This window comes from Cryptosporangium sp. NPDC048952 (genome assembly GCF_043197895.1).
In the GTDB taxonomy this organism is placed as follows: Bacteria; Actinomycetota; Actinomycetes; order Mycobacteriales; family Cryptosporangiaceae; genus Cryptosporangium.
On record NZ_JBICTY010000008.1, the window covers coordinates 169,483 to 226,846 of the forward strand.

General features: G+C 69.4%; 48 protein-coding genes, 1 tRNA gene and 2 pseudogenes (1 of these 51 cut by a window edge). 31 read left to right on the forward strand and 20 right to left on the reverse strand.

Annotated features, from left to right (window positions below):
* The first annotated feature begins 97 nt into the window (after positions 1 to 97).
* Positions 98 to 640, forward strand: coding sequence for a methyltransferase domain-containing protein (locus ACGFY5_RS37650; protein WP_392728269.1), 543 nt, complete (start codon positions 98 to 100; stop codon positions 638 to 640).
* Between the two features lie 60 nt (positions 641 to 700).
* Here ACGFY5_RS37650 and ACGFY5_RS37655 read toward each other — a convergent pair whose 3' ends face one another.
* From ACGFY5_RS37655 to dnaK, 4 genes are read right to left on the reverse strand one after another with little or no spacing between them, the layout of a single operon-like run.
* Entirely contained in the window at positions 701 to 1,144 is a 444-nt protein-coding gene (locus ACGFY5_RS37655) for a heat shock protein transcriptional repressor HspR (RefSeq protein WP_392728272.1), read from the reverse strand.
* Entirely contained in the window at positions 1,141 to 2,346 is a 1,206-nt protein-coding gene (gene dnaJ, locus ACGFY5_RS37660; RefSeq protein WP_392728275.1) for a molecular chaperone DnaJ, read from the reverse strand. Before dnaJ ends, ACGFY5_RS37655 begins: the two co-directional genes overlap by 4 nt.
* An 18-nt stretch (positions 2,347 to 2,364) precedes the next feature.
* Complete coding sequence (gene grpE, locus ACGFY5_RS37665; protein ID WP_392728278.1) at positions 2,365 to 3,147, reverse strand: nucleotide exchange factor GrpE; 783 nt, start codon at positions 3,145 to 3,147, stop codon at positions 2,365 to 2,367.
* Positions 3,144 to 5,045, reverse strand: a complete 1,902-nt coding sequence (gene dnaK, locus ACGFY5_RS37670; RefSeq protein ID WP_392728281.1) for a molecular chaperone DnaK — start codon at positions 5,043 to 5,045, stop codon at positions 3,144 to 3,146. Before dnaK ends, grpE begins: the two co-directional genes overlap by 4 nt.
* A gap of 285 nt (positions 5,046 to 5,330) precedes the next feature.
* Here dnaK and ACGFY5_RS37675 point away from each other — a divergent pair, with 285 nt between their 5' ends.
* The 5 genes and pseudogenes from ACGFY5_RS37675 (at position 5,331) to ACGFY5_RS37695 (ending at position 12,813) form a co-directional block, all read left to right on the forward strand.
* A complete protein-coding gene (locus ACGFY5_RS37675) occupies positions 5,331 to 7,193 on the forward strand; it encodes a serine/threonine-protein kinase (RefSeq protein WP_392728283.1) in 1,863 nt (620 codons plus the stop codon).
* A 63-nt stretch (positions 7,194 to 7,256) separates the two neighbouring features.
* Entirely contained in the window at positions 7,257 to 7,553 is a 297-nt protein-coding gene (locus tag ACGFY5_RS37680) for a DUF4235 domain-containing protein (protein WP_392728286.1), read from the forward strand.
* 143 nt (positions 7,554 to 7,696) lie between these two features.
* A complete protein-coding gene (locus tag ACGFY5_RS37685; RefSeq protein WP_392728289.1) occupies positions 7,697 to 10,000 on the forward strand; it encodes a (Fe-S)-binding protein in 2,304 nt (767 codons plus the stop codon).
* 147 nt (positions 10,001 to 10,147) lie between these two features.
* A pseudogene (locus ACGFY5_RS37690) lies at positions 10,148 to 11,446 on the forward strand (hemolysin family protein); the annotation flags it as partial.
* Between the two features lie 338 nt (positions 11,447 to 11,784).
* Positions 11,785 to 12,813, forward strand: a complete 1,029-nt coding sequence (locus ACGFY5_RS37695; protein WP_392728291.1) for a hemolysin family protein — start codon at positions 11,785 to 11,787, stop codon at positions 12,811 to 12,813.
* A gap of 104 nt (positions 12,814 to 12,917) precedes the next feature.
* Here ACGFY5_RS37695 and dcd read toward each other — a convergent pair whose 3' ends face one another.
* Together dcd and ACGFY5_RS37705 are read right to left on the reverse strand one after the other, a co-directional pair.
* A complete protein-coding gene (gene dcd / locus ACGFY5_RS37700) occupies positions 12,918 to 13,499 on the reverse strand; it encodes a dCTP deaminase (RefSeq protein WP_392728294.1) in 582 nt (193 codons plus the stop codon).
* 32 nt (positions 13,500 to 13,531) lie between these two features.
* A complete protein-coding gene (locus tag ACGFY5_RS37705) occupies positions 13,532 to 14,677 on the reverse strand; it encodes a low temperature requirement protein A (RefSeq protein ID WP_392728296.1) in 1,146 nt (381 codons plus the stop codon).
* Between the two features lie 117 nt (positions 14,678 to 14,794).
* Here ACGFY5_RS37705 and ACGFY5_RS37710 point away from each other — a divergent pair.
* A tRNA-Gly gene (locus ACGFY5_RS37710) sits at positions 14,795 to 14,865 on the forward strand.
* 208 nt (positions 14,866 to 15,073) lie between these two features.
* On the opposite strand, the gene ACGFY5_RS37715 is transcribed toward ACGFY5_RS37710, so the two are convergent.
* Together ACGFY5_RS37715 and ACGFY5_RS37720 are read right to left on the reverse strand one after the other, a co-directional pair.
* A complete protein-coding gene (locus ACGFY5_RS37715) occupies positions 15,074 to 15,325 on the reverse strand; it encodes a hypothetical protein (RefSeq protein ID WP_392728298.1) in 252 nt (83 codons plus the stop codon).
* Positions 15,319 to 16,059, reverse strand: coding sequence for an SDR family NAD(P)-dependent oxidoreductase (locus tag ACGFY5_RS37720; protein WP_392728301.1), 741 nt, complete (start codon positions 16,057 to 16,059; stop codon positions 15,319 to 15,321). Before ACGFY5_RS37720 ends, ACGFY5_RS37715 begins: the two co-directional genes overlap by 7 nt.
* 93 nt (positions 16,060 to 16,152) lie before the next feature.
* Here ACGFY5_RS37720 and ACGFY5_RS37725 point away from each other — a divergent pair, with 93 nt between their 5' ends.
* From ACGFY5_RS37725 to ACGFY5_RS37735, 3 genes are all read left to right on the forward strand, one after another.
* Positions 16,153 to 17,670 carry an SDR family oxidoreductase gene (locus tag ACGFY5_RS37725; RefSeq protein WP_392728304.1) on the forward strand — a complete coding sequence of 506 codons (1,518 nt, stop codon included), beginning with the start codon at positions 16,153 to 16,155 and terminating at the stop codon, positions 17,668 to 17,670.
* 93 nt (positions 17,671 to 17,763) lie between these two features.
* Entirely contained in the window at positions 17,764 to 18,195 is a 432-nt protein-coding gene (locus tag ACGFY5_RS37730; RefSeq protein ID WP_392728307.1) for a MarR family winged helix-turn-helix transcriptional regulator, read from the forward strand.
* A gap of 53 nt (positions 18,196 to 18,248) precedes the next feature.
* Entirely contained in the window at positions 18,249 to 18,746 is a 498-nt protein-coding gene (locus ACGFY5_RS37735) for a hypothetical protein (protein ID WP_392728310.1), read from the forward strand.
* Here the strand turns inward: ACGFY5_RS37735 and ACGFY5_RS37740 are convergent.
* Positions 18,723 to 19,286: a hypothetical protein gene (locus tag ACGFY5_RS37740; protein WP_392728313.1), complete on the reverse strand. Its 564-nt coding sequence runs from the start codon at positions 19,284 to 19,286 to the stop codon at positions 18,723 to 18,725. The genes ACGFY5_RS37735 and ACGFY5_RS37740 overlap by 24 nt on opposite strands.
* A gap of 106 nt (positions 19,287 to 19,392) precedes the next feature.
* Between ACGFY5_RS37740 and clpB the strand changes: the two genes are divergently transcribed.
* A complete protein-coding gene (gene clpB, locus ACGFY5_RS37745) occupies positions 19,393 to 21,993 on the forward strand; it encodes an ATP-dependent chaperone ClpB (RefSeq protein WP_392728315.1) in 2,601 nt (866 codons plus the stop codon).
* A gap of 45 nt (positions 21,994 to 22,038) precedes the next feature.
* On the opposite strand, the gene ACGFY5_RS37750 is transcribed toward clpB, so the two are convergent.
* A complete protein-coding gene (locus ACGFY5_RS37750; RefSeq protein ID WP_392728318.1) occupies positions 22,039 to 22,863 on the reverse strand; it encodes an aldo/keto reductase in 825 nt (274 codons plus the stop codon).
* Between the two features lie 170 nt (positions 22,864 to 23,033).
* Here ACGFY5_RS37750 and ACGFY5_RS37755 point away from each other — a divergent pair, with 170 nt between their 5' ends.
* Together ACGFY5_RS37755 and ACGFY5_RS37760 are read left to right on the forward strand one after the other, a co-directional pair.
* Positions 23,034 to 24,350, forward strand: a complete 1,317-nt coding sequence (locus ACGFY5_RS37755; protein WP_392728320.1) for an ATP/GTP-binding protein — start codon at positions 23,034 to 23,036, stop codon at positions 24,348 to 24,350.
* Complete coding sequence (locus ACGFY5_RS37760; RefSeq protein ID WP_392728323.1) at positions 24,331 to 24,912, forward strand: RloB family protein; 582 nt, start codon at positions 24,331 to 24,333, stop codon at positions 24,910 to 24,912. Before ACGFY5_RS37755 ends, ACGFY5_RS37760 begins: the two co-directional genes overlap by 20 nt.
* Before the next feature lie 4 nt (positions 24,913 to 24,916).
* Here the strand turns inward: ACGFY5_RS37760 and ACGFY5_RS37765 are convergent, their stop codons facing one another.
* Positions 24,917 to 26,302: a hypothetical protein gene (locus tag ACGFY5_RS37765; RefSeq protein WP_392728326.1), complete on the reverse strand. Its 1,386-nt coding sequence runs from the start codon at positions 26,300 to 26,302 to the stop codon at positions 24,917 to 24,919.
* 234 nt (positions 26,303 to 26,536) lie between these two features.
* On the opposite strand from ACGFY5_RS37765, the gene ACGFY5_RS37770 reads away from it, so the two are divergent.
* From ACGFY5_RS37770 to pyrE, 5 genes are all read left to right on the forward strand, one after another.
* Positions 26,537 to 27,532, forward strand: coding sequence for a hypothetical protein (locus tag ACGFY5_RS37770; protein ID WP_392728329.1), 996 nt, complete (start codon positions 26,537 to 26,539; stop codon positions 27,530 to 27,532).
* Positions 27,533 to 27,612: 80 nt separating this feature from the next.
* Positions 27,613 to 28,161 (forward strand): hypothetical protein, encoded by a 549-nt coding sequence (locus ACGFY5_RS37775; RefSeq protein ID WP_392728331.1) that lies wholly within the window; start codon positions 27,613 to 27,615, stop codon positions 28,159 to 28,161.
* A 58-nt stretch (positions 28,162 to 28,219) separates the two neighbouring features.
* A complete protein-coding gene (locus ACGFY5_RS37780; RefSeq protein WP_392728334.1) occupies positions 28,220 to 29,008 on the forward strand; it encodes an SDR family NAD(P)-dependent oxidoreductase in 789 nt (262 codons plus the stop codon).
* Between the two features lie 65 nt (positions 29,009 to 29,073).
* Positions 29,074 to 30,057, forward strand: coding sequence for an NAD-dependent epimerase/dehydratase family protein (locus tag ACGFY5_RS37785; RefSeq protein ID WP_392728336.1), 984 nt, complete (start codon positions 29,074 to 29,076; stop codon positions 30,055 to 30,057).
* A gap of 9 nt (positions 30,058 to 30,066) precedes the next feature.
* Complete coding sequence (gene pyrE, locus ACGFY5_RS37790; protein ID WP_392728339.1) at positions 30,067 to 30,603, forward strand: orotate phosphoribosyltransferase; 537 nt, start codon at positions 30,067 to 30,069, stop codon at positions 30,601 to 30,603.
* 14 nt (positions 30,604 to 30,617) lie between these two features.
* Here the strand turns inward: pyrE and ACGFY5_RS37795 are convergent, their stop codons facing one another.
* From ACGFY5_RS37795 to ACGFY5_RS37805, 3 genes are all read right to left on the reverse strand, one after another.
* Positions 30,618 to 32,396, reverse strand: a complete 1,779-nt coding sequence (locus ACGFY5_RS37795; protein ID WP_392728342.1) for a hypothetical protein — start codon at positions 32,394 to 32,396, stop codon at positions 30,618 to 30,620.
* A 158-nt stretch (positions 32,397 to 32,554) separates the two neighbouring features.
* Complete coding sequence (locus tag ACGFY5_RS37800; RefSeq protein WP_392728345.1) at positions 32,555 to 33,301, reverse strand: hypothetical protein; 747 nt, start codon at positions 33,299 to 33,301, stop codon at positions 32,555 to 32,557.
* Positions 33,302 to 34,697: 1,396 nt separating this feature from the next.
* Complete coding sequence (locus tag ACGFY5_RS37805; protein ID WP_392728348.1) at positions 34,698 to 35,414, reverse strand: DedA family protein; 717 nt, start codon at positions 35,412 to 35,414, stop codon at positions 34,698 to 34,700.
* A gap of 262 nt (positions 35,415 to 35,676) precedes the next feature.
* Between ACGFY5_RS37805 and ACGFY5_RS37810 the strand changes: the two genes are divergently transcribed.
* Entirely contained in the window at positions 35,677 to 37,026 is a 1,350-nt protein-coding gene (locus tag ACGFY5_RS37810; protein WP_392728351.1) for an FAD-dependent oxidoreductase, read from the forward strand.
* Here the strand turns inward: ACGFY5_RS37810 and ACGFY5_RS37815 are convergent.
* Complete coding sequence (locus ACGFY5_RS37815) at positions 37,006 to 37,611, reverse strand: TetR/AcrR family transcriptional regulator (protein WP_392728354.1); 606 nt, start codon at positions 37,609 to 37,611, stop codon at positions 37,006 to 37,008. The two genes, ACGFY5_RS37810 and ACGFY5_RS37815, sit on opposite strands and share 21 nt — an antisense overlap.
* Before the next feature lie 91 nt (positions 37,612 to 37,702).
* Between ACGFY5_RS37815 and ACGFY5_RS37820 the strand changes: the two genes are divergently transcribed.
* Positions 37,703 to 39,232, forward strand: a complete 1,530-nt coding sequence (locus ACGFY5_RS37820) for an MFS transporter (RefSeq protein WP_392728357.1) — start codon at positions 37,703 to 37,705, stop codon at positions 39,230 to 39,232.
* Positions 39,233 to 39,326: 94 nt separating this feature from the next.
* Complete coding sequence (gene fbaA, locus ACGFY5_RS37825; protein ID WP_392728360.1) at positions 39,327 to 40,358, forward strand: class II fructose-bisphosphate aldolase; 1,032 nt, start codon at positions 39,327 to 39,329, stop codon at positions 40,356 to 40,358.
* A 53-nt stretch (positions 40,359 to 40,411) separates the two neighbouring features.
* Here fbaA and ACGFY5_RS37830 read toward each other — a convergent pair whose 3' ends face one another.
* Complete coding sequence (locus ACGFY5_RS37830) at positions 40,412 to 41,497, reverse strand: LOG family protein (RefSeq protein ID WP_392728363.1); 1,086 nt, start codon at positions 41,495 to 41,497, stop codon at positions 40,412 to 40,414.
* Positions 41,498 to 41,666: 169 nt separating this feature from the next.
* Here ACGFY5_RS37830 and ACGFY5_RS37835 point away from each other — a divergent pair, with 169 nt between their 5' ends.
* Positions 41,667 to 42,089 carry a DUF3151 domain-containing protein gene (locus tag ACGFY5_RS37835; RefSeq protein WP_392728366.1) on the forward strand — a complete coding sequence of 141 codons (423 nt, stop codon included), beginning with the start codon at positions 41,667 to 41,669 and terminating at the stop codon, positions 42,087 to 42,089.
* 32 nt (positions 42,090 to 42,121) lie between these two features.
* Here the strand turns inward: ACGFY5_RS37835 and ACGFY5_RS37840 are convergent, their stop codons facing one another.
* Entirely contained in the window at positions 42,122 to 43,612 is a 1,491-nt protein-coding gene (locus ACGFY5_RS37840) for an MFS transporter (protein ID WP_392728369.1), read from the reverse strand.
* A gap of 129 nt (positions 43,613 to 43,741) precedes the next feature.
* On the opposite strand from ACGFY5_RS37840, the gene ACGFY5_RS37845 reads away from it, so the two are divergent.
* Complete coding sequence (locus ACGFY5_RS37845; protein WP_392729071.1) at positions 43,742 to 44,458, forward strand: TetR/AcrR family transcriptional regulator; 717 nt, start codon at positions 43,742 to 43,744, stop codon at positions 44,456 to 44,458.
* Here ACGFY5_RS37845 and ACGFY5_RS37850 read toward each other — a convergent pair.
* Positions 44,423 to 45,685: pseudogene (locus tag ACGFY5_RS37850) on the reverse strand (chromosome partitioning protein); the annotation flags it as partial. The gene ACGFY5_RS37845 and the pseudogene ACGFY5_RS37850 overlap by 36 nt on opposite strands.
* A gap of 1,378 nt (positions 45,686 to 47,063) precedes the next feature.
* Positions 47,064 to 47,930 carry a diacylglycerol/lipid kinase family protein gene (locus ACGFY5_RS37855; protein WP_392728372.1) on the reverse strand — a complete coding sequence of 289 codons (867 nt, stop codon included), beginning with the start codon at positions 47,928 to 47,930 and terminating at the stop codon, positions 47,064 to 47,066.
* Between the two features lie 48 nt (positions 47,931 to 47,978).
* Between ACGFY5_RS37855 and ACGFY5_RS37860 the strand changes: the two genes are divergently transcribed.
* The 5 genes from ACGFY5_RS37860 (at position 47,979) to ACGFY5_RS37880 (ending at position 52,314) form a co-directional block, all read left to right on the forward strand.
* Positions 47,979 to 49,265 carry an adenylosuccinate synthase gene (locus ACGFY5_RS37860; protein ID WP_392728375.1) on the forward strand — a complete coding sequence of 429 codons (1,287 nt, stop codon included), beginning with the start codon at positions 47,979 to 47,981 and terminating at the stop codon, positions 49,263 to 49,265.
* A gap of 140 nt (positions 49,266 to 49,405) precedes the next feature.
* Entirely contained in the window at positions 49,406 to 49,789 is a 384-nt protein-coding gene (locus ACGFY5_RS37865) for a Vms1/Ankzf1 family peptidyl-tRNA hydrolase (RefSeq protein ID WP_392729072.1), read from the forward strand.
* Positions 49,786 to 50,070, forward strand: a complete 285-nt coding sequence (locus ACGFY5_RS37870; protein WP_392728378.1) for a hypothetical protein — start codon at positions 49,786 to 49,788, stop codon at positions 50,068 to 50,070. The genes ACGFY5_RS37865 and ACGFY5_RS37870 overlap by 4 nt, the downstream gene beginning before the upstream one ends.
* A gap of 121 nt (positions 50,071 to 50,191) precedes the next feature.
* Positions 50,192 to 51,259 carry a transporter substrate-binding domain-containing protein gene (locus tag ACGFY5_RS37875; protein WP_392728381.1) on the forward strand — a complete coding sequence of 356 codons (1,068 nt, stop codon included), beginning with the start codon at positions 50,192 to 50,194 and terminating at the stop codon, positions 51,257 to 51,259.
* Positions 51,256 to 52,314, forward strand: coding sequence for a hypothetical protein (locus ACGFY5_RS37880; RefSeq protein ID WP_392728384.1), 1,059 nt, complete (start codon positions 51,256 to 51,258; stop codon positions 52,312 to 52,314). Before ACGFY5_RS37875 ends, ACGFY5_RS37880 begins: the two co-directional genes overlap by 4 nt.
* 392 nt (positions 52,315 to 52,706) lie before the next feature.
* Here ACGFY5_RS37880 and ACGFY5_RS37885 read toward each other — a convergent pair whose 3' ends face one another.
* The gene (locus tag ACGFY5_RS37885; protein WP_392728387.1) at positions 52,707 to 54,251 is read right to left on the reverse strand and encodes a PLP-dependent aminotransferase family protein; all 1,545 of its coding nucleotides are present in this window, start codon (positions 54,249 to 54,251) and stop codon (positions 52,707 to 52,709) included.
* Positions 54,252 to 54,326: 75 nt separating this feature from the next.
* Between ACGFY5_RS37885 and ACGFY5_RS37890 the strand changes: the two genes are divergently transcribed.
* The 3 genes from ACGFY5_RS37890 to ACGFY5_RS37900 all read left to right on the forward strand — a co-directional run.
* A complete protein-coding gene (locus ACGFY5_RS37890; RefSeq protein WP_392728390.1) occupies positions 54,327 to 55,808 on the forward strand; it encodes a CoA-acylating methylmalonate-semialdehyde dehydrogenase in 1,482 nt (493 codons plus the stop codon).
* A gap of 9 nt (positions 55,809 to 55,817) precedes the next feature.
* Positions 55,818 to 57,149, forward strand: a complete 1,332-nt coding sequence (locus tag ACGFY5_RS37895) for an aspartate aminotransferase family protein (protein ID WP_392728393.1) — start codon at positions 55,818 to 55,820, stop codon at positions 57,147 to 57,149.
* Positions 57,150 to 57,258: 109 nt separating this feature from the next.
* On the forward strand, positions 57,259 to 57,364 hold the 5' portion of the coding sequence (locus ACGFY5_RS37900; RefSeq protein ID WP_392728396.1) for a hypothetical protein. 239 nt of this gene lie beyond the right edge of the window; the window shows 106 of its 345 coding nt (coding positions 1-106); the start codon lies at positions 57,259 to 57,261; its stop codon lies off the right edge, out of view.

Sequence of the window (57,364 nt, forward strand, 5' to 3'; positions counted from 1 at the left end):
GAACGCTGGTCCGCCGCGCGCTTCCAGATCGCAACTGCCGAGAAACTCCCCTTCGCCGACGCCACACTGCACGGATATCGCGCCGACAAGGTCTTCCATGATCGCCGTCGCGAGCGAACGCTGGTCCGCCGCGCGCTTCCAGATCGCAACTGCCGAGAAACTCCCCTTCGCCGACGCCACACTGCACGGATATCGCGCCGACAAGGTCTTCCACGTCTTGGACGATCCAGCGCGGGCAATCGACGAGGCGCGGCGCGTCCTGGCTCCCGCCGGCCGGATCGTGCTGCTCGGGCAGGACTGGGACACGTTCGTCATCGACTCCGACGACCCCGCGCTCACCCGCACGATCGTGCACGCGGCCGCCGATCGGGTCCGCAACCCGCGGATCGTCCGCCGCACCCGCAACCTGCTCGTGGACGCCGGCTTCACCGACGTCACCGTCGAGGTGCACACCTGGGTCTTCACCGACGCGACGCTGGTACCGATGCTGGCCGACCTGGCCGGGAAAGCCCAGCAGAACGGCGCAATCAGCGAAGCGCAGGCCGAATCGTGGGTCGGCGAGCAGCGCGAACGGGCCGAGCACGGGCGCCTGTTCCTGGCCCTGCCCCTGTTCGTGACCGCGGCCTCAGTCCGGACATGAAAAAAACCCGCCCGGGGTTCTGCCCCGGGCGGGCCATGTTCGATCAACAGCGCCGTCAGTTCAACGTCCTCGTGGACGCCAGACAGGCAGCACCGTCTGGCTCAGCGGTACCAGCTCACCGCGGTAGGGCATCGCGGCCCGCGCCTCGGCGGCCTCGCGTCGCGCCATCCGCAGCTCACTCACCAGCTCCTCGACCTGCTCCTCGAGGTCACGCACCTGCTTGGTCAGCGCGATGATCTGCTTGATGCCGGCGAGGTTGACGCCCTCCTCCTGGGAGAGGCGGGAGATCTCACGCAGCAGTACGACGTCGCGCGCGCTGTAGCGGCGACCGCCGCCGGCCGACCGGCCGGGCTGCACGAGCCCGAGCCGGTCGTACTGACGCAGGGTCTGCGGGTGCATGCCCGACAGCTGGGCCGCCACCGAGATGACGAAGACAGGGCCCTCGAAGGCCACGTCGATCTCGATTTCGATCTCGGGGTTGAGACGCTTCGCGGCTTCGCTCATCGTGCTCCCTCCCGTTCCAAATGCGCCCGAGGATTACCCGGCGTAGCTGCGGCGAAATCCGCCAGCGCCTTCCGGGCAGCCTCGTTGAGGTTCTGGGGAACCTCAACCTCGATGGTGACAAGCAGGTCACCGGGAGGGGAATCGCCCTTACGGACGCCCTTGCCCCGCACTCGCATGATTCGTCCGCTCGGGGTGCCCGGCGGGATCCGCAGCGTCACCGACCCGTCGAGCGTCGGCACACGGATCTCCGTACCCGCGACCGCCTCGGGGAAGGTGACCGGGACGGTGAGCGTCAGGTTCAGCCCGCTCCGCCCGAACAGCGAGTGCCCGCGGACGTGGACCACGACGTACAGGTCACCGGGAGGGCCGCCGCGCTGACCGGGCTGGCCCTTGCCCTTGAGCCGGATCCGCTGGCCATCACTGACGCCGGCCGGGATCCGCACGTGCATGGTGCGGGTCTTGGTGACCCCGCCGCTGCCCTTGCAGTCGGCGCACTTCTCGTCGACCACGGTGCCCGCACCCTGGCATTCACGGCACGGCTCGGAGAACGAGAACGCGCCCTGGTTGCGGCTCACCAACCCGGTGCCGAGGCACAGCGGGCAGGTGCGCGGCTTGGTGCCGGGCTTGGCACCGCTGCCGTGGCAGGTCTCGCAGACGCCCGGCGCGTGCAGCCGCAGCGGGACGGTCACACCACGAGCGGCCTCGGAGAAGTCGAGCGTGGCTTCGGTCTCGATGTCACCGCCGCGATTGGACGAGCCGGGCTGCCTGCTGCCACCGAACATGGCGCCGAACAGGTCGCCCAGGCCGCCGCTGCGGGCGCGGTGCGCCCCACCGGCAGGCCCCGGGGCGCCGGCACCGCCGGCGCCCTGCGAGGCGTTGAACAGATCCGTGAAATCGAACGGCACCCCGCCCGGACCGGTGCCCCCGAACCCACCGGCCCCGGCCTGGCGCCGGAACGCGCCAGACCCGAAGAGCGTGCGCGCCTCGTCGTACTCGCGGCGCTTCCGCTCGTCGGACAGGACGCCGTAGGCCTCGGAAACTTCCTTGAACCGGGCTTCGGCCTCGCTGTTGCCGGGGTTCTTGTCAGGGTGCAGGTCACGCGCGAGCTTGCGGTACGACCGCTTGATGACGTCCGGAGAAGCGTCCTTCGACACGCCCAGAACTGCGTAGTAGTCCTTCTCTATCCAGTCCTTGGTACTCACCGGGCGCGCCTCCCTTCGTCACTCGGCGGACGACTCACCGGACGTCTCGACGCCACCATTATTTCCGGAGTCGGAGCTCGGATTCTCCGGGTCGGCCACGGCGACCATCGCCGCACGCAGCAGCCGGTCGCCGAGCGAGTAACCCTTGCGCAGCACCTCGATGCACGCCGTCTCGGTGACGTCGGGACTCGTGGTGTGCGCGACCGCCTCGTGGAACGTCGGGTCGAAGGGGTCACCCTTCTCGCCGAACGCGTTGAGCCCGAGCTTGGTGAGGATCGCAACCAGTTGCTCGGCCACCGCACCGAAGGGACCGGTGAGATCGCCGTGCGCCCGAGCCCGATCGAGGTCGTCGAGAACCGGGAGCAGCGCGGTGAGCACCGCGCCGGTGGCCTGCTCGGCCACCACCTGCCGGTCACGCTCGACCCGTCGCCGGTAGTTGGCGTATTCAGCCGTCACCCGCTTCAGGTCGGCGGTGCGCTCGGCAAGCTCGGTCGTCAGCTTCGCCAAATCACTGCCGTCAGCTATCTGTTCCGTAGTCTCCGTCGCACCCATACCGCCTCCTTCCCCCACGCTGTCGTGCGCCCCGGCCGAGGAACCAGCCGGAGCGTCGACACCTGTGCCGCCGTCCGACGGACCATCCGCCGCGGGGGCGGCGGAGGCCGAAGCCCCCGCCGAATCCCCGCTGAGGCTGGACACCGAGACCTCCCGCGGCGCCCCGGTCTCCGGATTGATGCGGCGCCGGTCGCGGATCACGACCTTCGGCTGCTGCTCCTCGGAGTGCCCGTCGTTCGTCGTGCTCACTTCTGAGCGCCCCCGCGGTTCTCGTGAGCGCCACCGCGGTTCTCGTCGTCGACGATTTCGGCGTCGACGACGTCGTCCCCACCGGTGGGGGCGGACGGCGGAGGCGTGGTGCCACCAGCGGTCGGGCCCTCGCCGGCCTCGGCCGCACCGGTCGCGGCCTGGGACTGCGCGTACATCGCGGTACCGACCTCCTGGGAGATCTTCGCGACCTTCTCCTGCGCCGACTTGATCGCCTCGAGGTCGGTGCCACCGAGAGCGGACCGGAGCTCGGACAGCGCTTCGGTGAGCTCGACCTTCTTGTCGGCCGGGATCTTGTCGCTGTTCTCGGCCAGGAACTTCTCGGTCTGGTACTGCAGGGACTCGGCGACGTTGCGCACCTCGGCCTGCTCGCGACGCTGCTTGTCTTCCTCGGCGTGCGCCTCGGCGTCGCGCATCATCTGCTGGATGTCGTCCTTGCTGAGCGCGGACCCACCGGAGATGACCATCTTCTGCTCACGGGCGGTCGCGAGGTCCTTGGCGGACACGTTCACGATGCCGTTCGCGTCGATGTCGAAGGTGACCTCGATCTGCGGGACGCCACGCGGCGCCGGCGGGATGCCGGTCAGCTCGAACATTCCGAGCTTCTTGTTGTACGCCGCCATCTCGCGCTCGCCCTGGTAGACCTGGATCTGCACGGACGGCTGGTTGTCGTCGGCGGTCGTGAAGATCTCCGAACGCTTGGTCGGGATCGTCGTGTTCCGCTCGATCAGGCGGGTCATGATGCCGCCCTTGGTCTCGATGCCCAGCGACAGCGGCGTGACGTCGAGGAGCAGGACGTCCTTGACCTCGCCCTTCAGGACACCGGCCTGGAGCGCGGCACCGACGGCCACGACCTCGTCCGGGTTGACGCCCTTGTTGGGCTCCTTGCCGCCGGTGAGCTCCTTCACCAGGTCGGTGACGGCCGGCATACGCGTCGAACCACCGACGAGGACCACGTGGTCGATGTCGGCGACGCGGATCTGCGCATCCTTGATCGCCTGGTGGAACGGGCCCTTGCAGCGGTCGAGCAGATCAGCGGTCATCCGCTGGAACTCGGCGCGGGAGACGTTCACGTCCAGGTGCAGCGCACCGTTGGGCCCACCGGTGATGTACGGCAGGTTCACGTTGGTGGACTGCTGACCCGAGAGCTCGATCTTGGCGACCTCGGCCGCCTCGCGGATGCGCTGCATCGCGATCTTGTCGCTCGACAGGTCGATGCCGTTGGTGGCGGAGAACTGCTTGACCAGGTAGTCGACCAGGCGCTGGTCCCAGTCGTCACCACCGAGGTTGGTGTCACCGGAGGTGGCCTTCACCTCGACGACGCCGTCGCCGATCTCCAGCAGCGAGACGTCGAACGTACCGCCACCGAGGTCGAAGACCAGGATGGTCTGCTCGGTCTCGCCCTTGTCGAGGCCGTAGGCCAGCGCCGCCGCGGTCGGCTCGTTCACGATTCGCAGCACGTTCAGGCCGGCGACCTGACCGGCTTCCTTGGTGGCCTGCCGCTGGTGGTCGGAGAAGTACGCGGGAACCGTGATCACCGCGTCGGTGATCGGCTCGCCCAGGTACGACTCCGCGTCCCGCTTGAGCTTCTGGAGCACGCGGGCGCTGATCTCCTGCGGGGTGTACTTCTTGCCGTCGATGTCGACGGTCCAGTCCGTGCCGATGTGGCGCTTGACCGACCGGATCGTCCGCTCGACGTTGGTGACGGCCTGTCGCTTGGCGACTTCGCCGACGAGTACCTCGCCGTTCTTGGCGAAAGCGACGATCGACGGAGTGGTCCGCTTGCCCTCAGCGTTGGCGATGACCGTCGGTTCGCCACCCTCGAGGACGCTGACGACCGAGTTGGTGGTACCGAGGTCGATGCCGACCGCTCGTGCCATGGATCCCTCCTCCTAGGGGGTTGCGGAGCTTCTTTCGCTCCGCGCAGTTGTTACGACTGAGGCTCACTGAACTTGAGTCAACCTCGCGCAAGTTTGCTGATCGGCTCAACGATAGCTCGCCGTGTCTTGTTCCGCGCCAGCGGGGTCAGATTCGGACACGCCACCTCATCCGACTCGTTCTGGACGTACCCAGCCGCCCTTCCAAAAGCACCCAAAGGGGGGACACTGTCACCTGTCCGTCTTGTGGGTGACACGATTGCCGTCCGACGATCTAGCCTCGTGCCCGTGACGGACGGGGCAAACGGTCAACTCGTCGGAGGCCGATATCGGCTGGGCCCACACTTGGGTACCGGCGGCATGGGCACGGTGTGGCGTGCCACCGACGACCTGCTCCATCGTGAAGTAGCGGTCAAAGAGGTCCCGATTCCGGACGGCCTGCCGCCCAGCGAGGCCGAGCGGCTACGGGAGCGGTACCTGCGCGAGGCCCGTGCCGCGGCCCGCCTGCGCCATGCCGGTGTGGTCGGCGTCTACGACGTCATCCCCGAACCCGACCGGGTCTGGATCGTCATGGAGTTCATCGAGGCCCGCAACCTCGCCGAACTCCTGCGCCAGGACGGCCCGATGGCGCCGGAGCGCGCGGCGATGCTCGGCCTGCAGGTCCTCGACGCGCTCGACCACGCTCACCGGGCCGGCGTCCTGCACCGCGACGTGAAGCCGGCGAACGTCATGGTCTGCCGCGAGGAGCAGGGCGAACGGGCCGTCCTCACCGACTTCGGTGTCGCGTCCGTCGTCGGCGACGCCTCGCTGACCCGCACCGGCCACCTGGTCGGATCGCCGGCCTACCTCTCGCCGGAGCGGCTCACCGGCGGTGAGGTGGGGACACCGGCCGACCTCTGGTCGCTCGGGTGCACGCTGTTCGCCGCCGTCGAGGGCAAGGCGCCGTTCGTCCGCGACGAGCAGTTCGCGGTCATCACCGCGATCACGCTGGAGCCGGTTCCGCCCGCTCCCCGGGCCGGGAACCTGGCGCCGGTGATCGCCGGGCTGCTCGACAAGGACCCCGTCCAGCGCTGGGACGCCGCCCGCACCCGCGCCGCGCTGGGCCGGGTCGCCGACGGGATGCCGGTCGAGAACCTGTCCGCGACGTCCTGGGGTACTCCGCCGGTCAACGGCGAGCGGCAGAACGTCTGGATGCCCGGTGACCCGACCGGGCCGATCTCCGGCGGTCCCACCCCCGGGACGCCGCAGGAGTACCGGCTGGAGCCGAGCCCGCGCACCGACTGGACCCCGTCGCCGATCCCCGACCTCTCCGGACCGCGGCCGGTCTCCGGCAGCCCCGGGGTCAACGGCACCGGGCTCTACGAGTCGAGCGTCCGGCAGGTCTCGGGTGGCGCCGGACGGGTCACCGGCAGCGCACGGCCGACCTCCGTGCCCCCGGCCGGGTACGTCCACCAGCCGCGTCCCCCGGAGGAACCGCGGAAGAAGAGCCGCCTGGGCCTCTGGCTGCTGGCGGCCCTGCTCGTCGTTCTGCTCGCCGGCACCGCGGGGGTGGTGGCGAGGAAGAACGGCTGGTTGGACCTCTCCGGCGGCGCAGATCCGAGCGGCTCTCCGACGACGACGGCGGCCCCGTCGTCGTCACCAGGGAGCAGTGAGCCGGCCGCGAACACCTTCCGCGGCGACAAGTACACGGCGCGGTACCCGCAGACCTGGCAGATCTACTGCATGGAGGACCCGGCGGAGATCGCGAAGCAGGGCCACGACGGCTGCTACTTCGACCAGCTCACGCCCGCCCAGCACACCGACGACAACGTCTCCTTACGCCGGAGCCCGTACGTGCTGGTCATCGTCGGCAAGGCCGAGGGCACCGCGCTCGAACAGCTGCAGCGCGAGGAGGAGGCAGCGGCGGCGAAGGACGCGTTCCCCAAGTACGAGCGGGTCAACCTGGCGGAGCAGACCTACGGCGAGCATCGCGGCGCGGTTCTCGAGTTCACCCACGAGGGTGCTGTCATCAAACAGCAGCACCGGGTACGTATTTTCCGCTTCGTCCAGGACGGCCAGTTCTACGAGATCTCGCTCCGCTCCCCGCAGGCCTCGTACGACGACTATCTGCCGGGCTTCGAGCAGATCGCGGGCTCGCTCAGCCCGCTGTGATCCGCCTGCGTAGGGTTCCGCTCTAACGGGCAAGGGGAGTGCAGCTCGCACCGAGGAGGAACCGTGTCGGAGGACACCATCAGCGACAAGCTGATCTGGAAGGTCGTCGGAGGTGGCGCGGTCGCCGCCGCTGCCTTCGTCGCGAAGAAGAGCCTGGACGGCAGCTGGCGTGCCGTCACCGGCAACCCTCCGCCGAACAACCCGGAAGACCCCGACGTGGCCTGGAAGGAAGCAATCGGGTTCGCGCTTCTCTCCGGTGCGGTGATCGGTCTGGCCCAGTTGCTGGCCGCGCGGAACGCGGCGAAGTACTGGCGCAAGCGCAAGGGCGCCCTGCCGCCGGGTCTGCGCGACGTCGGCTGACAGCGTTAGTTTTTCCACAACGAGAGCGGTGTCACGTTACTGACGGGTATTGGCGGGCGTAAGGTACCGGCACGCCCGAAGTGCGCTCAACGCCGTGCTCGCCTAAGACTGGGCGCGCTGATCCCGCGGGAGGATCGTCAGCAATGGACGCCGTCCAGGTAGTGGCAGCGATAATCGCTCTCGGCGTGGCCGTCGTCGGCCTCGTCCTCTTCGTCCGCGCGATCATGACGATCGTGCGCACCATCAAGCTCGGTGCGCCCGATTACTCGCGGACGAACGACAAGGGCGACCGCACGAAGACGATGCTCCGCGAGTTCTTCGGTCACACGAAGATGATGAAGTGGCAGTCCGTCGGAATCGCGCACTGGTTCGTCGCGCTCGGCTTCATCCTGTTGGTCGCGACGCTGGCCAATGCGATCGGACAGCTGTTCGCGCCGCACTGGGTGCTGCCGATCATCGGCCACTTCTGGCCGTACGAGCTGATGACCGAGTTCTTCTCGGTGGCCACGATCGTCGGCATCGCGGCGCTGATCGTGATCCGGCAGCGGGCCCACCCGCGGAACCCGGAGCGCAAGTCACGGTTCGCCGGGTCGAACTTCTGGCAGGCGTACTTCGTCGAGTTCGTCATCATCGCGGTGCCGATCTGCATCCTGCTGATCCGCGGCTTCGAAGCGGCGCTCGCCGGCAAGGCCGACTCGTGGAGCATCCACTTCGCGTTCAGCTACCCGCTCGGCGCGGCGTTCAACGGCCTGTCCGCGGAGGCGCTCGAGACCGCGATCGTGCTCACCGCCGCGGTGAAGGTGATCATCTCGTTCGTCTGGATGATCGTGCTGGGCCTCAACCCCACGATGGGCGTCGCCTGGCACCGCTTCAGCGCGTTCTTCAACATCTTCTTCAAGCGCAACGCCGACGGCGCCGTGTCGCTCGGTGCGCTCCGGCCGATGACCAGCGAGGGCAAGCCGCTGGACTTCGAGGAGGCCGACCCGGAGAAGGACGTCTTCGGCGTCAGCCAGGTCGAGCACTTCAGCTGGAAGGGCATGCTCGACTTCACGACCTGCACCGAGTGCGGTCGTTGCCAGTCGCAGTGCCCGGCCTGGAACACCGCGAAGCCGCTCTCGCCGAAGCTGCTGATCACCAGCCTGCGTGACCACGCCTACGCCAAGGCGCCGTATCTGGCCGCCGGCGGCGGCAAGACCATGGAGGGCGAGGAGAAGGGGTCCGAGGAGCAACTCGCCGGAGTGCCTGCCACCGCGCTGGCCGAGGCCGAGCGTCCACTCATCGGTGACCTGGACTCGCTCGGCGTCATCGACCCGGACGTGCTGTGGTCCTGCACCACGTGCGGCGCCTGCGTCGAGCAGTGCCCGGTCGACATCGAGCACGTCGACCACATCGTCGACATGCGTCGTTACCAGGTGATGATCGAGTCCAGCTTCCCGTCCGAGGCCGGCGTGATGCTCCGCAACATCGAGAACAAGGGCAACCCCTGGGGCGCCAACCCGAACGACCGCGAGGAGTGGACCAAGAACCTCGGGTTCGACGTCCGCAAGATCGAGCAGGGTGAGCCGCTGCCCGAGGACGTCGAATACCTGTTCTGGGTCGGCTGCGCCGGCGCGCTCGAGGACCGCGCGAAGAAGGTCACCAAGGCCGTCGCGACGCTGCTGCACGAGGCGCAGGTCGAGTTCGCGATCCTCGGCACCGGCGAGACCTGCACCGGTGACCCGGCCCGCCGCATCGGCAACGAGTTCGTGTTCCAGATGCAGGCGATGCAGAACGTCGAAGTGCTGAACGCGGCGTTCGAGGAGCGTCAGCCCGGTGCGCGGAAGATCGTCGCGACCTGCGCACACTGCTTCAACACGCTCAAGAACGAATACCCGACGATCGGCGAGGACGGCGGCCATTACGAAGTCGTCCACCACACCGAGCTGCTCTCGACGCTCGTGCGCGACGGCAAGCTGACGCCGGTGACGCCGATCGAGCAGAACGTCACGTTCCACGACCCGTGCTACCTGGGCCGGCACAACCGGGTGTTCTCGGCGCCGCGCGAGGTGATCGGTGCCGTCGTCGACGCGTCGCCGAACTCCACCCTCACCGAGATGCCGCGGTTCAAGGAGCGCTCGTTCTGCTGCGGCGCCGGTGGTGCCCGGATGTGGATGGAAGAGCGCATCGGCAAGCGGATCAACGTCGAGCGCACCGAGGAGGCGCTGTCGACCGGCGCCGAGGTGGTCGCGATCGGCTGTCCGTTCTGCCTGACGATGCTCTCCGACGGTGTGACCGGGGCGAAGGCGGCCGGGACGGCGTCGGACGCGGTCGAGGTCATGGATGTTTCGCAGCTGTTGCTGAAGTCGATCCAGCCGGCGGCGGAGCCCGTGAAGCCCGCCGACACGCCGGTCGGCAACCCGGTGTCCGCCGAGGAGATCGGCCCCAACGAGCCGGCCTCCAATAACTAATTCTGCTGACGCACGGCGGTCATTCGAATACGGATGGCCGCCGTGTGTTGTACGGGGACTGATACGCGTGCCACAAGACATCGGGCCGTACCATTAGTTTTCGTGAGACCCCGACATAGTTGCCTCTGGAGTAAGAGGTGACCGGTCATTGACGTTCTTCTACCCCTGATCGCGTTCGCCGCGCTGACCGCTGCGAACGCATTCTTCGTGGCTGCGGAGTTCTCGCTGGTCACCGTCGACCGCGCGAGCATCCAGGAGCAGGCCGCGGCGGGTGACCGGTCCGCACGACGGCTTTCCACCGCTTTGCATTCGCTCTCGTTCCAGCTCTCCGGAGCGCAACTGGGCATTACGCTCAGTGCGCTGCTCACCGGTTATCTGGCCGAGCCGGCGATCGCCGAGCTGATCGAGCCGATCATTCCCGGCAGCGAAGACGTCGCGGACGGCATCGCGGTCGCGCTGGCGCTGGTCATCGCGACGCTGATCTCGATGCTCTTCGGCGAGCTGGTGCCCAAGAACGCCGCGCTGGCCCGCCCGCGTGGCCTCGCGCTCTGGACCGCCGGTCCGCTGCGCATCTTCTCGCTGGTGCTCCGGCCGATCATCGCGCTGCTCAACGGCACCGCTAACGTCATTGTCCGGCGCCTGGGCATCGAGCCGCAGGAGGAGCTGGCCAGCGCCCGATCACCCGAGGAGCTCGGGCTGCTCGCGGCTATCTCGGCCCGGGCCGGCGCGCTGCCCACCGAGACCGCCACGCTGCTGCAACGCACGATCCGGTTCGGCGACAAGCGGGCCGCCGAGGCGATGACGCCCCGCGTGGACGTCGTCGGGTTGGAAGCCACCGCGACGGTCGACGATCTGCTCGCCCTCGCCACCGAGTCCGGCCACACCCGGTTCCCGATCTACATCGACACGCTCGACCAGGTGGTAGGCGTTGTCGGCGTGATCGACGCGCTGAGCGTGCCGGCGCAGCGTCGCGGCGAGACGCTGGCCCGGTCGATCAGCCGTGACCCGGTGCAGGTGCCCGACAGCCTCGATCTGGACGCCGTGCTCGCGGCACTGCGCGCGGGCAACGCCGAGATCGCGATCGTCGTCGACGAGTACGGCGGCACCGACGGCATCGTCACGACCGAGGACTTGGTGGAGGAGCTCGTCGGCGAGATCGACGACGAGTACGACCCGCCGACCGGCCTGGACGTGCCGCGGATCACCGCGCCGGACGCCGACCGGGCCGTGCTGGTGCCTGGTGTGCTCCGTGAGGACGAGCTGGCCGAGCAGACCGGGTTCCGGCTGCCGGACGGCCCGTACGAGACGCTGGCCGGGTTCGTGATGTCGCGGCTGGGACACATCCCGGTCGAGGGTGAGCGGGCGGAATACAACGGCTGGACGTTCACCGTCACGTCGGTGGAGCGGCACCGGATCGAACAGGTGAAGGTCCGGCCGTCGCCGGACTGGCTCGAGGAGCGTCGCGCCCAGGCGGCGGAGGCAGCCGCGGCCCGGGCGGGGGCCGACCCCGCGACAGCGGGCGGCGGAGCCGCCGCGGCCCGGGCTGCGGGCGACTCGGCGGCCGGCGCGGCCGGCGCGGCCGGCGCGGCCGGCGCGGCCGGCCCGGAGCGCGGAGCCGATACCGCGGTCAGTGATGCCTCCGACGCCGCGGTCAGTGATGCCTCCGACGCCGCGGGCGGCGAAGCCGCCACCGCGAGCGGCGAACGCGGTGAGGGCGCTTCACGTGCGGTGGGCAGCCCCATGGCGTCGTCAGAGCCTTTGTCCGTGACCCGAGGGAAGGCTCAGTGAGCACGCTCAACCTGGCTGTGACGGTTCTGCTGCTGCTCGGCAACGCGTTCTTCGTGGGTGGCGAGTTCGCGCTGATCGCGTCGCGGCGGACGCAGCTGGAGCCGCTCGCGGCGCTGGGGTCGCGACGGGCGGCGGCGGCGCTGAAGGCCATGGGGCAGATTCCGCTGATGATCGCCGGTGCGCAGCTCGGCATCACGATCTGTTCGCTGGGGCTGGGTGCGATCGCCGAACCGACGCTGGCGCATCTGCTCGAGTCGCCGTTCCACTCGCTCGGGATGCCCGACGACCTGCTGCATCCGGTGGCGTTCGTGCTGGCGCTGGCGATCGTGGTGTTCCTGCACACGGTGCTCGGCGAGATGGTGCCGAAGAACATCGCACTGGCCGGTCCGGAGAAGGCCGTCATGTGGCTGGGCGCCCCGATGTTGTGGTTCGCGCAGGCCACGAAGCCGATTCTGGTGGCGTTGAAGTGGATGTCGCGCACGCTACTCGGGTTGCTGGGGATCGAGTCGCAGGACGCGGTGAAGACCGTTTACACCGCTGACGAGCTGGCGAGTCTCGTGGCGGAGTCGCGGACCGAGGGTCTGCTCGACGCGGAGGACCACCGGCGCATCACCGGTGCACTCTCGCTCGCCGAGAAGACCGCCGGCACGGTGGCGGTGCCGTGGCCGCAGGTCGACACCGTGAACGAGGAGATCAGCCCGGCCGCGCTGGAGGTGCTCGCGACGCGGGTGCGCCGGTCGCGGTTCCCGGTGGTCGACCGTTCCTCGTTGGAGATCGTCGGGTTCGTGCACGTCAAGGACGTGCTGAGGATGAGTGGGGCGGAGCGTCGTGCGCCGCTGCCGCCGTCGTCCATCCGGACGCTGAAGGCGGTGCCGCCGTCGACGACGCTCGCCGATCTACTGGTGTTGATGCGGCGGGAGCGGGTGCATTTCGTGCTGGTCACCGATGGGGTGACGCCAGTTGGTGTCGTGACGCTGGACGACGTGCTGCACGCAGTTTTCGGCGAGGCGCCGGCTGTGGCGTGAACACTTTGGGGGCCCATACGCCCCCACTGTGTTCAACGCTCGGCTCGCCGAGGTGTTCAACGCTCGGCTCGCCGAGGTGTTCAACGCTCGGCTCGCCGAGGTGTTCAACGCTCGGTGGACCAGGTCCGGAAGTTCTTCCACGAGCGGGACGGTGTGGGGCCGCGCTGGCCCTGGTACCGGGAGCCGAAGACCGCTGAGCCGTAGGGTTCCGTGGCCGGGCTGGAGAGTCGGAACAGACAGAGCTGCCCGATCTTCATGCCCGGCCAGAGCGTGATCGGCAGGTTCGCGACGTTGGAGAGTTCCAGCGTCACGTGGCCGGAGAAGCCCGGATCGATGAAGCCCGCGGTGGAGTGGGTCAGCAGGCCGAGGCGGCCCAGGCTGGACTTGCCCTCGAGGCGGCCCGCGAGGTCGTCCGGGAGCGTGACGAGCTCCAGCGTGGAGCCGAGCACGAACTCACCGGGGTGGAGGACGAACGGACTTTTGTCCGGGGTTTCGACCAGCTCGGTGAGGTCGTCCTGCTGCTCGGACGGGTCGATGTGCGTGTACTGCATGTTGCGGAAGACCCGGAACCACCGGTCGAGGCGAACGTCGACGCTCGACGGCTGGATGAGCTCCGGCTCGTACGGATCGAGGCCCAGCCGGCCGGCGTCGATCTCGGCGCGGAGGTCGCGGTCGGAGAGCAGCATGCACGCACCCTATCGAGCAGGCCCGGGTCGGCTTACCCCGCCGACCGCCGGTACCAGACCCGAGCGCCGTAGGTCGCCGGTACGGCCAGTGCGACCAGGCAGGTCAGCAGCGCGAGCGTCGGGGACCAGTGCAGCGGCAGCAGCGCGACCGCGGCAAGTCCAATGCCCAAGGCGACCTTCAGTCCCGGGCTGAACACCGGGTGCGTCGGCTCGTCCGTTTCCCGCTCGAGCGTGATCTCGAGGATGCCGATCGCCGCCAGCCCCGCCCCCACACTGACGAACAGTTCAGCCGGGACGTCGTGACCGGTCAGAGCGATGCTCACCATCGCCCCGGCCACGGTGATCGCGAGCAGAGCCGCCAGGTGCAGGTAGACCCAGCCGAGCGCGGTGGCGATCGCCTGCCGGGCCGGACGGCGAGCTACGAAGTCGAAGTAGAGCCACCAGAACGCGAAGCAGATAGCCAACCCGAGAACGCCGCTGGCCAGGTGCTTCTCTGCGTCCGCGAGCCCGTGGATGACGCCGACCACTGCTTCGCCGAGCACGATCATCGTGAACAGGCCGAACCGTTCCGGCCACTTCGAGCGACTCAACGGCGGCAGCGCGCTCTGCTGCCTGGTGGTGAGTACGGGCGTCACGATTTCGACGAGCACCGCGACGCCGAAGAGCGCGATGCGGAGCGCGTGGTCGGTCGCCAGGCTCGCCGCGATCAGGCCCGCTGCGATGACGTACCCGGACGTGAAGCGCAGCGCGATCGGGAGGAAAGTGCGTTCGTGCACGGCCGCGCGGAGCCAGAGCGCGATGTTCAGTGCTCGCGCGGCCAGGTACGAGCCGGCAAAGCCGAGGTAGTTGTCCTCGAGGCCGTGCGGCGCCCAGATGGCGAGGCCCGCCACGGTGACCAGCGCGAGAAACGTGAACAACCGGTTCTCGAGGCCGTCGGTCTCGAACCGTTCGGTGTAGTACGTGAACGCGTTCCAGACCCAGAAAACTGCCGCGAACTGCAGGGCGAAGCCTGGAAGGTGGTGCGGGTCGTGGGCGAGATCCTCCGCGAGGATCCCGATGATCACGACGAAGACCAGGTCGAAGAAGAGCTCGAGCCAACCGACCGGGCGGTGTAAGCCGTCCTCCTCGTCGCGGCGGAGTTCGGCGCGGCGCCAGTAGCGCACGGTGGGCTGGCTCATGCTGTCTCCCCGTAGTTGCTTGCGATGATTACAGCGTTGCAAGCAGGTAAGCACAACGGGGTTCTTGCGGGGTCGCTGCGTCATCGCGCGCGGGAAGGCGCTAAAGTAGCGAGCGCCGCGGGTGTAGTTCAATGGCAGAACATCAGCTTCCCAAGCTGACAGTGCGAGTTCGATTCTCGTCACCCGCTCAAGTGGAGGGGTCGTGTGTCAGCGGAACGCGCTGACCGGGGCCCCTTTCGCATTCCGCCCCGGGGCCGAGCCCCGGACCCCACGGTGCGAGTGGTGCGGGTCAGCCGGTGGTGCGGGTCAGCCGGTGGTGCGGGTCAGCCGGTGGTGCGGGTCAGCCGGTGGTGCGGGTCAGCCGGTGGTGCGGCTCGGGGGGAATGGCGGCGCGGCTCACGGCTGCGTCAGGATCGCGAAGTCTCTTATCCGGTCTTCGGCGTTCCAGGAGCGGCAGAGCTCCTCCAGGATCGCTAGCTCGGACGGGGTGATGGGTAGCTTCCAGCTGAGCAGTCCGTCGGCCAGGAAGTCGAGCGCGAACTCGGGCTCGCCGGCGCCGGCGAGGTCCTTCACGGAGTCCAGGAACCCGTGTGAGCCCTCGCGCGCGATGATCGAGTCGACGACGCCGACGAGGGTCTTCGCTACCACGGGATGACCTCTCGGTCCTGCCACAGCAGGCCCGTCGGGGCGGGCGTGCCGTCGGGCTGGGCCGCCGGGCGGGTGCAGAGCCAGATCACGGTCTCGGCGCCCTCGGCGGCCGAGCGGGGGGCGTCGGTGCCGCCCATGTCGGTGCGGCTGCGACCGGGTGCGGCCGCGTCCACGAAGACGCCTCGGCGCCCCAGGCCGGTCTCGTAGGCGAAGTTGCGGGTCAGTGCGTTCAGCCCGGCCTTCGCGACGCGGTACGGCGCCACACCGCCGGTAGTGCCGGGACCGGTCATCCGCCCCTCGTCGGCGGAGATGTTCACGATCCGGCCGCTCCGGCGGGCCATCATCGCGGGCGCGAACGCCTGGATCAGCAGGAACGGCGCATCGAGCACCACCGCCGAGACCGAGCGCCACTCGGAGTACGTCGCTTTCAACGTCTTCGACCCCCGGCCGCCCAGGATCCCGGCGCCGTTGACCAGCAGATCGACGTCACCCAGTTCGGCGAGCTTCTCCGGCAGACGCGCCACCAGACCGGGTTGGCCCAGGTCGCACGGGGCCGCGACCGCGTCGATGCCGTCGGTGCGCAGCTTGAACACCGCCTCGTCCAGGCGTTCCGGGTTCCGGGCGACGCACACGACGGTGGCACCCTCCCGTCCCAGCCCGGCTGCGACCTCGTAGCCGATGCCCCGGCTCGCGCCGGTGACCACCGCGAGCTTGCCGTCCAAAGTCCGCTCCACGCGTCAAGCCTTCCGAAGATTCGGGTCGGCCGCCAAGTCGACCCGCAGGCGGTTCAAAATGCGGACCCGGACATACCGCGTGAAGATCGTTCTATGCGCATACTCGTGACGGGCGCTACCGGCTACATCGGTGGACGGTTGGTGCCCAGACTGCTCGAACAGGGGCACGAAGTCCGCTGTCTGGCCCGGACACCGGCCAAACTGCGGGACGTTCCCTGGGCCCGGAAGATCGAGATCGTCCAGGGCGACGTCACCGACCCCGACTCGCTGCAAAAAGCCACCGAAGGCATCGACGTCCTCTACTACCTCGTCCACAGCCTGGGCACGAAGGGCTTCGACGACCTCGACCGCCGAGCGGCGGAGAGCGTTGCCGACGCTGCCGCGGCTCAAGGCGTCAAGAGGATCGTGTACTTGGGCGGGCTGTACCCGAAGGATGTGCCCGCGACGGAGCTGTCGCCCCACCTGCGGTCCCGGACCGAGGTCGGGCAGCTCCTGCTCGACTCGCCGGTGCCGACAGTGGTGCTGCAGGCAGCGGTGATCATCGGATCGGGGTCGGCGTCGTTCGAGATGCTGCGTTACCTCACCGAGCGCCTCCCGGCGATGGTGACGCCTCGCTGGGTACGCAACCGGATCCAGCCGATCGCGGTCCGGGACGTGCTGCGCTACCTGGTGGCGTGCGCGGGCCTGCCGGAGGACGTCAACCGTGCGTTCGACATCGGTGGGCCGGACGTCCTGACCTACCGGGACATGATGCAGCGGTACGCACGGGTCGCCGGCCTGCCCCGGCGGGTGATCGTGCCGGTCGGGGTGCTGTCACCGACGCTGTCGGCGCAGTGGGTCAACGTCGTCACGCCGGTGCCGCGGGCGATCGCGGTTCCGCTGGTGCAGTCGCTGATCCATGAGGTCGTCTGCACCGAGAAGGACATCGCCCAGTACGTGCCGGACCCGCCGGAAGGCCTGACGCCCTACGATCACGCGGTCGAGCTGGCACTGCGCCGCATCCGCGACGACGCGGTGGAGACGACGTGGGCCTGGGCTTCGACGCCGGGGGCGCCGAGTGATCCGCTGCCCAGCGACCCGGATTGGTCGGGCGGTAGCGCGTACACGGATGTGCGCGAACGGGTGACCGAGGCGTCGCCGGGCACCCTCTGGAGGGTCGTCGTCGGCATCGGCGGCGAGAACGGCTGGTATTCGTTTCCGCTGGCCTGGTCGATTCGGGGCTGGATGGACCGGATAGTGGGTGGCGCTGGGCTTCGCCGCGGACGCCGCGACCGCGACGAGATCTACGTCGGCGAGGCCCTGGACTGGTGGCGGGTCGAGGAGATCGAGCCCGGTCACCTGCTGCGCCTCCGAGCGGAGATGCGCGTGCCGGGCCGGGCCTGGCTGGAGCTGACCGTCACGCCCGACCCCGCCGGCGCCCGCTACCGGCAACGGGCGGTCTTCCTGCCGCGCGGGCTGGCCGGGCACGCCTACTGGCTGGGGATCGTGCCGTTCCACGGGATAGTTTTCGGCGGTATGGTCCGGAACATCACCCGTGCGGCGGAGCGGATGGAAGCCGGCGAACCGCTGGTCGCGCCCACTGGGTTGCCGCTGCAAACACCCATCCGATGAGCTAACCCAAGAATCTGCTGAGCAGCGAACCCCCCGACTAGATACCTGCAAGTACCCTGCTCGGAATACCTGTGACCCGACGGAGGAACGCCGGTGAGCGAGCAGGACCACGACCGGGTGGAGCGAGAACTGTCGCTCCTCATCCGGCAGGCGCGGACACTGATGGTGACCAGCGCGTCCACGGTCCACGCCGGGCTGGAACTCAGTGCGTACGCCACCCTTCGGTTGCTCGACACCGAGGGGCCGCTGCGAGCGTCGACGATCGGCGAGCGTTTCGCGCTCGACAAGTCGACGGTCAGTCGCCAGTTGAGCCGGCTGATCGACTGGGGCCTGGTCGAACGGACGCCGGACCCGTCGGACGGCCGCGCGCACCTGGTGGCGATCACGCCCACCGGGCACGCCCGGCTGACCGGCGTGAGTCAGCAGCGCAAAGGTGAGATCCGACGGCTTCTCGAGCAGTGGGACGAGAAGGACGTCGCCGAGTTCGGTCGTCTTCTCGAACTCTTCAACCAATCAAACAGCTGAGGCTGGGGAAGACTGTAGTCAGGTGAGTTACGCCTGACGAGGAGAGAACACGGGTGCGACGTAGAAATTGGCTGGCGATCCAGGTCGAGCTGATCGCCGGCCCCGGAGGCCCGCTGTGGCCACGTCCGGGACGGCTGTTCGCCGTGGCACGTTCGCACTCGTTCGCGGAGTTCGCCACCGCCGTCGACAGTGCGCTCGGCCGATGGGACCTGCCCAAGCCCGCGGAGTTCGTCCTCGAGGACGGTCCGCTGGAGGACGCCGAGCTGAACAAGATCGGCGAGCTCAACCAGGGTGACAAGTTCGCGTACGTCTTCGACAAGGACGACGCCTGGCAGCACCTGTGCACGGTCATCGAGCGTCCGTTCGACCCGCGCAAGACGCTGCTGGGCGAGCCGCCCGAACTGCCGACGCCGTACTGGGGCTGGGGTTCGCTGCCCGACCAGCACGGTCTGCGCTGGGTGAAGGACGACGGCCACAAGCCGGGGCCCCGCCAGCCCGCGCAGCCGTACGACGACCTGCCCCCGCTGCTACCAGGTTGGGGCGCTGAGTGAATTCAGCCGCTTCTTGTGGCTGCTGCGCCGGAGGCCGGTCACCAGCGCGATGATGCCGCCGATCGTGATGCCGATGCACGGCAGACCGATCAGCGCCGCGATTCCGCCGCCGATGCCGCCGGCGAGCTTGCCGAGTTCCGGCTCGGGCCCGATCGCGTAGGTCGGCACGCTGCAGTTGACGTCGTACGACCCGGTGGTGACGACGGTCAGGTTCTTCAGGTGCACCCACTCCCGGCCGCCGCGGGTGAACGAGAACGTCGTCGGTGGGTTCACGGTCCTGACCTCGTCGTCGACGACGCAGCTCTGGGACGAGTCGACCGGCACGTAGAGGGCATAAGTACGGCCGGTCGCGAGCTGTACCGACGACTGCTGGTTGCCGGTGTACGTACCGTCGAAGTCAGGCACGGACTTCGCCGCGGTGACCACGCCGATGGCGAACCCGCCGATGCCGATCGCCGTGAACAGCACGGCGATGACGACGGCGACGACGTACCAGCGACGACGTGGCCGGAGCTGACGGGAGTCGACCGGGTAAGCCATGAGCGTATGGTGCCCTGCCGCCGCAAAGTTGAGTGGAATACACTCAAGTTTGTTGCCGTTGGTCGGAACGATAGCCCTTCGTCTGATCGGAGCTCCGCAGCTAGCTATGAACGCTGAGATCCTTACCACCAAGAGCCGCGAAGTGCTGGCCACTGCCCTGTCCGCGGCGTCCGAAGCGGGGCACGCAACGATGGAGCCGGCGCACCTGCTGACCGCGCTGCTCGACGTCGACGGGTCTACCGCGCCCGCGCTGCTGCGTGCGGTCGGTGCGAGCCCGGACGACGTCCGGGCGCGTGCGTCGGCCGCCCTCCGTCGAATGCCGAGCGCGTCGGGCGCCAGCGTGGCGCAGCCCCAGGTCGCCCGGGCCACCCTGAACGCGATCGAGGCCGCCGAGCGCATCGCGAAGCCCCTCGGCGACGAGTTCGTCTCCACCGAGCACCTGCTCGCCGGTCTGGCAAAGGCCGGTGGCGAGGTGTCCGACTGGCTCCGCAGTGTGGGTGCCGGCGAGGACGCGCTGGTCAACGCCTTCACCACGGTCCGTGGCGGCAATCGCCGGGTGACGTCGGCCGACCCTGAGGGCACGTACAAGGCGCTCGAGAAGTACGGCATCGACCTCACCGAACGCGCCCGCGAGGGCAAGATCGACCCGGTGATCGGCCGCAACTCCGAGATCCGTCGCGTCGTGCAGGTGCTGTCCCGCCGCACCAAGAACAACCCGGTCCTGATCGGTGAGCCCGGCGTCGGCAAGACCGCGGTCGTCGAGGGCCTCGCCCAGCGCATCGTCGCCGGTGACGTGCCCGAGTCGCTGCGCGACAAGCGCCTGATCTCGCTCGACCTGGGCGCGATGGTCGCCGGCGCGAAGTACCGCGGCGAGTTCGAGGAGCGCCTGAAGAGCGTCCTCGAGGAGATCAAGAGCTCCGACGGGCAGGTCGTCACGTTCATCGACGAGCTGCACACCGTCGTCGGCGCCGGTGCCTCCGGCGACTCGTCGATGGACGCCGGCAACATGCTCAAGCCGATGCTGGCCCGCGGTGAGCTGCGGATGGTCGGCGCCACCACGCTCGACGAGTACCGCGAGCGCATCGAGAAGGACCCGGCGCTCGAGCGTCGATTCCAGCAGGTGCTGGTGGGTGAGCCGAGCGTCGAGGACACCATCGGCATCCTGCGTGGTCTGCGCGAGCGCTACGAGGCGCACCACCGCGTGCGCATCACCGACGCCGCGCTGGTCGCTGCCGCCGCGCTGTCCGACCGCTACATCACCTCCCGCTTCCTACCCGACAAGGCGATCGACCTGGTCGACGAGTCGGCGTCCCGGCTGCGGATGGAGATCGACTCCCGTCCCGTCGAGATCGACGAGAAGCAGCGCGCCGTCGACCGGCTGCGCATGGAGGAGCTCGCGCTCGAGAAGGAGTCCGACGCGGCCTCGATCGAACGGCTCAAGCGCATCCGCCAGGACCTGGCCGATCGGCAGGAGGAGCTCGCCGAGCTCAACGCCCGCTGGGACCAGGAGAAGGCCGGCCTGAACCGCGTCGGTGAACTCAAGCAGCAGCTCGACGACGTCCGCGGGCAGGCCGAGCGGGCCCAGCGCGAGGGTGACCTGGCGCAGGCGTCGCAGCTGCTCTACGGGCAGATCCCGAGCCTGGAGAAGGAGCTGGCCGAGGCGGCGAGCAGCGCCGAAGCGGTCAAGCCGATGGTCAAGGACGAGGTCGGCCCCGACGACATCGCCGACGTCGTCGCGCAGTGGACCGGCATCCCCGCCGGGCGGCTGCTCGAAGGTGAGACCGCCAAGCTGCTCCGCATGGAGGACGAGCTGGGTCAGCGGCTGATCGGGCAGAAGGAGGCCGTCGCGGCGGTGTCGGACGCGGTGCGCCGCGCCCGTTCCGGAGTGGCCGACCCCGACCGTCCGACCGGGTCGTTCCTGTTTCTGGGTCCGACCGGTGTCGGTAAGACCGAGCTCGCCAAGGCGCTGGCGGAGTTCATGTTCGACGACGAGCGCGCGATGGTGCGCATCGACATGAGCGAGTACGGCGAGAAGCACTCGGTGGCTCGGCTGGTCGGTGCCCCGCCCGGGTACGTCGGTTACGAGGAGGGCGGCCAGCTCACCGAGGCGATCCGGCGGCGTCCGTACACGGTGCTGCTGCTCGACGAGGTCGAGAAGGCCCACCCGGACGTGTTCGACATCCTGCTCCAGGTGCTGGACGACGGGCGGCTGACCGACGGCCAGGGCCGCACCGTCGACTTCCGGAACACGATCCTGGTGCTCACCTCGAACCTGGGTTCGCAGGCGATCACCGACCCGCACATGGACGACAAGGGTCGCAAGGACGCCGTGATGGAGGTCGTGCGGGCGCGATTCAAGCCCGAGTTCCTCAACCGGCTCGACGACGTCGTGGTGTTCCACTCGCTGGACACCGAGGAGCTGACCCGGATCGTCGACATCCAGCTCGACCGGCTGGGGTCGCGTCTCTCGGATCGACGCCTGACGCTGCAGGTCAGCGCCGCGGCGCGGGAGTGGCTGGCGATCGGCGGGTTCGATCCGGTGTACGGGGCGCGGCCGTTGCGGCGGCTGGTGCAGTCGGCGATCGGCGACCAGTTGGCGCGGGCGTTGCTCGCGGGTGAGGTCGTGGATGGCGACACGGTGTACGTCGATGTCGACGCCGAGCGCGACTCGCTGGTCGTGAGCGCGGAGCCCATCATCCAGCTCTAGACGCCGAAGGGGCGCCCGCCAGAGGCGGGCGCCCTTTCGCGTCGGTCAGAAGAAGTCCTTCTCCGGGTTGCCGCCGATGCGGTGGCCCGGCAGGGCGCTGATCGCGGCGACCTGGTCGTCGGTCAGCTCGAAGTCGAAGACCTCGAAGTTCTCCTTGATCCGCGACGGCGTCACCGACTTCGGGAACACGATGTTCCCCAGCTGGATGTGCCACCGCAGCACGGTCTGCGCCGGCGTCCGGCCGACCTCGTCGGCGATCTTCGCCAGCTGCGGGTCCTCGAGCAGCCCCTTGCCCTGGCCGATCGGGCTCCAGGCCTCGGTCAGGATGCCGTGCTGGGCGTTGAACGCCCGCAGTTCGTCCTGGTTGAAGCCGGGGTGCAGCTCGATCTGGTTGACCGCAGGCACCACGTCGGCCTCGTCGAACAGCTGCTTCAGCTGCGCCTGGTGGAAGTTCGAGACGCCGATCGCCTTCGCCCGGCCGTCGGCCAGGATCTTCTCCAGCGCCTTCCAGGCCTGCACGAACAGGTCACCGCGGTCGGGCCGCGGCCAGTGGATCAGGTACAGGTCCACGTAGTCGACGCCCAGCTTGCGGACGCTGTCGTCGAACGCCTCGGCCGCCCGGGCGTGGTCGGGATTGGCGAGCTTCGTCGTGAGGAAGATGTCCTCCCGCGCGACACCGGAGTCCCGGATCGCCTGGCCGACACCCTCTTCGTTCTGGTACGCGGCGGCCGTGTCGATGTGCCGGTAGCCCGTCTCCAGCGCGGTTCGGACCGGCTCCACCGCCTCGTCCGGCGGCACCTGCCACACACCGAAGCCCAGCTGCGGGATCTGAACTCCGTTGTTCAGCGTCAGGTAAGCCACGTCGCCCATCGTCGTTCCTCCCGTTGATCAGTAACGATCAAGGATCTCCCAACCGGCCACGCCAAAACCTCGCGGGGCTGTGGGCAGGCCGCGCAGCATGATCCTGTAGCCAGCAATGGCCTAACATGAAGCCAGTCGTGCAGCTTTTCTGCACGAGAGGGCTACAGAGGAGGTCGATAATGCTCCGTAGCTTCCGGTTTGCCAACCACCGCTCCTTCCGGGACGAGCAAGAGCTGACGCTGTTGCCCGTCTACGACCGAGCTCAACGTCGGGCGGTCTCCATCGCGGCCGTCTACGGGGCGAATGCCTCGGGCAAGTCGAACGTGCTTGATGCGTTCCGCTTCATGGTCGACGCAGTGCTGCGCTCCTACCGTGACTGGGAACCAGGTGGCTCGATCCCCCGTCGGCCATTCCGGTTGGCCGCGACGTCCGTCGAGGAACCGTCGTGGTTCGCGGTGGACTTGGTGGCTGACGATGTGCGCTACGAGTACGGATTCGGTCTCGACGATGAGCGCGTCATCGAAGAGTGGTTGCACGCCTATCCCCAGCGAAAGCGCCGCGTGCTGTTCACCCGGATCGGTGATGACATCACGTTCGGCCCGTCGGTTCAGGGACCCAAGGCCGCACTACCCGAACTGACTCGCCCCGGCGCTTTGCTGCTGACGGTGGCTGCGCACACGGGCGTCGAATCACTGATAGCTGTTTATGAGTGGTTCCGAGAGACTGTCCGCGTCGTCGATCTCAGCTACGGCGCACCCCGGCTGCCTTCCGCCGACGACTATCGACGAACTGCCGCTGACCACCCCGCACGAATCCATCGGCTGATCAACTTGATGCAGGCCGCTGACCTAGGTATCTCAGGCGTTCAACTGCCGAAGTCTCCGGAAACCCCTGCCTCGAACTCGGCCGAAGCGGTAGACAAGACGCCGATTCTGCGACTGTCTCCGGGATCCGGCAAGACTCGTGTGTTTTACGAGCTCCTCAATGCCTCGGAGCAGCTTCAGAAGTACGGCGACTACCTGCGCGAAGATCAAATCCAATTGGTTCATGGAAAGACAGCGTTCCCGTTGGCAGACGAGTCCGCGGGCACCCGCGGATGGCTCGCGCTGCTATGGACCGTTCTGCCGGTTCTGGAAGACGGGGGAGTGCTCGTCGTGGATGAACTCGACAGCCGACTGCATCCGCTGCTGACCGCTAGGCTGCTTCGGTTGTTTCACTCCACCGACACCAACGCGCATGAAGCGCAGCTGGTTTTCGCTGCTCATGACACCTCGCTCCTCGGTACTTCACTGAGTCACGAGACGCTGCTGCGGGACGAAGTGTGGTTCGTCGAAAAGGATGCGGATGGGGCGTCGAAGCTCTTTCCGCTGAGCCAGTTCAAGCCCCGCCACGGGGAAAACCCGGAGCGGCGGTACCTCGGCGGTAGTTATGGAGCGGTACCGTTCTTGGACGCCGACGACTTCGATGGAGCGCCAGGTGGCCCGGTTCCGGCGTGAGTCAACCCAGAGTCGGCGGTCGGGCAACGTCGAGCCACGCACCCGACTGCTGGTGGTCTGTGGAGGAGAATCGACGGAGCCCGCATACCTCACGGGTCTTCTGCGACACCGCCGCGCGGGTCACGTCACCGTCGAGATCAAGCCAAAGGGACTGGCGCCGAGCGGCTTGGTCACCCATACGAACAAATTGCTCCGGCGCTACCCCGGCGAATTCGACGAGGCCTGGTGCGTGACCGACGTCGACAATTTTCGTGACGTTCCGGACGCGCTGCGAGCAGCCGCCCCCGACGTCCGGTTAGCAATTTCGAATCCATGCTTCGAGCTCTGGCTGCTTCTCCACTTCGAGGACATGCCGCCCCATTGCACGGACTACACCGAAGCGGCGCGACGCCTGCGTCGCCACCTCCCGAAGTACGACAAGAGTCGCTTGGATTTCAGCGCCTACGTCGCTGGAGTGGATGCTGCCGTCCGGCGTTCCGTGCGTCCGGTCGACGGGCCGCTGGACCTGACCAAGCCGTTCACACAAGTGGGGTTGCTGGCGCAGCGCATCATCGGCAGATGAGGGTTTAGCGGGTCGGGAGTTGACCTGCGATCGCTGCTCGCATCGCGGCTGTTTCGGCATCCTCGGGGCCGTAGGCGGCGACCAGGTCGCCGTTGCCGCGGTCGAACTGGGCCACGAACGGGCGGCCCTTCGCCGCGCCGATGTACGCGACCGTCGGCTTGCCGTCGGCGGACCACGGCACCCGTTCCCTGCTGGTGGCCGCGGTGCGGATCATCTCGCGCCACTCCGACAGGTCCCGGTCGGACGGCGTCCGCTCGTACCAGCCGGGGCCGCTCTGCTCGAGCGTCGTGGTGACTTCGGCGTCGGTCATCTTCGGGTTGTCGCAGCCGACCGCGCCGGGCAGGCAGGCCACCGCTTCCGGCGCCGGCGACACCGCGCTTGCGCTTGCGCTGACCTGGTAGGACGTCGTCGCGCTCCCCGCTCCGGGCGCGGTGGCGCCCGCGTAGAACGATTGCCATGCCGACGACGTGATCCGGCAGCTGACCGTCGCGGCACCGGCGGCGGCCACCGGCGCGCGGCCGGAGCGGCAGCGGCCGAGCACCTTCTTGCCGCCGATCACCTTGCCGTTGAGTACCGCGGTGACCGGTGAGTCGTCGGAGGAGTTCAGGATCTTGCCGGTCACGATGCAACTCTGCGCATTGCAGGTGCTCTTCAGCGGCCCGTCGAACTTCAGGCTGCGGTACGCGTCGAACGTGCCGGCACGCAGCGCGGGCAGCGCCAGCGCGACGTCCCGGGAGATTTCCGCGGTGGCCGCGTTCGGCGTCAGCGCGATGTTCAGCGCCGACGCCCGCTCGTCGCCGGTGAGCAGGTCACCCTCGACCCGCACGATCTGGTACGGCTTGTCGACGGTCACCCAGGCCGACCCGGCGTCCGACTCCACCCGGCGCGCCTGCACACCGTTGACCTCACTGGGCGTCGGCATGCCGTCCAGCTGCAGCGAGCCGAAGCCTTCGTCGAGCAGTTCGCCCAGCGCCTTGGGGCGCAGCGTCCCGGCCAGGTCGATGCCGACGGTGTTGTCGGCGACCGCGACCCAGGCCCGGTCGTATGTCTCCGACCGGTTGTCGGTGCCCCACCACGGCGCGCGTGCCCGCACGTAGGTCGTCGAGTCGACCACCAGCACGTCACCGATGGTGCCGTTGCGTTTGACCTTCCCCGCCCCGTCGCCTGCGCCGTTCAGTCTGACGTCGATCGAGACGTTCTGGCCCGTGGCGTCTTTGACCGTGCCGTTCACGCGGACGCCGGGCGCGGTCTCCATCGATGACGCCGCGGTGCGGACGTGGTTGGCCACCGAGTCGTAGGTGACCATCTTCCCGTCGATCGGGCTGCAGCCAGTCACGGCCAGTGCCCCGATCGTCAGGCTCGCGAACAGGGCGGCCCCCCGGTACCGCAAGCGGTCACTCCTCCCGGGTCGCTGCCGGCTTCTCGTCCGGAGCGTCAGTTTACGGGCGCCAACTTTCGGACTCACCGTAGCTACCCCCCGCACTCGTTCTCGTCATCAATGATCCGTGGCCGGGTTGCTTCCGGATTGGTCCGTCGGGTACCTGACGCTGTAACCGTGCCGTAACGGCGGGTCGCGGGTCGGACCGCTGCGGCGCGGACTGGCGCGAGTTGGCAGACTGCCTCCATGGCGCTGTTCGAACGACGGCCTCGCGACCCGCGGGACAGCATTGCCGCGTTCTGGACGTGGTGGGCGCGGGCGCGTGACCAGGTCGGTGACGGCCTGGAGAAGGACGACCTCGGCAAACTCCACCGCGATCTCACCGGGCGGGTGCGCGCCATCCACCCCGAGCTGGCGTGGGAGCTCACCTCGGGCAGGCAGGCCAAACACGCGCTGGTCGTGAGCCCGGAGGGGTCCCCGGCGCTACGACCGGTGACCGAGCGGTGGCTCCGCGCCGGTCCGGGCCCCGACGCCGACTGGGAGTACTACGCGTCCCGCCAGCCCGACCCGGCCGCGTACACCGGCTCCGTGCAGCTCGGCGGCCGGCCGTTCCACCCCGGCTCGGCCCGCTTCGGCTTCGAGATCGACCTCGACCGCGCCCGGGTGCACGTCTCGGTCTGGCATCCCGACTTTCCCCGGTTGGACGAGGCGATCCGCCTCCAGGCGTCGTTCCTGCTGCTCGACTGGGCACTCGGCGAGGACGACGTCGAACGCTGGCTGGGCGAGGTCAAGGTCACCGGCGACGACCAGCCGTACGGCGTCGAGGAGCTGCGCGCGGCGGTCGTCGAGTTGTCGACGCACTACCAGCACGGCGAGTGGGTGACCGTCGACGGCTTCGACGACCGTGACCGACCGGTGGCGGTGCGGGTGCGGGTGCCGTTCGCCCGGCTCGACTACCCGCTGTACGACCTGCACGGGCGGGTGCGGATCCCGTTCGAGCCCGGGTCCGCGGACGAGGCGGCGCTCGACGGCATCCAGACCGGCCTGCTCGGGCGGCTCGGTGATTCGGCGGTCCTCGTGGCCGTGGTAACCGTGGCCAGCGTCCGTACTCTGCACCTCTACGCCGACGGCAACGGGGTCGTTCCCGACCAGGTGGCCACCTGGGCGACGCAGCAGCCGTCGAACGTCACCCAGGAATGGCGTCCGGATCCGGGTTGGGAAGCAGTCCGCGGCTTGTATTGAGCAAATGTCGCTTAAGGAATGGGTGTGAGTACGGCAGGGTAGGGGGCCTGAACTCGGCATTCTCGGCAGAGAGGAACGGCATGAGCTACGACCCACCCTCGCCGTACGCGGCACCGCCGCCGCTACCCGGACAGCAGCCGAAGGGACCGCGCCCCACCACGGTCACCGCGGCGGCCGGGCTACTCGTGGGGGAAGCGGTGTTACTGCTGATCAGCGTGGTCTATGGGCTGATCAACCGCGACACCGTGCAGGACGCCGTCGACAAGTATCTGGACGCCCAGAACGTCTCCACCACGGGCACCGCCGGGAGCGGGACGTTCGGCTCGGTGATCTCCACGGTCTTCAGCCTCCTGTTCGCAGCGGCGTTCATCGGGCTCGCGCTCGGTGTGCTCCGCGGCGCCAACGTCGCTCGGATCATCTCCTGGGTGGTCTCCGGCCTCGCTCTGTGCTGCGTCAGCGTCGGTACCGCCGGCACGGCGCTGCTCTACACGGACTACCTCCCGGGCAGTTACCTCACGATCACGTATCTGCTCACGTTCATCGAGTTGGTCGGGTTCATCGGCATCATCGTGCTGCTGGCGCTCCCGGCGTCGAACGCCTACTTCCGTAAGCCGGTCGCCGGGTTCTGACGTTTTCCGGGGCCGACAGCGTTGAGCTGTCGGCCCCGTTCCATCCGGGGGGGTACGAATGACCACTGCTTTGGTGACCGGGGCGACCGCCGGTCTGGGTGCGGCCTTCGCGCGGGCGCTCGCTGCCGAGCGTCGGGACCTGATTCTGGTGGCGCGCGACGGCGACCGGCTCGCCGCCACAGCCAAAGCCCTGACCGACAAATACTCGGTGCAGGTCGAGATCCTTCCGGCCGATCTGGCGTCCGACGACGGTTGTGCGCTGGTGGAGGCCCGTTTGGGCGACGTCGATCGACCGGTCGAGTTGCTGGTGAACAACGCGGGCATCGGACTGCGGTCGGGGTTCGTCGAGAACTCGATCGAGGACGAGGAGCGGATGCTCGCGCTCAACGTCCGGGCGGTGATGCGGCTGACGCACGCCGCGGTGCCGGGCATGATCGCGCGCGGGCACGGCGACGTGCTCAACGTGTCGTCGGTGGCCGGGTTCGGGCCCACGGCGCCGGGGTCGACGTACTCGGCCACCAAGGCCTGGGTCATCACGTTCAGCGAGTCGGTGCATCTGACGCTGAAGCACCACGGGGTCCGGGTGATCGCACTCTGTCCCGGCTTCGTCCGTACCGAGTTCCACGCGCGGGCGGAGATCCCGACCGGCGACATCCCGGACGCGCTCTGGCTGGACGCCGACACGGTGGTGCGCGACGCGCTGGCCGACCTGCGCCGGGGGCGGCCGGTGAGCGTGCCGAGCATCCGGTACAAGGTGCTCGGCGGAATAGTGCGCTACGCGCCGCGTCCGATCTTCCTGCGGGTGATCGGCCGGGCCGCGAAGACGGTTGGCAGGCCCGGACACTGAGTCGCGGTATTCGCTGCTAGCCGAATAGGGGACGGGGCGGGCGGTCCCCGGACGAGGCTGGGGGCATGCGACTTCTCGTGCTCGGTGGAACGCAGCTTCTCGGTAGTGCGGTGGTGCGGACCGCGCTGGATTCAGGGTGGGACGTCACCACGCTCACCCGCGGACGCCACGGAACTCCGCCACCGTCGGTGGACGCGCGATTCGGAGACCGGACGACGTCCGAGGGCCTGGACGCGCTGGGCGACGACGAGTGGGACGTCTGCATCGACACGTCAGGCTTCGTGCCGTCCGTCGTCGGCCTCGGCGCGCGTCGGCTCGCCGGGCGGGTCGGGCGGTACGTGTTCGTCTCGACCGTGAACGTGTACCCGGACTGGCCGGACAAGCCCCTGGGGCCGGATTCGCGGGTCAGCGACTGCCCGCCGGACGCCGGACCGGACGACGGCGACTACGGCTACCTGAAGTCGGGGTGCGAGCGCGCGGTGCTCGAGGCGTTCCCGTCGTCGACGACGATCAACCGGTCGGGCCTGATCTTCGGACCGCAGGACAACATCGCGCGGGTGTCGTGGTGGGTCCAGCGCGTGGCGGCGGGCGGGGAGGTGCTCGCGCCGGGGCGCGCGGACCAGCCGATCGCGCTGATCGACTCCCGCGACATGGCCACGTGGATGCTGACCGCGCCGCCCGGGGTGTTCAACGTCAACTCGCGGCCCGGGACGCAGACGTTCGGGTCGCTGCTCTCGACGGCACGGGAGGTGACCGGATCGGACGCGCGGTTCACCTGGGTCGACGACCAGGCACTGGTGGACGCCGGCGTGGAACCGTGGTCCGAGCTGCCGCTCTGGCTACCCGACGCCGGCCATGCGTGGGACATGGACGTGTCCGGGGCGTACGAGACCGGGCTGCGGATCCGCCCGCTGGCCGAGTCGCTGGCGGACGTGTGGGGGTGGGTGCGTGAGCACGGCCTGCCGACCGGTGAGGGCGCCGAGCGGGCCACCGAGCAGGAGAAGCGTCTCACTCGCTCGCGTGAGCGGGAGATTCTGCGGAACCTCTAGGCTGACGGCGTGGCCGACCGTGATGAGCTCCTCGCCCTGATTCGTGACCTCGCCGTCGTGCACGGCAAAGTGACCCTCAGCAGTGGCCGGGAGGCCGACTACTACGTCGATCTGCGGCGGGTGACGCTGCACCACGCGGCGGCGCCGCTGATCGGTGGGGTGCTGCTCGACACGACCGAGGACTGGTCGTACGACGCGGTCGGTGGGCTGACGCTCGGCGCCGACCCGGTCGCCACCGCGATGCTGCACGCTGCGGCCGGGCGCGGTCGAAAGCTCGACGCGTTCGTCGTCCGGAAGGGCGAGAAGGCTCACGGGTTGCAGCGGCGGATCGAGGGGCCGGACGTGGCGGGGCGTCGGGTGCTCGCGGTCGAGGACACGTCGACCACCGGGGGCAGCGTGCTGACGGCGGTCGAGGCGCTGCAGGCGGCCGGCGCCGAGGTCGTCGGCGTCGCGGTCGTCGTCGACCGCGGAGCCCGCGCCGCCGTCGAGGCGGCCGGCCTGCAATACCGCGCCCCCTACAACCCGTCCGACCTCGGGATCGAGTAACGCGAACGGCTGCGTCAGGCCGGTTGGGGGGCCTGGGAGCGGACGTCGTTGAGGGACTTCTGCATCTCGTCCTTGTACTTGTCGGGCGACTGGAACCACGCCCCGACCTGGTACGTCAGCGTCCCACCCGGCTTGTCCGCGAAGAAGTGGCTGATCGACAGCGCATAGAACCCGTCGTCGTTCTTGGCCACCTCGGCGTACGACGTCGTGGCGTCCGACTTCTTGAGGATCTTCTCCTCGTCGTCGTCGAACCAGGCCTCGCTCATCGTGGTTTGCTCGGTCGCGATGCACCCGGTCGCGCACCGCCGCAGCATGATGTTGAACCGCTGCTGGTGGCTCGTTCCCTCGGTCTTGACGCAACCCCACGCACTCGCGTCCGGGAGTTCGTCGATCGTGCCGCGCAGGCAGCTCCACCCCTTCGGGAGCCGGAACGCGAACGGCCAGCCCTGCAGGTCGAGCAGCTGAGTCTCGTCCTCGTTCTGCCACGTCGGGCCGATGACGCTGACCGTTTCCGCGTCCTCGCGGATCGTCGGTGTCGTGCTGGGCAGCGGCGACCGGGTCGGCGTCGGGCTCGGCTTGGCGGTCTGCGCCGGCAGCGGGGCGGCCGGCGTCGACGGCTTCTTGTCGGCGACGGACTTGACCGGCTTGTCGTCGCCGCTGTTGATGAACACGACCGCGAAGCCAGCGGCGACGATCACGAGCGCCGTGACCGCGGTGATCAGACCGATCAGCATGCCCGCGCCGCGGCGGTTGGAGCCCTCCGGCGCCGGGGACTCGTACGGGGCGTCGGGCTTGTTGGGGTCGTACGGAACGGACGGGTCGCCGTAGGAGGGGTACCCGCCGGACTGGTTGGGGCCGCCCGGGTACCCGCCGGACGCGAACTGGGCCGGGGGCCCGGACGCATAGCCACCCTGGTGCGGCTCGCCGGAGACCGGGGGGCCGTACTGGTCAGGGATACCGGAGGGCTGCGACGGCTGACCCGTCGGACTCGCGAACGGGTCCGACATCGGCGGCGCGGAAGACGGGGGCGCGGAGAACGGGGGCACCGACTGCGGTGGCGTCGTTCCGCCCAACGGCGACGAGAACGGATCCGAGAACGGCGACGACTGCGGCGGCGACTGCGGCGGCGACTGCGGCGGCGACTGCGGCGGCGCGGAGTGCGGCGGCGCCGACATCGGGTTGGTCGGCGACTGGGGGACGCCGGACTGGGGGGCGGCCGACACGGGGGTCGGGTACGGGTTCGAGGAAACCGGCGGGGAGTACTGCTCCGCGGCCGGCGGACCGGGCTGAGCCGGCGGCAGGCCGTACCCACCCGGGCCGGACACCGGCTGACCCGGGTACCCGGCCTGCGGACCCGGACCGGGGTACGGACCACCCGGGTAGCCGTTCTGAGCCTGCGGCCCCCAGGCCTGAGCACCCCCGAGCGCGGAAGCGACCATCGCGGTGGGGTCCAGGCCAGGAGGAAGTGCCTGCGGAATGACGTTCAGAATTCGCTCGACGCCCCGGCGCCCGGGCTCGAACCGGCTGGCCACCCACGGCCGACCGCCCTGGACGTCACCCGCGTGGGAGGCGACGAACTGGGGATTCGCCGGGTCGACCGAAGCACGGTCCCGGTTGACCAAGTCGCTGAACGCACTCCGCCAAGCCGGATCGGCGCCGGCCTCGGGCGTGAGGGCGACCATCACGATCGGTCGCCCGGACTGGTCGAGGCCACTGAACAGGTCGGCCACCGCCGCGTGGTGCACCAGGCGGACTTGGGTGAACGCGCCTAACTCGTCGCCGGGTTGGGTCATCGAACTTGTCGCTCCGCTCGCTTCCGTGCTTGACCAGCCCGCCGGAACCGGCCGCGCGGCCTTCGGTAGAGGTCAGCCCGGACGAGGCTACACGGCTCTCGCACCCCAAGAGCCAGTTGCGTCGCTGCAGGCAGCCCGGTAACAGACCAGAAACGTGGCTAGGGCGTTTGCGTCCGGATGTCGTTCGCCACTTTCTGAATGGCGGCCCGGTCGGTGTGCGGGCCCGAGCCCTGAACGATGACCTGCCAGCGCAGGGGTTGGCCCGGTTGCGAGCCGAAGAAGTGGCTCACGGAGAGGCTGTAGACGTTGTCCTTCGGGTTTGCGAGCTCGGCGTAGGCCGTGGTGGCGTCACCCTCGATGAGGGTGCCGGACGCGACGTCCCCGGTCATCCCGTCCTGGATGTCGCTGTTGCACGGGGACTCGCAGTCGCGGATGCCGACCCGGACGACGGAGTCGTTCGCCCGGCCCGGGGGGCGGCACTCGACGCCGTCGTTGTTCCGGCCCTCGACGATCATCGCCTGGTCGCAGAACCAGCCGACGGGGACGCGGAACGCGAAGGGCCAGTTCTCGCGTTGGACGAGGTCGGTTTGTTCGCCGTTGTCGAAGATCGCGCCGGTGACGATGACCGGAAGCGCCTTCTTGTACGCCGGGAGTTCGTCGGTGGACTGGTCGGCGTTGCGGCTCGGGGCTGGGGCTGCCGACTCGCCCTGTGCTGGTGCGCTGGAGGAGGCGCTTTCGTTCTGGTCGTCGCCGGTTGCCAGGAAGATGGCAGCTACGCCGCAGAGGACGACGACGATGACGGCCAGGAAGGCCACGAGCGACAGGATCGCGGTGCGGACGCCGTTGCGGCGGCGCGGGGGTTGCTGCTGCGGGGGTTGCCGCTGCGGAGGCAGCCCCTGCGGCAACGGGAACGACCCCGTGTTTCCCCCGACCGGTCCTCCTGGCCCGCCCGGAATGCCAGAACCTGGCCCGCCGTGGACAGGGCCACCCGGCACGCCATGGCCGCCGGGAACACCGGGCCCGGCCGGCCCACCTGGGCCCGGGCCGCCGGGGCCGCCGGGACCATTCGGGCCGCCGGGACCATTCGGGCCGCCGGGACCATTCGGGCCGCCGGGACCATTCGGGCCGCCGGGACCATTCGGGCCGCCGGGGCCACCCGGGCCCAGAGGGCGTTGAGGTGGCGGGCCGCCCAGGCCGGAGGCGGGTGGTGGGGCGTGGGGGATCGGCACGGTCGGGTTGTGCGCGCCCGGGGGCAGCGGTCCGAGCTTCGGCGCGCCTTCAGCCGGGAGCCGCCCCGGGGTACCCGGAGTCCCCGACGGAGGGGATCCGGCCGGCACCGGCGATCCGGCGGCCTGGACCGGCGACCCCACACCCGCCCGCGATGCCACAGCCGGCGACCCGCCGGGCGTCCCGGGCGACCCGTCAGCCGCATGCGGCGCCCCGGGAGACCCGCCAGCGACGGGCGACCCAGCAGCGACGGGCGACCCAGCAGCGACGGGCTGCGCGCCCGGCGACTCGACACCACTGGCCGCCGCCGCGTCACTCGCCGGTGCGGTGTCGGGCCGGGGCGGCGTGGGTGGGGAGGACGGGACAGGAGTGGGCGGCTCCGGGGCGGGCGGCGCGCTTGGTTGCGTCGGAATGGGGGCGGTTGGGCCTGAAACGGGAACCGCCGCACCCGCGGCCGGACCAGGTGCCGGGTGATAACCCGGCACACTCACCTGAGCCGGCGGCCCGGAACCGAACTGCCCGGCGGGCGGCCCATACGCGGGTTGCGCAGGCACAGGGTGCGTGGTGACCTGCACCGCCGGCCGCGGCGCGGGCCCGTGCAGCAGCTGGCCGGGATCAGTACCCTCCGGCACCGCGCCGGGAAGCGCACTCAGGATCCGCTCGGCCCCGCGCCGTCCCGGCACGATGCGCGAAGCGGCCCACGGACGTCGTCCGTATAAATCACTGACGTGCACCGGAACATCGAGGGGACCGAGCGTGGTGGCGTCTTTGGCGACCGCGTCGGTGAACTCGGCCGACCAGTTCGGGTCGCGCCCGGCCTGTTCGGTGAGGGCGATCAGCACCACCGGGCGCCGTCCGTTGCGCTCGAGACCGGTGAACAGCTCGACCGTCGGCGTGGCGTGGATCAAGCGCAGACCGGTGAACGGTCCGAGATCGCTCGCCGACGTCGTCATTTTCGTTCTCCGCCTGGTCCTGTTCCGAGGCCGATGCCACGGCTGAGCTGGCTGGAGACTAGCAGCGCGGAGCCAGCCGGGTCCGGTGTCCGGGTCTGCCCGGTCGAGTATCCGACAGCGCTCAGGAAGTCGGCGGGGTGGTCACTGGTTCCTTCTTCTTACGACGCCGGTCGCGGATGAACTCGATCAGCACCGGCAGGATCGAGAGCAGGATGATGATCGCGATACCCGGCACCAGGTACTTGTCGATCGGGAACGTCGCGTCGACGACGTCGCCGAGGAAGTAACCGAGGAGCACGATGCCGTCGGTCCAGAGAACCGCGCCGACCATGTTCCAGATGAAGAACTGCCTGGTGGGCATGCCGAGCATTCCGGCGACGGGGTTGAGGAACGTCCGCACGATCGGAATGAAGCGCGCGAACACGACCGCCTTCGCGGGGCCGAACTTCTCGAACGCCTGCTCGGCTTTCTGGACGTAGATGCCCTTGAACAGGCGTGAATTCGGCCGGTCGAACAGCTTGCGGCCGTACTTCGCGCCGAGGAAGTGGCCGAACTGGGCGCCGGCGATCGCGAAGATCGGACCGCCGATCAGCAGGCCCGGCAGGCTCAGCGAGGCGCCGACGATCGACGCTCCGGTCGCGGAGGCGGCGATTCCGGCGAGGAACAGGAGCGAGTCACCGGGTAGGAAAAAGCCCACCAGCAGCCCGGTCTCGGCGAACAGGATGACCCAGATGCCGAATACGCCGAACTTGGTGATCAGCGACGCCGGGTCGATGAAATCCAACGGGCCATCGGCGAGCAGCTGGTTGACGGCATGAACGGTCTCGGATACCTGCACGAACCGAGGCTACCGTGACGTTCCCAGGGGCCGACTGAGTACGTGCTGTGCGTTACTTGCCGTCAGGCCGTGCATCAAAGGCCAGCAGCCCGCCGTGGCCGCGCCCCAGACGACGACCGGCCGCGTTGTCGGCCCTTCCGGATACAACAGCGGTATCCGGAAGGGCCTCCGCCTTGCCGGATCGTCGTCTGGGACACGCCCACGGCGGCCTGAGCCTTCGACACACGGCCTCAACCACTAGTCCTCGCGTTAGCGTGATCGGGTGGCTGAGCGGCTGATCGTGGTAGGCGCCGATGCGGCGGGCATGAGCGCGGCGAGTCAGGCGCGTCGTCGGCGCGACCATCGTGACCTGTCGATACTCGCGTTCGAGCGGGGCGTGCACACGTCGTACTCGGCGTGCGGGATCCCGTACTGGATCGGTGGGTTGATCGAGGAGCAGGACGATCTGGTCGCGCGCACGCCGGAGCAGCACCGCGAGCGCGCCATCGATGTGCGCACCGGCCACACCGTGACGAACATCGACCTGGACAAGCGGACGGTCACCGCGAACGGGGAGTCCCACCACTTCGACCAGCTGATGATCGCCACCGGCGGTGAGCCCGTGCTGCCCGACTGGTCCGGCATCCACGGCAAGGGTGTGCACGGCGTCCAGACGCTCGACGACGGTGACGCGGTCAGCGCGTCGCTGGTGGCACGCAAGGCCGAGCGCGCGGTCGTGATCGGCGGTGGCTACATCGGCGTCGAGATGGCGGAGGCGCTGATCCGCAAGGGTCTGCACGTGACGCTCCTCGAGAAGTCCGCGCAGCCGATGACGACGCTCGACCCCGACATGGGCGAGCTCGTCGGCGCGATGCTCGAGAAGTTCAAGATCGACGTCCGCACCGGGGTCACCGTGCAGGGCATCGACCTGGACGACGACGGCTGGGTCCGGAAGGTCCTCACCGACGCCGGCGAGTTCGCCGCGGACATCGTCGTGCTCGGGCTCGGCACGCGGCCCCGGGTGCAGCTGGCCCGCGACGCCGGGCTGCCGATCGGGCCCAGCGGCGGCCTCGTCACCGACCGGCGGATGCGGGTGGCCGGCCACGAGGGCATCTGGGCCGCTGGTGACTGCGTCGAGGTGCTCCACCGGGTCACCGACCAGCCGACGGCGATCCCGCTCGGCACCCACGCCAACAAGCAGGGCCGGGTCGCGGGTATCAACATCGGCGGCGGTTACGCCACGTTCCCGGGCGTCGTCGGCACGGCCGTGACGAAGGCCTGCGATCTGGAGATCGCCCGCACCGGCCTCCAGGAGAAGGAGGCCGAGAAGGCGGGGTTCGCGTACGTCACGGCGAAGATCGAGTCGCACAACGTCGCCGGCTACTACCCAGGGGCGGAGACGATGACCGTCAAGGTTCTCGCCGAGAAGGGCACCGGACGCCTGCTCGGCGGGCAGATCGTCGGCGGCGACGGGGCCGCGAAGCGCATCGACGTGCTGGCCGTCGCGCTCTGGAACGAGATGACGGTCGACGAGATGACCGGCCTCGACCTGGGGTACGCGCCGCCGTTCTCCCCGGTGTGGGATCCGGTGCTGGTCGCGGCGCGCGCCGCGTCAGACGCCGTGCGGAAGTAGGCGGTCGACCAGGTCGTCCACCTGGGCGTTCAGGTCCGGCCAGGGAAAGTTCGAGCGCGCCTGGCGCAGCATCACGATGCCGTGCAGCGCGCACCAGAACTGCATGGTGAGCATGTTCGCGTCGACGTCCGGCGGTGCGGCCTGGCGTACCCGCTCGAGCACCGCGTCGTAGGCCCGCGCGCCCAGGTAGGTGCCGCCCGGCGGCATCCGGACGAGCTCGGACTGGAACAGCACCTGGTACCGCGCCGGGTCCGCCATTCCCGCATCGACGTAGGCGTGCGCGATTGCCCGCACCCGCTCCCAGGAGTTCTCGCCGGCCGTGGCGGCAGCGGCCTCGACCTCCTCGGTGAGCACGTCGAGCCAGTGGTTCTTCACCGCTCGGACCAGGGCGTCCAGGTCTTCGAAGTGCAGATAGATCGACGTGGTCGCGATGCCGACCTTGCGGGCGACAGCGCGCAGCGACAGCGCGCCGAGGTCGCCGGTCTCGTGCAGTAGCGCGGCAGCCGCGGTGACGATCTCGTCCTTGAGCCGCTCACCTTCGCCGCGCCGCGAAGGCCGTCTGCGGGGAGCCACGTCACTGGTCATGCTGTCAAATCCTACCTGGGTTGACATCTGTAGCACTACAGGCGTACACCTACATCCGTAGGGCTACGGGCGTACACCAAAGGAGAGCCCGATGGAAAAGACCAGGCAGCACCCCGGCTGGACGTTGGCCGTCGTCTGCGCCGCCGTGTTCATGCTGTTGCTGGATCTGACCGTGGTCGCGGTGGCGCTCGGCGACCTCCAACGCGACTTCGACGCCGACCTCGCCGACCTCCAGTGGGTCGTGGACGCCTACACGCTGCCGCTCGCCGCGCTCCTGCTGACCGCGGCGACGCTCGGCGACCGGATCGGCCGCCGGCGGATCTTCGCGACCGGCCTGGCGATCTTCACCGCGGGATCGCTGGCCTGCGCGCTGGCCTGGTCCGCCCTTTCCTTGGACGCCTTCCGGGCGTTCCAGGGCATCGGGGCGGCGCTGCTGTTCGCCACCGCGGTGCCGCTGATCGGTGCGGCCTTTCCGGAGCCTCGCCGCAGGGCCGGAGCGATCGGGATCTTCGGAGCCACCCTGACCGGCGCCACCGCGGTGGGCCCGCTGGTCGGCGGTGCGCTGGTCGACGGCCCCGGCTGGCGGTGGATCTTCCTGATCAACGTGCCGATCGGCGTCGTCGCGCTGGTCGTGACGTGGCTGCGGCTGACCGAGTCGCGTCCGGAGAACCCGCGCCGCGCCGACTGGCCGGGGACCGCGCTGCTCACCGCCGGGCTGTTCGCGCTCCTGCTGGGCCTGATCCGGGGTCACGAGGACGGGTGGACCTCGACGCTCATCGTCGCGCTGTTCGTCGTCGCCGGCGTTCTGCTCGTGGCCTTTGTCGTGCGGCAGGCGACGGCGGCGCAGCCGATGATGGACCTGAGCCTGTTCCGGTCGCCGATGTACACCGGCGCCGCGCTCTCGGTGTTCACGATCTCGGCGGTGCTGGTCGGGGCCACCACCTATCTCTCGCTGTACTTCCTCAACACGCTCGGCTACACGCCGTTCGAAGCCGGTCTGCGGTTCCTGCCGCTGACCGTCGCCTCGTTCGTCGCGGCGCCGCTGGCCGCGCAGCTGTCGCACCGGGTCCCGCCGCGGTTCGCGATCGGTGGCACCGTGCTGCTGGCCGCCGTCGGCATGGCGCTGATGACCGGGCTGGACGGCGACTCGGCGTGGACCGCGCTGATCCCGGGCTTCGTCGTGGCCGGGCTCGGTATGGGCGCGCAGGGTGCGGTCGTGACGCAGGCGTCGCTGGCGGCGGTGGAGCCCGCGCGGGCCGGGATGGCGACGGGGGTCGTCAACACGCTGCGGCAGCTGGGCGTCGCGGTCGGCGTGGCGGTCTGGGGTGTGGTGTTCCAGGCGCGGGTCACCGACGAGATGACGTCACGCGTGGACGGGTCGCGTGAGTTGGCCGACGCCGTGGGAGCTGGGGCGGGTCTGCACGTTCTCAGCGCCGTGCCGGAGCAGGTGCGGGGTGTCGTGGAGGTCGCGGCGCGGGCTGCCGGGGCTGCGGGCATCAGTCGGATCATGCTGATCGGGGCGATCGCGGCGGCGGTGGTGGGGGTGGCTGCGGTGCTCCTGGTGCGGGCGCCTGCGCCGGTAGTGGACCCCGTTCGAGAAGAGGAGACCGTTTCGGCGTGATTCTTCCCGCGATCGCAAGGTGGGGACCTGCATGCTCCCGGGCGGGCAAGGAATACTGCGAGATCAGAAGACCGCGACCCCGAGGAGCGCACTGATGCCTATCGCCACCCCCGAGGCGTACGCCGAGATGCTGGACAAGGCGAAGGCTGGTTCCTTCGCCTACCCGGCCATCAACGTGTCGTCCTCGCAGACCCTGAACGCGGCTATCCGCGGCTTCGCGGAAGCGGAGAGCGACGGCATCGTCCAGGTGTCGACCGGTGGCGCGGAGTACCTCTCCGGCCCCACCGTGAAGGACATGGTGACCGGCTCCGTGGCGCTCGCCGCGTTCGCCCACGAGGTCGCCAAGAAGTACGACGTCAACATCGCACTGCACACCGACCACTGCCCGAAGGACAAGCTCGACGGGTTCGTCCGGCCGCTGCTGAAGATCAGCCGGGACCGGGTCTCGGCGGGGGAGAACCCGCTGTTCCAGTCGCACATGTGGGACGGCTCGGCGATCGACTTGGACGAGAACCTGACGCTCGCGCAGGAGCTGCTCGCCCAGGCCGCCGCCGCGAAGATCATCCTCGAAATCGAGATCGGCGTCGTCGGCGGCGAAGAGGACGGCGTCGCGCACGAGATCAACGAGAAGCTGTACACCGCCGAGGGCGACTTCCTGCACACGATCGACGCCCTCGGCTCCGGCGAGAAGGGCCGCTACCTGCTCGCCGCGACGTTCGGCAACGTGCACGGCGTCTACAAGCCGGGCAACGTGAAGCTCCGCCCCGACGTGCTCAAGCGCGGCCAGGAGGTGGCTGCCTCGAAGCTGGGACTCGCCGCCGACGCGAAGCCGTTCGACCTGGTGTTCCACGGCGGGTCGGGCTCGCTGCTGGAGGAGATCCACGAGGCGCTGGACTACGGCGTCGTGAAGATGAACGTCGACACGGACACGCAGTACGCGTACACCCGGCCGGTCGCCGACCACATGCTGAAGAACTACGACGGCGTGCTGAAGATCGACGGAGAGGTCGGCAACAAGAAGACGTACGACCCGCGGGCGTGGGGCAAGGCGGCGGAGGCAGGCATGGCCGCGCGCGTCGTGGAGGCGTGCCAGGCCCTCCGCTCGGCCGGCACCGCAAAGAAGTAGGCCCCGGGGCTTGAACACTTTGGTGGGTCATGACCCACCAAAGTGTTCACCCCTCAGCGCGCCATCAGCAGGGCCACCGCCTCGTCGACGTCGTCCGTCAGCGCCACCCTCGGTGGCGCGGACGGCGCCTGTGCGAACAGCGGCCCCAGCAGCGCCTCCACCGGCAACTCCTCGGTCCAGTAGCGCTTCCCGAGGAACACCATCGGCCCCGACTCCCCGTCGCTGCCGTAGAACGCCTTCGTCGCGGCCTGGAACACCTCCTGCACCGTGCCCGCCTTGCCCGGCGCGAACACGATTCCGCCGCGCGCCGTACGCAGGATCGTGTCCTCGCGGATCGCGTTCGAGAAGTACTTCGCGATCTGCCCCGCGAACAGGTTCGCCGGCTCGTGCCCGTACAGCCAGGTCGGAATCGAGAGCCCGCCGGCCCACGGGTCGGTGGCCCCGACCCGCGCACGCACCGCCAGCGCCGCCGCGGTGTACCGCTCGTGGTCGGTGAAGTACGGCGCCGTGGCCAGTTCGTCGATCGCCGCGTCCAACCCCGCGGGCACAAAAGCGCCGAGGTTCGCCGCCTCCATCACCCCCGGCCCACCGCCGGTGAGCACCAGCGCGCCGGCCTGACGCAGCGAGTAGCCCAACAGCGCCGCCGCCCGGTACGCGGAAGACCCCCGCGGCTCGGCGTGCCCGCCCATCACCCCGATGACCGGGCCGCCGGTCCACGACGCCAGCGCGTCCCCCAAGGCGTTGTCGATGCCGTGGTCGTGCAGACGCTGCGACAGCGCCTCCCGGATCGGCGGCAACGGCCCACCGTGGGCCACGTAGTGCTCGTACACCACCGAGTCGTACATCGCGCCGGAGTCGAATCCCGCGGACAGCACTTCAGCCGTGTACAGCGCCGACGGGTGCGTCGGGTACGGCGCGTGCGCCAGCTCGGGTACGACCGAGGCGCCGCGCGCCACCAGGTCCGCGGCCGCCTCCGACGAGAGCCTGCACCCGATGAACAGCGTGTCGTCGACCTTCACGTCGACCAGCGATACGCCGGTCAGATCGAGCCCCTGGACGGCCAGCCCGGCCAGGGTCCGTTTGTCCAACCAGGTGCCCAGCTCGGCCAGGGATTCGATTTCGTCCGGAGTGGCGTCCACCCCGACATGGTGCCCGACGGCCACCAAGTGTTTCTTGCGCTATCCCGGCATGGTTTCCGGGCCGTGATTTGTTAGTGCACGCTAGTGGCGCCGTCGCGTCACGTAATACTGCCCACACCTGCAGGTACGCCGGTTTCGCCGCGTCCCAGAGCCCGTCAGGATGTACCCCATGAGCCTTCCTCGAGACCTCCTCCCGCAGCCGCCCGCCACGCTCCTGCCGGAGGACCCGGAGGAGCTGGAGGCCGTACGCGAGGCCTCCACCGGCGAGCAGGACCCGGCAGCGGTCGCCGCGCGTTACCCCACCAGCAGCGGCGCGTGGGCGGTTCTCGCCGACCAGGCGTTCGCGAAGGGCGACGCGGTCGCCTCCTACGCCTACGCCCGCACCGGTTACCACCGTGGCCTGGACGCGCTCCGTCGTAACGGCTGGAAGGGCCACGGCCCGGTGCCGTTCTCGCACGAGGGCAACCAGGGCTTCCTCCGCGCGCTGAACGCGTTGGCCCGCGCCGCCCTGGAAATCGGCGAGTCCGACGAGTCCGCCCGCTGCGCCCAGTTCCTCCGCGATTCAGACCCCTCCGCAGCCGACCGCATGTGAGTTACGGCGGGCGCCTTCACCGGCGCCCGCCTTCATGCATTTGTCGACGCCCGGGCAGCGGCATTGTCGTCAGCAGCTGAATCACCGGGCACCGCGGACTCCGGTCGAGCTTTCGGCGGCAACAGGAACGACAGCCCGGCCAGTACGATCAGCAGCCCGACGTCGATCAGAAGCAGTTTCTGGGCCGCTCCGGTGTAGATGCCGGGAGTCGGGCGCCCGTCTCCGAGCAGCGACACGAACACCGTGGTCAGCACCGCCACCCCGAGTGCGCCGCCCAGCTGCTGGATCGCGTTGAGCAGCCCACTGGCCGAGCCCACCTCGTCGTCGTCGACGTCCCCCAGGGCGATGTCGAAGAACGGCGCGATGACGCCCCCCATGCCGATGCCGGACACGAACAGTGCGGGTGCGAAGTCGAGGCTGCTCACCGACGAGCCGACCAGCTCCAGCGTGAGCCACACCCCGGCGATGCCGGCGGCCATGACCAGCGCGGACCCGATGATCACGTACCGGCCGAACTTCGGCACCAGCACGCCCATCGCGATTCCCGCGCCGACCGCGATGCCGAGCGGCCACGGGCCGAACGTCAGACCGGCGCGCAGTGCGCTGTATCCCAGACCGATCTGCAGGTAAAGGGTGAGCGCCAGCATCAGCCCGCTCATCCCGGCGAAGAACAGCACTCCGACGACGAGCGCGCTGCTGAAACTGCGCTTGCGGAACAGGCTCGGCATCACCAGCGGCGTGCGCCCCGACCGGGAACGCCGGACCAGGTGCCAGCCGAGTGCGACGAACAGCAGCACGCCGAGCGCCAGGCACCCGAAGATCCACGCCGGCCAGTCGAGCTCATTGCCCTGAACCAGCGGGTAGACCAGCAGGAACGCGCCGGCTGTCGCGAGCCCCGCACCGATCGGGTCGAGCCCGCCGACGTCCCGCGAGCGGTCCTCGCGGAGCAGTTTCACCGCCCCGATCAGCGCGATCACCCCCAGCGGCACGTTGATCAGGAAGATCATCCGCCAGCCGGTGCCGAACAGGTCTGCGTCGACCAGCGCGCCGCCGAGCACCGGCCCGGCCACCGCCGACAGTCCCATTACCGGACCGAACAGCGCGAACGCCTTGCCGAGCTGCTCGGGCGGGAACGCGGCTCGGATCAGCCCGAAGCCCTGGGGGATCAGGAGTGCGGCGAACACGCCCTGGACGATCCGGAACCCGATCAGCATTCCGGGTGTCGTGGCTAGCGCGCAGGCGGCAGAGGCGAGCGTGAACCCGGCGACGCCGATGACGAACAGCCGCTTCCGGCCGTAGAGGTCGCCGAGCCGGGCAGCGGTGATCAGCCCGACCGCGAACGCGAGCGTGTAGCCGGCCGCGATCCATTGGATCGTCGAGTAGGTGCCACCCAGGTCGTCCCGGATGGCTGGCGAGGCGACACCGACGATCGTGGTGTCGAGCAGGTCCATGACTTCGGCGACCAGAACTATGGCCAGCGCTAACCAGGCCAGGCGGCCGCCCGCGCGGTAGTCGGTGTCCATTGGAGGCTCCTTCCGAACGGCGTTCGACTTGACGAACGGTGTTCGTCAACGAACACCGTTCTAAAGCCGAACACCGTTCGTGTCAAGTACCGTGTTCGGAAGATCAACGAAGGAGCCCTGTTGGACGAGATGCCGGTTCCGCCCTGGCGAGAGCGCAGAAAGCCCACTCCGGCCCGGCGCGCACTCAGCTACGACCAGATCGTCGATGCCGCGATGATCGTGCTGGATGCCGACGGCGTTGATGGCATGAGCATGCGGCGGGTCGCCCAGGAGCTCGGCACCGGTGCGGCCTCGCTGTACGCGCACGTCCAGAACAAAGACGAACTGGTCGACGCCGTTCTCGACCGGGTGTTCGCCGAGGTGGCCATCCCGGAGCCGAGTGGCAACTGGCGCGAGGACTTCATCCGGCTCGCCTACGCCACCCGGGATGCGCTGCAGCGCCACCGGGACATCGCCAAAGCGCTCTGGGGCAAGGTCCCGACCGGCGCCCACGCGTTGCGCCTCGCCGACCACGTCTACGGCGTGTTCCGCGAGATCGGCCTACCCGATCGGTTGGTCGCCTGGGCAGGCCCGCTGCTGTTCGACTACATCACCGCGGACGCTTACGAGGGCAACCTCTACGCCGCGACGTACGGCGACCAGTCCGGTAGCGCACGGTACTTCGAGGGCTTGGGGGACTACTTCGCCTCGCTACCGCCCGATCGCTTCCCGAACATCGCCGGCATGGCCCGGACGCTCACCTCCGGTGGTGGCGACGAGCGTTTCGAGTTCGGCCTCGACGTGATCCTTACCGGCCTCGAGGCGAAAGCGTCACAGTCCCTCCGCGATCGCGGCGGCGATGCGTAGCCAGGCGTTGCGGGTGCGCGACGACAGTTCGCCGTAACGGATCGGCTCACCCGAGTCGAGCAGCCGCTCGTACGGCGCGAGCAGCACCGAGCGGGTGCGTGCCGCGAAGTGCCGCTGGATCGCCTCCAGGTCGACGTCCTTGCGGTTCGCCGGCATCGCGACCACGCTGACCGCCCGCCGCACCAGCTCGTGCCGACCGGTCTGGTCGAGGTGGTCGAGCATGCGCGCCGCGGTCTCGGCCGAGTCGCCACGTGCGGACATCGTGATGACGAGCTGGTCGGTGGCGTCGATCGCCGCCTGCCAGTTCTCGGCGCGGACGTTGTTGCCGGTGTCGACGACGATCAGCTTGTAGAAGCGGCTGACGACCTCGCGGATGTCGACGAACGCCTTCGCGGTGAGCATCTCACCGGCGGTGGCGGATTCGTCCGACGCGAGCACGTCGAACATCGCCTCGCCCTGGGACCGGACGAACGGCGTCAGGTCGCCGACCTTGCCGCTGTGCTGGAAGCCCGGCAGCGCGCGGAGGACGTCGCGCACTGTGTGCACGTGGTAGTCCTGCTGGGAGCGCATGCCCAGGGTGCCCTGGGTTTCGTTGTTGTCCCAGGCCAGGACGTATCCGCCGCGGTTCTGGCCGAAGGTCATCGCGGTCATCAGCACCGCGACCGTCTTGCCGGCGCCGCCCTTGGGGTTGACGACGGTCACCTGGCGGAGACCGCCGAAGTTGCGTCGGACCTTCGCGACGGCGTCGCGGAAGTCGATCTCGCGCTTCGAGAGTGCAGGGCTGACCGTGCCGAAGGTGACCCGCCGGATCAGCGCCGGCACGCCCATCGTCGGCTCCGGGGGGCGGGGGCGGTGTGCCCGCCGGGCGGCGAACTCCTCTGCCGTGGGGGGCACTGCGGGTTGGTCGAAGCGCTGGTTCGTATTGCCCTGCCAGCCGGGGTGCGGCTGGGTGCGTGGTTGCTGTTCCGGCTGCGGTTGACGTTCGGCGGCAGCGTCCGGGGCCGGTCGGTAGGCGTAGTGGTCCGGCGGGCGTTGCAGGTCGTGAGGGGCGGGCTGCGGTACGCCCGGGTAGCTCGGGGGCGGCGCCTGCTCGGCGGGACCCGCCGGCGGCCACTGCGCCGCCGTCAACGGATCAGCCTCCCCCTGCCCAGGCTGCCCGAATGCCCCCTGCCCTGCGCCGGGCTGCCCCGAAACGGGCTGCCCGAAGTCGGGCTGGCCCGCGATCGGCTGCCCGGACACGGGCTGGTCGAAGCCGGGCTGCCCGGACACGGGCTGGTCGAAGCCGGGCTGCCCGGACACGGGCTGGTCGAAGATCGGCTGGGCCGGGGTCGGCTGGCCCGAGACGGGCTGGTTGTAGATCGGCTGACCGGAGACGGGCTGGTCGAAGACCGGCTGCTGGTCCTGGGGCGGCCATGGCTGGGGCGCCGGCTGGTCCTGCGGAGGCCATTGTTGGGCGGCGGGCTCCTGCGGGGGCCATTGCTGGGGCGGCTGTTGGGCGGGCCACTGCTGCTGGTTCTGCGCCGGCCACTGCTGCTGCTCGGGCGGCGGCCACTGCTGGGCAGGCGGCTGCTCCGGTGGCGGCCACTGCTGGGCGGGGGGCTGCTCCTGCTGGGGCCATTGCTGCTGCTCAGACCCCGGCCACGGCTGCTGCCACTGCCCCTCCTGGCCGGGCCACTGCTGCTCCTGCGCAGGCCACTGCTGCTGGGCGGGCCACCCACCCTGCGCCGGCCACTGCTGCTCCGGCGCCGGCCACCCCGGCTGCTGACCCTGTCCCGGCTGACCCTGTCCCGGCTGACCCGGCTCCGGCTGAGCCGGCCACTGCTGCGCGGCCGAGTCCTGCGCCGGCCACTGCTGCGCGGCCGAGTCCTGCGCCGGCCACTGCTGCCCCGGCGGCTGCTGACCAGGCGGCTGAGAAGGCTGCTGCGGGGGCCACTGCTGCTCAGCCCCCGGCCACTCCGACTGCCCCTGCGCCGGCCACTGCTCACCCTGCCGAAGCCACTGCTCACCCTGCCCCGGCCACGGCGTCTGCTCGGAAGCCTGCATCGGCCACGGCGTCTGGGCCGCCTGATCGACGGGCCACTGCTGATCGGCCGCACCATCAGCCCCGGGCCACCCCTGCGCCGACGGCGGCTGCCACTGCTCACCGGACGCAACCCCGGGCACGGTAGGCGCATTCGGATCGATCACCGGCGCCGAACTCGAAACCGGGCTGTCAGCCGTGGGCCACTGCGGCACCTCCGGCGCAGCAGACGCCAACCCGTCAGGTCCGGGCTGCGCCGGCACCTCGGGCGTCTCGTCGAGCCGGACGACCCCGTTCGTGCCGGTGCTGCTCTCGACCCACCCGGACCCGCTCTGCAGATGGGCAGCCGCCGGCGTGCCGTTGACCGGCGTATCGGACGACTCGGTCGACGGCCATCCGATCGCGGACGGCTCCCCGGAAACCTCGGTCTCGGGACGCCCGTTGGCCTCACCGTTGCTCTGGCCGGTGCCTTGCACGGTTCGAACCCCCAACGTTTTCTGGCCGGAGCACTGCTTGGTCAGGACCCGGTGCGAACTACGCCCAGTATCCATACTGCCGGTACCCACCGAAGGTCGATAACTCCGGTTAGCGGATGTAGACACCCCAGGCGTCGCGCTCCATCCACCAGGTCCTTTTCTTACTTACGGTGCCGGCGACCCCGTCATCGGCCACCGGAACCCCATCGGATGAGTCGACGAGAGTGAATTGCGCCGCGCGCCCACGCGCCCGCCGAACCTCGACCTCACCGTGGGCGCGCTTGCGTCCGAACAGCCCACGCGACGGTGCCGCCGGCAACGCCAGCCCCACCTCCAGGACGCCGTCCGCCGGATCCGCGTGCACGACCAGCGGCAGTCCGGCCAGCGACCCGTACCCGTCGGCGTTGGCGACCGCGCAGGCCAGCAGGGGTTCGGTGCCGTCGGTCAGCAGCGTGTCGTCGACGTCGATCCGGGCGAACCACGGCACGGGTCGTCCGCCCTCGTCACCACCGCCGAGGATCGCGCCGTGCAGCGTCACCGACCCGCCGTCGTGGCGCAGCAGGTCGACGCGGCGCGACTTCCCGTCCAGGACCGCGGCGGCCACGTCCGCAGGGGCACGCGGCAAGTCCAACTTCGCGGCCAGATCGACGTCGCCCGAAGCATCCAGGGGCAGGACGCCGATGGCGGGAAGATCCGGCACCGTACGGTCGCTGGGCAGGTCGGCGGGGCGTTCGCCGCCGCGCGGCAGGGACTGGCGCACCATCCGGCGCAGCACCGCACGCAGCTGACCGTCGCCACCGGCGACCACCAGGCGCGCGCCGTCGACCGACGCGCGTTTCACCGCGGCATCGACGTCCGCGTCCGAATCCAGCTCGAGTACCTCGACGTCCGCGCCCTTGCGCAGCGCATCACGACAGGCCAACACGGGTACCCGGGATGCGACACCGGGACCCGGGGCGAGAAGCAGCACGTCCACGTTGGTTAGCCTTACACGTAATCCATTCCTGGGTTGATGGAGGACCGTATGCCCGCGATCGTGCTCGTCGGTGCCCAATGGGGCGACGAAGGTAAGGGTAAAGCCACCGACCTTCTCGGCGGTTCGGTCCAGTGGGTAGTCCGGTACCAGGGCGGCAACAACGCCGGTCACACCGTGATCACTCCGGACGGCGAGAAGTACGCCCTGCACCTGATCCCGTCGGGCATCCTGACGCCCAACACCACATCGGTGATCGGCAACGGCGTCGTCGTGGACCCGGCCGTGCTCATCGGGGAGATGGACGGGCTCATCGAGCGCGGTGTGAACGTCGAAAACCTCAAGATCTCGGCCGACGCGCACCTGATCATGCCGCACCACCGGGCGCTGGATAAGGTCACCGAGCGTTACCTGGGCAAGGCGCGGATCGGCACCACCGGGCGGGGCATCGGCCCGGCCTACGGCGACAAGCTGGCCCGGATCGGCATCCGGGTCGCGGACCTGCTCGACCCGGGCATCCTGCGCCGCAAGCTCGACACGGTGCTCGCCGAGAAGAACCAGATCCTGGCGAAGGTCTACAACCGCAAGGCGTTGGACGCCGAAGCGGTGGCCGACGAGTACCTGGGTTACGCGGCGCGGCTCTCCGACCACATCGCTGACACCCGCCTGCTGCTCAACAAGGCGCTGGAGCGCGGCGAGACGATCCTGCTGGAAGGCTCGCAGGGCACGCTGCTCGACGTCGACCACGGCACTTATCCGTTCGTGACGTCGTCGAACCCGACCGCAGGCGGAGCGTGCGCGGGCAGTGGAATCGGGCCGACGCGGATCACGAAGGTGATCGGCATTCTCAAGGCGTACACCACCCGCGTGGGCTCGGGTCCGTTCCCGACCGAGCTGCTCGACGAGTACGGCGAGCGGCTGCGCAAGGTCGGCGGGGAGATCGGTGTCACCACCGGGCGCAACCGGCGCACGGGCTGGTTCGACGCGGTGATCTCGCGGTACGCGACCCGGGTCAACGGCCTCACCGACATCTTCCTGACGAAGCTCGACGTGTTGTCCGGGCTCGACCGGGTGCCGATCTGCGTCGCCTACGACGTGGACGGCGAGCGCATGGACGACATGCCGATGACCCAGACCGACCTGCACCACGCGACGCCGATCTACGAGTACATGGACGGTTGGTGGGAGGACCTGTCCGAGATCCGGACGTTCGCTGACCTGCCGAAGAACGCCCAGGCGTACGTGTCGCGGCTGGAGGAGCTGTCCGGCACGCAGATCAGCGTCATCGGCGTGGGTCCGGGCCGCGAGCAGAACGTGGTCGTCCGCGACCTGATCTGACTGTTTGCTGCACTCCTCCTCGGGCACTCGGGGTGATTCCCGACGCCTGAGGAGGAGATCAGGGTGGAGCTGGAGTTCCTGTCCGAACTGGCGACCCAGCGAGGTCCGTTCGTCACCGTCTGGCCCAGTACCCGGAGCCGCTGCCGTATGTGGTCGTCGCGGCCGACCGGCCCGGGGCCGACGTCTCGGCGTGGGCCGCGCCCGGGGAGCAGCTGTTCGCCGACTCCGTGGTCGGCCCCGACCAGCACCCCCTGCACAAGGTGCCCGGCGGCGGTTGGTCGGCGCTGCGGTACCAGCACGCGGTCGAGGTCGCGTGGGAGCACAACGCGGCCGCGGTGGCCCAGGAGGTGACCCGGGTGGCCGACACCATTCGGGCGCGGCTGGTGGTGCTGGCCGGTGACGTGCGGGCGGTATCGCTGCTGAAGGCCTCGTTGCCGCCGAGGGTGTCCGACGTGGCCGTGTCGACGGAGACGGGTTCACGCGCGGATCACTCCAGTCTCGACGTCGATTCCGGGAGGGCATGATCGACACGCTCGTGATCGTCGATGACCCGACCTCCGACCTGACGCTGGCCGTCGGACCAGAGCCGCTGCAGGTGGCGCTCAATGAGGACATCCTGGCCGGATACGGCGTGACGGCCGAGCGGGACCGCGCCGACGCGGCGTTCATCCGGGCGCTGGCCGCGTCGGGTGGGCGCATCGAGGTGATCACCGAGGACCGTTCGGCGGAAGGGCCCGAAGAGAACCTCGATTTCGCCGACGGGCTCGCGGCGATCGTGCGTCGGCCCGGCGCCGGCCAGTACTGAAATTTGTGGACGGCCCCCCGCTCCGCGCTCCTCGCGCGTGAGTACGAGTGCCCGGGTCTGCGTACCGTGCGTGGTGCCGCTATAACGGCGGTACGGGATCGGACCGGAGAGGGGGGTGACGATGGCGGACGAGGAGACTCCTCCGGAGAGCGAGGAACCACCGACGGCGCCGCCCACCACCGGGTTACCGCCCCGCCTGCCCCCGAGGTGGGCTTCCGGTGGCCGAACGCTGTCCAAGTTCGACGGCCTGAGCCTCGCGGCTCGGATCGTGCGGCTCTGCGTCGTCGTCATTCTGCTGGTGGGCGCGGTGGTCGTCGCGACGGTCACCATCGCGGGTCTCGGACCACCGTCCGAGGAGGATCTGCGCCGCGAAGCCGGGCTGCTGGACAAGCGGCAGCTGCTGATCGGCGTCAAGGACGACCAGCCGGGCATGAGCCTGCGCCAGGACGGCGTCTACCGCGGCTTCGACGTCGAGGTCGCGTACATGGTCGCCGCCGACCTCGGTTTCGCCCCCGACGACGTGCGGTTCCTCACGATCGAGAGCGAGGACCGGGCCCGCCGCCAGGCGCTCGACGTCAAGACGAACAAGATCGTGACGGTCGACCTCGTCGTCGCCACGTTCAGCATCACGAAGGCACGCATCGACGACCCGGACGTGATGTTCTCCGCGCCGTACCTGCGCACCGAGCAGTCGGTGCTGACGCGCAAGACCACGAAGAAGTACGAGGCGCTCTCCGACCTGGCCGGTTCGAAGGTCTGCACGCTGAACACGACGACGTCCGCGCAGAACCTGCGGGCCGCCGGCGTGCAGCCCGTCGGCAAGAACAAGATCAGCGAGTGCGTGAAGGGCCTGGAGGCCGGCGCGTACGAGGCGGTCTCCACCGACGCCGCGATCCTGGCCGGCTTCGTGCACGTGAACCCCGGCAAGTTCACGATCCACGACATCGGCGCCGAGGGCAGCGAGCTCTACGGCATCAACGTCGGCCGTAACAAGGCACTGCAGACGCTCGTCGACCTCTCGCTGTACCGCTCGTACACCGAGCCCACGGACCGCCGCTGGGAGACCGCGTACGACGACCACCTGCGCACCGAGCAGGCCGACGCGATGCCGCAGCAGGTCGCGGTGGCCCAGCAGCCCGAGGTGGACCGCCCGCGGGTGCGCATCTGGCCCTGGGAGACCGAGCCGTGACCGAGCGACCACAGCCGATTCTGCTGGGACGCCGCCGCCGGGGCCGTGACCAGCAGTGGGTGCTCACCGCGCTCCCGGCGTTCCCGCTGCTCCTGCTCGTGCTGCGCCTGTGGTACCTGAGCCGGCAGGACCTGCAGACGATGTTGCTGCTGGTCCAGAACGTCAGCCCGCTGGGCCTGATCGGCTCGCTGCTGATCACGCTGATCTGGGCGCCGCCGGTGTTCATCCTGGTCGGGCGTGCGCTGGGTGGGCTGTTGCTGGTCAGCTCGATCGACGCGGGTCGGTCGTGGCTGGCCCGAACCGCGGGGCGGACACCGGGATGGGTGGTGCTGTCCGCGTTCGCGGTGGCCGCTGTCACCTGGCAACTGCGTTTCTTGCCGACGCTCGTCCTGTTGCTGGTCGTGATCTTCGCGCTCGACGTGCGGCTGAGATACGAGGACTACCCGCAGCTGGTGATGATCGCGTGCATCGCGGTGCCGGTGACGCTCTCGATCCTCGGCCTGTTGCTGTTCGGTCCGGCGGCGATCGACGCGCTGCGGGTAGCCGAGCCCGAGACCGCGTTCCTGCTGATCGCGCCGGTGCTGGCGCTACCGTTCCTCACCGGGCCGGTACCAGCGCCGGTCTCGATGCTCGTGACGCACTGGGTGGCGATGGCGGGGCTGGCGATCGGCCCGATCCTGGTGGCCGCGATCTTCGTCCAAGCGCCGGTGCTGCCATCGGTGGCCCTGGAGTTGAAGCGCGACACGGCAGGGCTTCCTTCGACACCCGACGATGACGTCGTCGGGGGCTCCGACGTCACGGTGGTGCGCGGGCAGGTGATCACCGTCGACGACCGCTCGACGACGCTGCTGGAGACCGGCGGCAAGGTCGCGTTCGTGCCGAACACCGCGGTGATCAGCCAGGTCTTGTGCCCCGACCCGCTGGATCCGCCGTACAGCGCGGTGGCCGTGTACGGGTGGCAGGTGGAGCGGGCAATGCTGAGTTGGCTGGCGCCGAGCCGGTCGGTACGCGAGCCCACCGATCCCCGGTGTTTGGGCCGCCCGGTGCAGCGCTGAGCGCTGCACGTTTTGGGGGGTCATAGCCCACCAAGGTGTGCAGGCCTCACGGGGCAGGTCGGTCCGCAAGCGGCCGGGATGCCGGTCCACCCGCGGGTGGAGAGTACGGCGGCAGTCCGCGCAGCCACTTCGCACGGCTGGTAGCGGACGTCGTCCCAGCCGAATCGGATGGTGATTTCGCCGCGCATCGCCGCGTCGACATCACGTCGTCTGTCGCGCCAAGCGGCCAGAACGGTCTGGTGTACCGCCCGACCGTCGAGTTCGATCGTGGTCTTGTACTCCCGGTGATGGATGTCCTGCCGCGTACCTGCGGCAGGACATCCATCACCAGGAAGTAGCGCTCGAGCACCGAGTGCGCACCACCCCGGACGTCCTTCGCTGCGGCGAGAATCTCACCGCGCCACTTGAGGCCGCGATTTCCCATCGCGATGTCGACTGCCTTGTCGAGCTGGTTCGGATAGAACTGACCGGCCCGAGCGAGAAGAGCCGTGACCGTCGCGCCTCACGGACCATGCTGCCGCGAGCGCCGCCAGGCCTGGTTCGATCAGGTCGGTCGGGACGCTGGCGAAGCCCAGGCGGATGGCGTTTCGCTGTCGCTCGGCGCCCAGGTGGTAGGTGTCGCTCGGCTCGATCAGCACCCCTCGCCCTCTCGCCGCAGCGGCCAGAGCTCGGCTGTTCAGCTCCGGGGGCCCCACCACCCACAGTGCCGTTCCGCCCGCCGGGAACGTGTCGCCGAACGCCGGGCCCCAGCCCAGGTGCGTCTCCACCGCGGCCACCGTTCGGCGCCAGCGGTCGCGCAGGATCGTCCGGGCCCGGCGCAGCGCCCGCGCGTAGTCCCCGGACGTGATCAGCAGGGCCAGCGCCCGCTGCTGCTGGCCGGGGGCGTGCCGCACCTGGAACCGACGTCGCTCGCGCAGTGCGGCGACCAGCCTGGCGTCGGCTACCAGGAACCCCAGGCGCAGGCCCGGGGCGAGGAACTTCGAGAAGCTGCCGAGGTAGACGACCTGGCCGCGCCGGTCCAGGGCCTTCAGCGCCGGCGTGGGGCTCCCGGCGTACCGGAACTCCGCGTCGTAGTCGTCCTCGACGATCACCAGGTCCGGGGAGGCGTCCAGGAGTTGCCGCCGACGCCCCACCGTCAGCGTCACGTTCGTCGGGTACTGGTGCGAGGGGGTCACGGCCACGGCGTCGCACGACAGCAGTTCCGGACCCGGCACCATGCCGCCACCGTCCACCGGGATCGCCATCAGCGACGCCCCGGTGCGCACCGCGATGTGCCACAGGTCCGGGTAGCCGGGCACCTCCACGGCCAGCCGACGCCCCGGTCCGAGCAGCTCGCCGGCCACCAGCGCGTGCCCCTGCTGGGAGCCGAGCGTTACCAGCACCTGGGAGGGGTCGGCGTCGATGCCCCGGGCCGGGAGGATGTGTCGGCACAGTGCCTCGACCAGCAGCGGATCGTCGGCGTCGCCGAGGTCGGAGAGGCTGGGCCAGAACGAGTCGCCCTCCAGTGCGGCACGCAGAGCCCGCTGCCACGCCCGCTGCGGGAACAGGTCTGAGGAGGGCTGACCGCTCAGGAACGGATAGCGGTAGCGCTGCCAGTCCCGGGGTCGGTGGGAGATCGGTAGGTCAGCGTCGAGGATCGGCGCGAGTCGGGCGTCCCAATCGAAGCGGTTTTCTGCCGGAGGCAGGACCTGGCGCAGCTCGGCGTTGACGGCCAGCCCGGACCGCGCGAGCGGGGTGACGTACCCCTCGGCGATCAGTTCCTGGTACGCGGTGACCACCGTGTTCCGGGAGATGCCCAGCGACGCCGCCAGCTCCCGCGACGACGGCAACCGGCTCTCGGCCCCGAGCCGGCCGGCCAGGATGTCCTGCTCCAACGATGCCCGGAGCTGCCGGTACAGCGGCACACCGGAACTCCGGTCGAGGACAACTGGACTCATCGCCACAGCATGAACTGGATCTTGTGAGTGGTCCAGATCCGGGCGACGGTGGAGGCCCCGACCCGAGGAGCTCTCATGCGCACCGTCCCGCACTGGATCGGCGGCAAGCCCGCCGAAGGCCGGCAATCCGGGCCGGTGTTCGACCCGAGCACCGGTGAGCAGATCGCGACCGTCGCGTTCGCCGCGCAGGACGACGTGAACGACGCGGTCGCCACCGCGAAGGAAGCGTTCAAGACCTGGAAGAAGTCCAGCCTCGCCCAGCGCACCCGCATCCTGTTCGCGTTCCGCGAGCTGCTCGACCGCAACACCGACGAGCTGGCGCGCATCATCAGCCGCGAGCACGGCAAGACGGTTCCGGATGCCAAGGGCGAGGTCGCCCGTGGCCTGGAGATCGTCGAGTTCGCGTGCGGCATCGGCGAGCACATCAAGGGTGACCAGTCCCCGAACGTGAGCACCGGCGTCGACTCGTTCTCGGTGCGTCAGCCGCTGGGCGTGGTCGCCGGCATCACGCCGTTCAACTTCCCGGTCATGGTGCCGCTGTGGATGTCGCCGATCGCGATCGCGGCCGGGAACACGTTCATCCTCAAGCCGAGTGAGAAGGACCCGTCGGCGGGTGTGCGGCTGGCCGAGCTGTGGGCCGAGGCCGGGCTGCCCGACGGTGTTTTCAACGTGCTGCACGGTGACAAGGTCGCCGTCGACGGTCTGCTGACCCACCCGGACGTCGCCGCGGTGAGCTTCGTCGGATCGACGCCGATCGCGAAGTACATCCACGAGACCGCGACCGCGCACGGCAAGCGGGTGCAGGCGCTCGGTGGGGCGAAGAACCACATGGTCGTGCTGCCGGACGCCGACCTCGACCTGGCCGCCGACGCGGCGGTGAGCGCGGGGTACGGCGCGGCCGGTGAGCGGTGCATGGCGATCTCGGTGGTGGTTGCGGTCGGTGCGATCGCCGACGAACTGGTCGAGAAGGTCGCAGCCAGGATCCCGGCCGTGAAGGTCGGTCCCGGCGACAGCCCGGACTCCGAGATGGGCCCACTCGTCACCGCCCAGCACCGCGACAAGGTGCGCGGCTACATCGATGCCGGGGCCGAAGCGGGCGCCACCCTGGTCGCCGACGGGCGGAACGTGGAGATCGAGGGCGACGGCTACTGGGTCGGCCCCACGCTCTTCGACCACGTGCAGAAAGACCAGACCATCTACACCGACGAGATCTTCGGCCCGGTGTTGTCGGTCGTCCGCGTCGAGACCTACGACGAGGCGCTCGACCTCGTCAACGACAACCCGTACGCGAACGGCGTCGCGCTCTTCACCTGCGACGGCGGTGTGGCCCGGCAGTTCGGGCTCGACGTCGAGGTGGGCATGGTGGGTATCAACGTCCCGATCCCGGTGCCGGTGGCCACCTACTCGTTCGGCGGCTGGCGGAACTCGCTCTTCGGTGACGTCCACATGTATGGCGCGGAAGGCGTGCGGTTCTGGACGCGTGGCAAGGTCGTGACGACGCGGTGGCCCGACCCGTCACACCGCGGCGTCGATCTTGGCTTCCCGCAGAACAAGTAGGAGTTCCGAATGAGCAGAACCTACGAGCTCGACCGCGCTCACGTCTTCCACTCCTGGTCGGCGCAGTCGCTGATCAAGCCGATGGTGATCGACGGCGCCCTGGGGTCCTACGTCTGGGACGAAGAGGGAACCCGGTACCTCGACTTCACCTCGCAACTGGTGTTCACGAACATCGGGCACCAGCACCCGAAGGTCGTCGCCGCGATCCAGGAGCAGGCGGGAAAGCTCTGCACCGTGGCACCGGCGTTCGCGAACGACGTCCGGAGCGAAGCGGCGCGGTTGATCGTCGAACGCGCGCCGGAAGGCCTCAACAAGGTCTTCTTCACCAACGGCGGTGCGGACGCGAACGAGAACGCGGTCCGGATGGCCCGACTGCACACCGGACGTCGGAAGATCCTGACGACCTACCGCAGCTACCACGGCAACACCGGCGCGGCGATCCAGATGACCGGTGACCCGCGGCGGTGGCCGAACGACGGCGTCGCCACCGACGTCCACCACTTCTTCGGGCCGTACCTCTACCGGTCGCCGTTCTGGTCGACGACCGAGGAGGAGGAAAACGACCGGGCGCTCGCGCACCTCGAGGCCACGATCCAGCTCGAGGGGCCGTCGACGATCGCGGCGATCGTGCTGGAGTCGATCCCCGGTACCGCCGGCATCCTGGTGCCTCCGGGCGCGTACCTGGCCGGCGTCCGCGAGCTGTGCGACAAGTACGGCATCGTGTTCGTCGCCGACGAGGTGATGGCGGGATTCGGTCGCGCCGGCGAGTGGTTCGCGGTGGACCACTGGGGGGTCGCGCCCGACCTGATCACGTTCGCGAAGGGCGTGAACTCGGGTTACGTGCCGCTGGGTGGCGTCATCATCTCGGACGAGATCGCGGCGACGTTCGCCGAGCGTCCGTTCCCGGGTGGGCTGACCTACTCCGGTCACCCGCTCGCCGCGGCGGCTGCGGTGGCGACGATCAACGCGATGGCCGACGAGGGCATCGTCGAGCACGCCGCGAACATCGGTGAGGACGTCATCGGACCGGGCCTGCGCGAGCTGGCCGAGCGGCACCCCGTCATCGGCGAGGTGCGGGGTCTGGGCGTCTTCTGGGCTCTGGACCTGGTGCGTGACCGCGCCACCCACGAACCGCTGGTGCCCTACAACGCCGCCGGTGCTGACAACGTGCCGATGGCCGAGTTGCTCACCGAGGCCAAGTCCCGCGGTCTGATCCCGTTCGTCAACATGAACCGAATGCACGTCGTGCCTCCGTGCACCGTCAGCGAGGGCGAGGCCAAGGAGGGTCTGGCGATCCTCGACGAGGTCTTCACGCTGGTGGACCGCCACTACAACGGCTAGGTCGACGAGGGGTCGGCCGCGTTGGTGGCTGACCCCTCGTAGTTGGCCGGTAACGACGCGTTAATGAAAAGGTACAACTGATCTGCAATCGGCATGATCTACTCAATAGGTGTCTCTACCGCTGTGTGTGCTCGCGCTCACCCTCGGAACGGCGATCGGCGCGGCACGGGGTAGCTGCCGTTGTGCGTCCGCGCTGGCCGCTCTCGGTGTGGTCT

What these genes read in the sequence shown, in the direction of transcription:
- ACGFY5_RS37755 (WP_392728320.1), top strand. Translation starts at nt 23,034, where the DNA reads ATGCTCCGTAGCTTCCGGTTTGCCAACCACCGCTCCTTCCGGGACGAG.
- ACGFY5_RS37655 (WP_392728272.1), bottom strand. Translation starts at nt 1,144, where the DNA reads ATGAGCGAAGCCGCGAAGCGTCTCAACCCCGAGATCGAAATCGAGATC.
- ACGFY5_RS37895 (WP_392728393.1), top strand. Translation starts at nt 55,818, where the DNA reads ATGAGCAGAACCTACGAGCTCGACCGCGCTCACGTCTTCCACTCCTGG.
- ACGFY5_RS37840 (WP_392728369.1), bottom strand. Translation starts at nt 43,612, where the DNA reads ATGGACACCGACTACCGCGCGGGCGGCCGCCTGGCCTGGTTAGCGCTG.
- ACGFY5_RS37890 (WP_392728390.1), top strand. Translation starts at nt 54,327, where the DNA reads ATGCGCACCGTCCCGCACTGGATCGGCGGCAAGCCCGCCGAAGGCCGG.
- ACGFY5_RS37860 (WP_392728375.1), top strand. Translation starts at nt 47,979, where the DNA reads ATGCCCGCGATCGTGCTCGTCGGTGCCCAATGGGGCGACGAAGGTAAG.
- ACGFY5_RS37875 (WP_392728381.1), top strand. Translation starts at nt 50,192, where the DNA reads ATGGCGGACGAGGAGACTCCTCCGGAGAGCGAGGAACCACCGACGGCG.
- dcd (WP_392728294.1), bottom strand. Translation starts at nt 13,499, where the DNA reads ATGCTGCTCTCCGACCGCGACCTCCGCGCCGAGATCGACGCCGGCCGG.
- ACGFY5_RS37780 (WP_392728334.1), top strand. Translation starts at nt 28,220, where the DNA reads ATGACCACTGCTTTGGTGACCGGGGCGACCGCCGGTCTGGGTGCGGCC.
- ACGFY5_RS37835 (WP_392728366.1), top strand. Translation starts at nt 41,667, where the DNA reads ATGAGCCTTCCTCGAGACCTCCTCCCGCAGCCGCCCGCCACGCTCCTG.
- ACGFY5_RS37725 (WP_392728304.1), top strand. Translation starts at nt 16,153, where the DNA reads ATGCGCATACTCGTGACGGGCGCTACCGGCTACATCGGTGGACGGTTG.
- ACGFY5_RS37775 (WP_392728331.1), top strand. Translation starts at nt 27,613, where the DNA reads ATGAGCTACGACCCACCCTCGCCGTACGCGGCACCGCCGCCGCTACCC.
- ACGFY5_RS37845 (WP_392729071.1), top strand. Translation starts at nt 43,742, where the DNA reads ATGCCGGTTCCGCCCTGGCGAGAGCGCAGAAAGCCCACTCCGGCCCGG.
- ACGFY5_RS37750 (WP_392728318.1), bottom strand. Translation starts at nt 22,863, where the DNA reads ATGGGCGACGTGGCTTACCTGACGCTGAACAACGGAGTTCAGATCCCG.
- ACGFY5_RS37795 (WP_392728342.1), bottom strand. Translation starts at nt 32,396, where the DNA reads ATGACCCAACCCGGCGACGAGTTAGGCGCGTTCACCCAAGTCCGCCTG.
- ACGFY5_RS37815 (WP_392728354.1), bottom strand. Translation starts at nt 37,611, where the DNA reads ATGACCAGTGACGTGGCTCCCCGCAGACGGCCTTCGCGGCGCGGCGAA.
- dnaK (WP_392728281.1), bottom strand. Translation starts at nt 5,045, where the DNA reads ATGGCACGAGCGGTCGGCATCGACCTCGGTACCACCAACTCGGTCGTC.
- ACGFY5_RS37705 (WP_392728296.1), bottom strand. Translation starts at nt 14,677, where the DNA reads ATGAGCCAGCCCACCGTGCGCTACTGGCGCCGCGCCGAACTCCGCCGC.
- ACGFY5_RS37885 (WP_392728387.1), bottom strand. Translation starts at nt 54,251, where the DNA reads ATGAGTCCAGTTGTCCTCGACCGGAGTTCCGGTGTGCCGCTGTACCGG.
- ACGFY5_RS37820 (WP_392728357.1), top strand. Translation starts at nt 37,703, where the DNA reads ATGGAAAAGACCAGGCAGCACCCCGGCTGGACGTTGGCCGTCGTCTGC.
- ACGFY5_RS37740 (WP_392728313.1), bottom strand. Translation starts at nt 19,286, where the DNA reads ATGGCTTACCCGGTCGACTCCCGTCAGCTCCGGCCACGTCGTCGCTGG.
- ACGFY5_RS37870 (WP_392728378.1), top strand. Translation starts at nt 49,786, where the DNA reads ATGATCGACACGCTCGTGATCGTCGATGACCCGACCTCCGACCTGACG.
- ACGFY5_RS37685 (WP_392728289.1), top strand. Translation starts at nt 7,697, where the DNA reads ATGGACGCCGTCCAGGTAGTGGCAGCGATAATCGCTCTCGGCGTGGCC.
- ACGFY5_RS37650 (WP_392728269.1), top strand. Translation starts at nt 98, where the DNA reads ATGATCGCCGTCGCGAGCGAACGCTGGTCCGCCGCGCGCTTCCAGATC.
- ACGFY5_RS37785 (WP_392728336.1), top strand. Translation starts at nt 29,074, where the DNA reads ATGCGACTTCTCGTGCTCGGTGGAACGCAGCTTCTCGGTAGTGCGGTG.
- clpB (WP_392728315.1), top strand. Translation starts at nt 19,393, where the DNA reads ATGAACGCTGAGATCCTTACCACCAAGAGCCGCGAAGTGCTGGCCACT.
- ACGFY5_RS37770 (WP_392728329.1), top strand. Translation starts at nt 26,537, where the DNA reads ATGGCGCTGTTCGAACGACGGCCTCGCGACCCGCGGGACAGCATTGCC.
- fbaA (WP_392728360.1), top strand. Translation starts at nt 39,327, where the DNA reads ATGCCTATCGCCACCCCCGAGGCGTACGCCGAGATGCTGGACAAGGCG.